The sequence below is a fragment of the Bartonella tamiae Th239 genome (assembly GCF_000278275.1).
Taxonomy (GTDB): domain Bacteria; phylum Pseudomonadota; class Alphaproteobacteria; order Rhizobiales; family Rhizobiaceae; genus Bartonella; species Bartonella tamiae.
The window spans coordinates 423,731-481,401 of sequence record NZ_JH725147.1; the positions used below are offsets into that span (position 1 = coordinate 423,731).

The following is a 57,671-nucleotide window of genomic DNA, read 5'->3' on the forward strand; positions in this document are numbered from 1 at the left end:
AAAGCTGTTAGCCGTTTTCTTGAAGATGGTGACAAGGTCAAAATCACTTTAAGGTTTCGCGGTCGTGAAATGGCGCACCAAGAATTGGGTATGAAGCTGCTTAACCGTGTCAAAGACGACACCGTTGATATTGCAAAAGTGGAAGCTGAACCCAAACTTGAAGGTCGCCAAATGATGATGGTAGTTGCACCAAAATAAAATGAATAGAAATACTACACGATTTTGTATCGCTTGGTTTCTTTAAAAGTAACTAAATAAAGTAAAAAAGTCGATGAAACCCGCTATGAATCAATAGCGGGTTTTAAATGCTAACTTTTACAATTACTGTGCGGATCAATAAATAACATTTATAATGCACCAAATGATGTGCCCGTTTTTATAATTATCGAAAGAAAATTGATTGTTATTGGTGATAAAAGTTTGGTTTTTATTCAGCTCTGTAACATGAGTAGATAAATTTAAAAAACAAAAATGTTTTTGTCGATCCATAAAGACATTGCAGAGGGAAACTCCATCCTATTGGGTGGCATTAGGATATTTTTAAAATTTCTCAATATCAAAGGAGGAAAATATTGTGTCTAATTGGCTTAGGCGTAAGCCTATTTTGCACGGTGTGGTAAATAATGAAAAAAAACTCACACCAATTTTGCGTTGGCCTCATCTTATTGCCTTAGGTGTTGGTGGTATTGTTGGTACAGGAATTTATACGTTGATTGGCGTGGGTGCTGATCGTGCAGGACCTGCTATTTTATTGTCTTTTGTTATTGCTGGTGTCGTTTGTGCTTGCACAGCTTTTGCCTATGCAGAACTGGCAACAATGATTCCTGTTGCAGGCGGTGCTTATAGCTATTCTTATGCAGCTTTAGGTGAAATGATTGCTTGGATTGTTGGATGGAGTCTTATTTTAGAATATTCCCTTGTGGTCAGTACTGTTGCCGTTGGCTGGTCTGCCTATGCCACAGGTTTTCTTGAAGGGATAGGTTTACATTTGCCCTTTTGGCTGACGTCTGGCATAGATGCTATCGATCCAACAACGGGTGAAGCAGGTCTTGTAAATTTGCCAGCAGTACTGATTGTTTTTGTTGTGGCAGGTCTTTTAATCATCGGCACAAAAACAAGTGTGACTGTTAATACAATTTTGGTTTTTGTGAAAATTGCAGCTCTTTTGCTTTTTGTTGTTCTGGCTTTACCAAGCTTCAATGCTGCAAATTTACAGCCGTTTATGCCGAATGGTTTTTCAAAAGTAATGTCACCTGATGGGGTGGAACGGGGTGTAATGGCCGCAGCTGCTATTGTTTTGTTTGCTTTTTTTGGGTTTGATACAATTTCAACTGCAGCTGAGGAAACAAAAAATCCACGACGTGATCTTTCCATAGGCATTGTTGGTTCACTGATCATTTGCATTATTGTTTATGTTTTGGTCGGCTTAGGCGCGGTTGGAGCATTATATTATACACAATTTGCTCATAGTGAAGAACCGCTTGCTCATATTCTACGGAGTCTAAACCATAATCATGCAGCTGTATTGATTGGCGTTGCCGCTGTCATAGCTTTGCCAACAGTGCTGCTAGCTTTTTTATATGGGCAAACACGTATATTTTACGTGATGGGACGTGATGGTACATTGCCAGTATTTTTATCAAATGTAAACAAAAAAACAGGTACACCAATTGCAACAACACTTATAACAGCAACAATTATTGCCACAATTGCAGGCATTTTTCGTCTGGATGAAATTGCGGCTCTTGCCAATGCGGGTACATTAATGGCTTTTACATCTGTTGGTATTTGTTTACTTGTTCTGCGTAAAACTGCTAGTGATGTAATGCGTAAATTTCGGGCACCTTTTGCTTGGGTTATTGCTCCTTTAACGGTTGTTGGTTGCCTCTATCTTTTTTCTAGTCTTCCAGCAAAGACCCACTATTATTTTGTTATTTGGAATATTATTGGGATTGCCTTTTATTTCTTATATGGATTCCGTAAAAGCGTTGTTGCACATGAAAATAACACCCATTCATAAACACTTTGAAGAGTTTTCAATGGTGCATGAAATGAATGAAAATAAATGCTCTGCTATTCGTATTTAGGGCATTTATTATTAAATTTTATGTGTCAACCATATTGGATTTCACGGTGATAAAAACGTATTTTATATCGTGCAAAAAAATATATTATTTTGCTTTTAATTTTATACATTTCTCAAAAAAGAAACATTCGGAAAAAGACTTTTTAATGAAAGCATTTGTTTTACAATAATTGTCATAAGAGCTGGCGATGTATCATCAAGCTTCAATTCTTTTCTTGCAGATACATCACACATCAACATAGCCTCTTCAATGTGATGAAGAATGCATTTTAAAAATACACATCTTTAAATTTAAAACAGGCTTTCCTAAATTATTTTCGCCATGATGATCATTTATGGATTATCACTTTAGATTTATAAATGGAGCTTTTAAGGTGCATAAAGTCACGAAATTATTGGTTTTTATTTTGGCCTTTGTAAGCTTGCACTGTGCCTACGCACAAGCGGCGATTTTTCAAAAAGTTCCCGGAACATCTGTTTATGCAACAGTTCCTGATGGTTTTGAACTGACAAAAAAATTTAGTGGTTTTATCAATAAAGCCAATAATGCTTCTATTATGATCGTCACTTTGCCACCTGCCAATATACAAATGCAAGATATATTTAAGGATGAAAAAACATTTAGCGCTGAAATGGCTTTGCAAAACTATACAATTGAAAAACAAACGCAAATAAAAAGCCGTGATGGCTATCCTTTGACTATTTATCAAGGAAAGCAAAGCTTAGGCGAGGTGAGTTTTGATAAATGGGCCACGATGATTTTTGCGCAAAATGCAACATATGTGGCAACCATACAAGCTCCAGAAGAGGCGCGTTTTCAAGAAAAAGAGGCGATGGGAGTTTTTCAATCTTTTTCTCTTGCTAATGACACGACGGCTGAAGACCAATTGGCTGCTTTACCTTTTACATTTGATGCTGTTTTTCCTTTTCAATTTGTCGGAACACTTATGAATCAAAGCGCTATGTTGGTCATACCACAATTGAGTGCCGAAGATAAAAAGCGCCCTGATATTATTCTTTCACAAGCAACAGAAGTGTTAAAAGCTGCACCTTTGGATCAAGTTATTGATTTTTATCTTAATTCGTTAAAAGGTACGCTTGATGATATTACAAATAAAAAATTTACATCTGTTAAATTTGCTAAGCGTCCTGCAATGCGTCTTGATGCGCACGCTGTAATGAAGGGCGATAATGTTGATATCATTATCTATGCCACTTTGGATGATAATGGTCATCCCTTATTCTTACATGCCACTGGTATAAAAGATAGTCTTGTTCCTTATGAGAATAATATTGAAGCAATTGCTAAAAGTGTTGCTTTACGCGATGGGGGACTTTAATCTAACCAAATTATTTCCATATTATAGCCTATTTGTTGCAGTCCTGTTTTTTAAAGAAAATCTGTAAGGTTGTCAGTATCAGATATAATTAGGATAAATTTGCGCGGCTTTATAAAAGCAAAACGTCTCTCATTATTTTTAGTGTTTTTAAATATTAGAAAGAATCGCAAATAAATTGATGAAGATTTAATGTGTTCTTATCCATATTATTTAATCTTGCGATCCAAAATTGCTTCATTCATAAAAATTTGTATACCTATCGTAATAAGAACATTTTACTATCTTAAAAGGTGAAAGATTTCATAGTAGGATTAACTATTGTCAACAATAACATCATATGGAACAAGGCCTTGAAACTACAGGAGCAAAAGCTTAAACGACTTGCATCTTTCAACCAATGAGGCTAGGGAAAAACTTCAAAATTCATGATGATGAAAAGAGGCTGATTCAATTTATGATTAAGCTTAGTTTGAAAGTGGGAAATGCCGCAACATCAAAAGACGGGCTTATTGTCGATTAAAATTTATGGGCAAAATTTATAAGGTTTAGCACTGAATGTCTCAAAAAAAACAATTATCAGGGATGGATAGAAAATTATTATTGCGTTTATTACGAGAAAATTTTCGTAAACACGCCCGTTGGTATATTTGTGCAATTATTGCCATGCTTGGTATTTCATGGACAACTGCGGCAAGTGCTTGGATTATGCGTGATGTTGTCAATCATATCATTGATGCGAATGATTTTCGAATGATTATCATGGTTTCTTTGGCTGTGGCTTCTATTTTTATCATTAAAGGTTTTTCAACTTTTTTTCAAACTTTTTTCTTGAGCCGTGCGGGCAATAGTATTGTTGCCGAACAACAGCGCAAAATTTATACACGCCTTATGCAACAAGGCGTTTCTTTTTATCAAAATAATGCCTCATCCGATCTTTTGGTGCGTGTGACTCATAATGCTAATTCAGCCAGGAGTGTGATTGATACAATTATAACTGTTTTTGTTCGTGATCTCTTTTCCGTTTTGGGGCTTCTTATTGTAATGCTGGTGCAGAATTTTACTTTAAGCGTCATTGCTTTAACGGTTGGTCCTTTGGCGTTTCTTGCTGTGCGTCAGATTTTAAAACGTGTCCGTAAGCTCATGGAAAAAGAATTGTCGTCGATTACTGAAATTATCAAGGTCATGCAAGAAACAACAATTGGTATCCGTGTGGTGAAGGCATTTTCGCTTGAAGATTTAATGAAACGACGCATGGATAAGGCAATTACTGATGTGGAAAGCCGAGCCAATAGTATTGCAACACTACAGGCGGCGACCAATCCAGTAATGGAGACATTGGCGGGTGTGGCGATTGCTGTTGTTATTTGTTTTTCAGGCTATATGGCAACCCAACGTGTTGGCGTTCAAGGGGAGTTGATGTCTTTTATTGTGGCTCTTTTATTAGCATATGAACCGGCAAAACGTATTGCCAATGTGCGTGTAAAAATTGAAACGGGTATGCTTGGTGTGCGGATGATGTTTCAAATTCTTGATTATCCCATCACCTTAATGGAACATGAGAATGCGAAAAACTTTGACCCTTCAAAAGGCAATGTTCGGTTTAATCATGTGTCTTTTGCTTATGTTGAGGATCATAATGTTTTAAACGATATTAATCTTGATATTCCAGCAGGACAAATGACTGCTTTGGTTGGTCCTTCAGGATCAGGTAAATCGACAATGATTAATCTTATTATGCGCCTTTATGATCCAACAAAAGGCACGATTACAATTGATGGGCAAGATATAAAAGAAGCCAGTTTTAAATCATTGAGACAATTAATGTCCTATGTTGGACAAGATACGTTTTTATTTCAAGGAACTGTTCGTTATAACATTGCTCTTGGGCGTGAAGAGGCGAGTGAAGAAGAAATCATTGAAGCTGCTAAAGCAGCCAATGCCCATGATTTTATTTTAAAATTGCCCAATGGTTATGATACTGATGTCGGCGATAATGGTGGAAATTTATCGGGTGGACAAAAACAGCGTATTGCCATTGCCCGTGCTATGTTGCGAGATAGTGAAATTTTGATTTTAGATGAGGCCACAAGCGCACTGGATTCTGAGTCAGAATCCCTCATTCGTATGGCTTTAAATCGTTTAACTAAGGGGCGTACAACAATAATGATCGCTCATCGTCTTTCGACCATTTCGTGCGCTGATAAAATTGTTGTTATGAAAGATGGAGAAATTGTTGAGCAAGGCACACAAAAAGAGCTGTTAAAGAATGAAGAAGGACTTTATCGTCGCTTACATGATTTGCAAACCAATGATCCAAATTTTGATGATTTAGATACATAATTTAGATACATAATTGTCTACTTTGTATAAAACTATATCGCCTTTTTTTGATATAGAAAACATTGTAATATTTTATTTTGCACCTTATCTGATCTTGATAATAAAATAGTTGAATTTTTTTCTTCTATTTTAGAATTTTTAATGACTAATTATAAAGAAAGCGCGCTATGAAAGCTGTAGGATATTATAAAAATTTAGCCATATCGGATGCCAAGTCCTTGGAGGATTTGGAGGTCGAAGTGCCTGAAATTAGTGCGTATGATCTGCTTGTAGAAGTCAAGGCTATAGGGGTCAATCCAGTTGACTACAAAGTGCGCGAACATAGTGCGCCTTTACATAATGGACCCAAAATACTCGGTTTTGATGCTTCTGGAGTTGTGGTTCAAGTAGGCGATAAAGTTAAAAATTTTAAAGAAGGTGATGAAGTTTATTATGCTGGTGAAATTCATCGTCAAGGATCAAATAGTCAATTTCATTCAGTTGATTCACGCATTGTAGCTCACAAACCGCAAACTTTAGATTTTAAAGCCGCAGCAGCTTTGCCATTAACGACATTAACTGCTTATGAGGTTTTATTTGATCGTTTAGATATTACTAAGCCACTTCATGAAGGTAAGAATGCGCTTTTCATCACTGGTGGTGCGGGTGGTGTCGGTTCTATTGCTATTCAATTGGCACGACAATTGACTGACTTAGAAGTGATTGCAACAGCTTCACGTCCGCAATCGCGTGAATGGGCATTGAAAATGGGTGCGCATCATGTGATAGATCATAGCAAAGAGTTTGCGCCACAGCTGGAATCAATTGGTTACGCACATCCAGGCTTTATTTTTTCGACGGCAAATTCAGATGGATATATTCCGCAATTTGTTGATGTGATTTATCCACAAGGGCGATTAGCATTTATTGATGATCCTAAAATATTTGATGTTAATCCTTTTAAATTGAAAAGTATTTCCATTCATATGGAATCAATGTTTACACGTTCTATGTATCAAACGATTGATATTGGTCGACAAGGTGATATTTTGAAACATGTTGCAGAATTGATAGACGATAAGAAAGTTACGCCTACGCTTAATCATGTTCTTTCACCAATTAATGCACAAAATTTGCGTGAAGCCCATCGTCTGCTTGAAACGGGCCGGGCTATAGGTAAAATTGTTGTTGAAGGCTTTCATGAATAGCGCATTATAAGTCTATGGACTTTCTTGAAATGTTTGGATATTGAAATATGCGCCATTAATGGAAAAACGTTTGCGGAATTTCAGAAAGCCCCATTGCGGTTCGGTTCGTATTGATGAGACCTATATCAAGGTTAAAGGGCAATGGAAATATCTCTATCGTGCAATTGATAAACACGGCGTTTCCATTGATTTTTTACTTACCTCATCAAGGGATAAAGGTGCTGCCATACGCTTTTTTCGTAAGGCATTCAAAGATGATAGGCTCTTTGCACCTTCAAAGATTGGAACAGATAAAGCAAGGGCTTTTCCTGGTGCGTTGCAGTCATTAACTGAAGATAATTTGCTTTCTAAAAAGCACGCCCATTATGCTACCAAAATACTACAACAAGGCATTGAAAGCGATCATTCTCGGCTTAAAAGGCCAATGTCGCGCAGTGGTGGCTTTCAATCATTCAGGACAGCTAAGCGAACGATAAGTGGCTACGAAGCGATGCTTTGGCTTAAAAAAGGATTTGGATCAAAAGGGGCATGGACAATCAAAGAGCAAAACCAATTGCTACGTGATATAATTGGAATTAAGATGGTTAACAATACCTAAAAACTAGGTGTTCAGGGACTAAATACGTCTAATTTAAAATTTGCGACAAGGCCATAATTTCAGTTATCTAGGACAGCCGCAAAATTAATCTTACAATGCCGTCTAAAATGTTATATTTCACGTTGTAACTCTTCGTCACTAGGTTATACATGGCTCTAAATTAATTATTTTCAACCCATGATCTGGTCACATTACTTAATTTATGCGTTGCTTGTAAATCATAATTAAGATTATAATGCTTAATAATATTTTCAATTAAATTAATTGAAATATCAAGTAAATTATCATTGATAACTTTTAATGACAATACGGTCATTTTTTGATCTATTAAAATTTTTTTTATTTTATTTATAATTGGGTCTTCATGTAGTCCATCCCTATATATACGCTTATAACATGTTGCAGTATCATATTCTTTTTTTATTTCATATATGCGTAATGCAAGACATATGGCTATAAAACTTGTTATAACATATACTGCAGCAAATAATTCACCACGTGATAAATGTCTATTTATAGACATATAAGTATAATTAACATCAAAATTAGCTTTTTGTATTATATTTATTTCTGATAAATTATCTTTAACATATTCTTTTACTTCAGACAAATAACTTTCACCAAATACTGCTGTCCATCTAATAACTCTATTTGTTATAGGTAAAGTGGAAAATGTATTTACAAAAAATTCAATTTTAAATCCGTCACTATAAATATAAGTAGTACGACATCCAAAGCCCTCTTTCCAAACTGAACTCCTTGCGATTATGCTATTTTTACTTAAAAATTGATCTAATATTTTGGTAATTTCATTACTTATTTTTATTAAATCTCCATCATTAGCCAGAAAAACAAGATCTAAATCAGATTGGGTGTCTTGATTATCTCCTGCGACAGAGCCTCCTATGGCCATAGCTTTAATTGTTGGCATTTCATGCTGAATTATTTTTGAGGTATATTTAATTATCTCTTTAATATTTCTCATGTTTTTTTCTCTTTTTATTAAATATTAATTGCCATAACAAGACCATAGTTGCGCCAATAAGAGTCATAGTCAATGATATAAAATAAACATGACTCCCTATAGAAGGTAATAACATGCTACTTAAAAAAGCAGCACTTGCCATACCCACGCCATGTGCTACAGCTATATATAAAGATTGCCCCGTAGCAGCGTACCTATCTGACCAAAGATTGCGAATCCAATTTACAAGAAAAACATGGACCCACGAAAATGAAGCCACATGCAATGCAAAAGCTAATATAATTAGATAGTAATTATTTTCATTTGTTAATATCCACCATCTAAAAAGAGTAATGATAATTATGCAATAGAAAAAAATACTATCTGATATTTTCAGTCTTATATAATCAAATATTATAAAGCCAATTGCCTCAATAAAAAAGGTAAAAATCCACAATAGAGATATTTCATAACTTATAAAGTTTTCTTTTTCTAATATTAATGTAGCTGTACTGTAAAATACACCATTGGAACCTATTAAAAAGCAGGATGCCATATATAGAATAATTTTATTGATTAAATCATCATTTAAGTTTTTATCAAATTCAAATATTTTTTTTTTACTTATATTATTATTTTTTTTTGCAACTGCATAAGTTAATATAATTCCAGAAATTAAAACTAGTGTAGGAAGATAATATAATTGGTACATTTGTCCTGATGACCATAAGCCTCCGAACATAATAACTCCAATACAAATAGCTATAGAACCTATACCACGCATAAGGCCATATCTATTATCTTTATTAGAAAAATTAGTAGCGCTAGCAAATGCTTCTAATAAAGATTGATAGTAGTTTCTACAAATTGACATCATTATAATACCAATCCACAGCAACCAAAATTGCGAACTAACTCCTAATATTACAGAGGATATTATAGTTAATACACCTAAAAAAGTGAGAGTAATTTGTTGTTTTTCTTGAAAATCTGTCCAATAAGATAATAATGGCCCAGTAAATAGTTTTATTGCAAATACAGAACTAAATGCTATTGCAATTTCAGATGGAGAAAGACCTTTTTGGTTTAAAAAAGAAGGAAGATAACTTAATAATATTCCAGCAGGTAAATAAAAACCAAAAAAACCAACTGGTAGATGCCAATCTGCTTGTAATAAATTTAATAATGATTTTTTTTTTAATTTATCCATAATTTTATCTCATAATAACACCAATGAATAATTTTATTTTTCTTATCATTATTTACATGATTAGACCAAATATGCCGACTAGGCCCTTTTAATCTATATAAAGTTTGGAAAGCGAGATGAAGACGAAATGCAGCATATTGATTTGTCAAATCACTAGATTTTCTAGCATCACAATATAAATACCAATTTTTTTTAATCATTGTTTCAATATCTGAATTCAATCTAATTCCTTGAATTACATATTCACTTATAATGTATGATATATCATATATTCCCTCTCCTAATTGGCCTTGTTCAAAATCAATGATAGATATTTCATTTTTTTCAATTAGGATATTTCTTGAATTTATATCTCCGTGTATTAGATCGCAGTTTGTATTTATATAATTTAATATAAATTTTTCTAACTTAGAAATAAATTCGATAGGTATATAATTAAACATATCATTATATTGTAATTTTATTTTAAATTTTTTAAATTCATTACTTGATGAATATAACATATTTTTATTATTGATGGTCATGTTATGTAATTTAGCTAGAAAAAAGATAATTTTTTCTAAAATTTCATTATCAATACAATGATCATTTAATAAATATTCATAAAGCGGTTTACCTTTAACCTCATCCATAACTATGATAAATAAATCATCATAGAGAGATATTATTTTAGGAACATTAACACCATTACACATTTTACTAGCTTCAATAGACATATTATGCCATTTACAGGCAACTGTAAAACGTTGGGCAGCTGAAGTTGGTAAAGGTGGATAACAACCTGCTTCAGCCTTATTCGTAAATTTTTTAATAAAAACATTGCTATTACTTAAATGAGCTTTAACAATTTTATTAAACAACCCCCCTTCAATTTTATGAAGAGTAAAAGGTTTTACAAATATTTTATTAGCAAGATTTTCTATCTCTGTATCTACTTTTTCAATCATTAATTTTTCTATTTTCTTTATAAACGCCTCTAACAAATAATGCTTGATCTACGGGAAATATGGTTAAATCCTGTATATTAACATGTTGGGGCTGATTGTGTATCCAAAATATTGTCTTTGCAAGATCTATTGCCTCTAATGGACTAAATCCATTAAATCTCTCATTGTCAGAAAGTCCAGCTTGCTTATTAAGTAAAGGTGTTTTAGTCGTTCCAGGATTTATACAACAAAATCTTACCTTGCTACCATGTAAGTCAGCCCGGACAGATTGTATAAGCTGTGATATATATGATTTACTTGCTGAATAAACGGCCATAAATGGGGCGCAATCAATAGATGCTACAGATCCTAAAACTATAAATGTACCATAACCACGATTTTTAAATAATTCTGAAAACTCTTTAATAATAAAAGTTGTAGCTATTATATTAACATTTATAACATCTAGTATATCAACATCAGGCATATCAATTATAGAAACACCTTGTCGTGCTATACCAGCACTATGAACAACAAGGTCTATATTTTTAATTTCAATATTATAATCTATTAACTTTTTTACTATTGAACCAGATGTTATATCATGATTTATGCCAATAAATTTATCATCCCATACTAAAGAAAGATTTTCTAATATCTCAATATTTCTTCCAATTCCGATTACCTTTTTCCCCAAATTTAAATACTCTGTAGCAATAGCATAACCTATACCGGATGTAGCACCAGTAACAACTATTACACTTTCTTTTTTGTTTATCTTCTTCAAATACAACCTATTTAATATTAATTATATCACTGATAAATAAACGAAATTTAGGTTTAAAAGTAGATGGGTTTGCATCTATAATATAAATCTTAACTTTATTTATTTTTATAAAATCTATTAATTTATCTATATCATAATTTGAATTTTTTAATATTTGTTCATGCCAACAAGGTATGTCTTCATCAATATCATTAAATATAACTTTTTTTAGGTTGTTTTTTAATTCAAAACTGTCATTATTAATTAATTTAAAAGAAAAACTAAATTCGTATTCTAAATTAAAATTTGAAAAGATAATTGCTTTTAATTTTGATGATATAGAATATTTAAAATTATAAATATTAGTTAAATAATCTTGTGGTATTATTCTTTTTTTATTTTGCACATAACTATGATCATAGTCAACTCCCCATTTTTTTAATCCATTTTCATTATTACAATTCTCGTAGGTATTAAAAGCCATTTTAACTTTAGGATAATCAGTAATAGTACCCTCACAATAAGAAAGATAACTAGGCCATGAATAAATATGATTTTTACTTGAAAAGAATACACGATCGTTTGCGAAAGGTAGAACTCCTGCAACATCTAATGCCTCAAGAAATTGGGTTGATTTTCCAGAACCCTTATTTCCAGCAAATAAAATAGCACCGTTTGGAGAATTCACGGCACTTGCATGAACAGCAATTCCGAATGGTTCACTTCTTAAATACAATGCAATATTTCGCGCTGCATGAAATAACAACTCAGCCCCTCTTATTGTAGATTTTTCATTTGCATAAAGAGTTAAAGTTTCATTTTTAAAATGAAACTTTAACCCATATTTTGGAATTATAAAAAAAGAATTATACCTATAACCTTTTATATTCCAGTGATCATAGTTACTTGATTTATGAAAATATGACCAATCTAGATCTAGATCTAGATCTAGATTTAGATTGGTCATTTCATTTATTATAATTTTAATTATTCTATTGTGTCTAATACATACTTTACTTTCATAACTATCTGAAAAACGAGAAAAATATGATAACCATCTTTCTGATCCAGATATATGAAACCTTGTATCTAATATCTGAAATACATTTTCTTTCATTTTTATAACAGACATATAATTTCCAGTTTATAAATGATATGTATATTAAACACAGGTTACGCTCTAACCATTTACTAAATTTTTACTATTTTTCTGGAAGAATTTTGCATGTTGTCTCAAATCAGCAACATTAACTGTTTTTTGTAACCATCTATTACGAAGATCATCTTTATCTTCAAAATGAATAACCTCTTTAGCATGAACACTTTCATTGTTAGCCTCACCTAAGAAAAAACCCGATTTAATTCTAAAACGTTTTTTATGCTTATGTAATAATTTAATTATAGCATAAACTGCTTGTTGAGCTTCTGGCGTCAACCCAATTGTTCTATTTTCAAATATTCTAATATCATATTCAGAAGCCCCTCCAATAATAGGATGTAAATCTGCATCTCCTAATTCTACATTTCCACCAGCTATACTCAAATCATCAAATGGCGTATAAAACAAATTTTTTGCAAGTATTTTACGTTGAGATGACGATAATTCCTCTAAGACATCAATATTACGTGTAAACGAAGTAAACACATAATTAGTTTCAGCTTGACGCAAGCCTAAAATATTAACCCAATCAGGACGAACAAAGTGATTGGCTAAATCCTTGTGAAAACCAATATCCTCAAGAGCTTTTTGCGATTGAGTATTTGCTAACTTTTCCCACGGGTGAATATCTTGAAAAATATCCCCATCATTTACATTAAGATAGCCAATAGGCTCTTGTTCCATGAGCTTTGCATAAATTAACAAAAAAGATTCAGAAACATAAGTTTTTTTCTTATACCTTTTATCAACTACTGGATTAGTATAATCAAGCAGTGGTAAGTCTTTATCGATTGGGCACCCTTTGAGAGTAATACAAGGTTTTTCGTGTTTTTTTAATAATTTTGCCTCACCACAAAAATCAATAAATCTTTTTGGTATAATATCTGCATTCAATATTTCATTTATATTATTTTCAAAACTTTGATAATTATCATAAGGGCTAATTTTTATATCACTGAATATATCAATTAGTGTATCTGCTTCAGATACAGAAAATATATAATCTATATTAGTATATTCTTTAATATTAATCATATCTCCTCCATTAAAATTCTATTAATATATACACAATACACAATAAACTATAAAATTACAATAAGAGCCTGACCGAAAATTAAGTTTTGTATTATCATTTACTTATGATTCTCTATTTTTACAAAAACGAGGTGAGGATCAAGATGGTTTGGACTGATAATACCCGTTTGCACTATAACTGGGTTATTCAAGCGATTGTATCGATGCCGAATGGCAGATTGTTTTGCCATTTTTAGAGCGCCAGCATAAGGTTGGTCGCCCACGCAAGCACAGCTATCGCGCTATCTGGAACGCGATTTTGTATCTTACCTCTACTGGTTGTCAGTGGGATCAGCTCCCCAAGGACTTTCCACCCTTTAGAACCGTCCAGTATTACTTTTACCGTTTGCGTGACAGCGGATTGCTTGATGTCATTCATGAATCGTTGATTGCGTTTATACGCCAAATTGAAGGACGTGCGGCGCAACCGACAGCAAGATTACCACAACTGGATGTACTCTTCACTTCATTGCCTACCGGTTCATCGGCAGAAACGCTGGCGCGTGTTCCCAAAAATGTGAACCTTTTTGATAAGGGTTAATTTATAAGGTCTTTTATCGGATGGTATGATGGTTTATGTTCTTGAAAACCATTCTTGAAATAGTATTATTCTTTCCTTAAGTCAAAATTGAGTTTTAATAACTGTAATCTGACTTTGAAGGGTTAAAGAGAGCATGCTAATTGGTTATGCACGGGTATCAACATAAGATCAAAATTTGCAATTACAACTGGAAGCTTTATTAAAGGCTGGTTGTGAGCGTATTTATGAAGATACGATGAGTGGTAGCAAAGCGGATCGATCTGGTTTAGCAAAGGCTATGGAGATGCTGCGTGAAGGTGATACGCTTGTTGTATGGAAGCTTGATCGTTTAGGCCGCTCCGTTAAGCAGTTAGTTGATCTTGTTGGCGCGTTGCAAAAGCAAGGTATCAATTTTAAAAGTTTAACGGATTCCATAGATACCGGTAATCCTTCGGGTCGCTTTTTCTTTCATGTGATGGCAAGTTTAGCCCAAATGGAACGTGAATTAATTATTGCTTTATAGGAGTTTTTGATTGGCCGCTTGAGCGGCCTTTCTTGTATAAGATTTTAAGGCACGTTTTATGATGGTATAATTGATTCATATTTCTTATTTGAAGATTGAAGCGATGCTTTAATGTTCTGGCATCTGATATATAGTAACTGTATAAATCAACGATCATGATTACCAATTGTTACATGAATACCATCATTGAGATCAGTTACAAATAATGTTTTGGTTAAATTTGGCATGAAGCATGATGGAGGATAAGTTTATGCAGTAATATCATTTTAAAAATACAATATTAAATCGAATAAATATTCTTATTTCTATAGAAAATAAATAGGTCTGAGCCTAAAATACTATAAGTAAGGTTTAGACTTAATCCAGTTGCTGAAGTCATACGCGTTTATATGCTATTGGGAGGCCATAAAGACCAGCGATCCTATTTTTTGCGGCTTCTAATGTTTCAATAGAAACATCCATTGAGGCGCCATTGGCATGGATAATTTTTTTGTCATCGAGCATAATGGCGACATGGCCTTGCCAAAATACAAGATCACCACGTTGCAAATCTTGTTCCTTATCAAGATAATGTCCTATCGTTTCTTTTTGCATATCTGTATCGCGTAATACGGATTTTCCAGCCATCATCATGGATAATTGAAGAAGACCAGAACAATCAATTCCAAAGCCACTCACACCTCCCCATAAATAAGGTGTATGTAAGAGTTTTAAAGCGACATCGACATAGTCACTCGTTTTTTCGTTTATAGATTTGCAATGATGGGCGATAATATAATGTCCATTTTCTAACTTGTAATAGTGCGTTCCACGTGTTTCTATTTTTTCCATAACGCAAAATTTTGCCCCTAAAGAAAGAGGTGCCACCATTTGGCTACGCAAATCGGGTTCTTGATATTGAAAACTGCGTGATACAGTCAACCAATGAGTGGGTTTTTCAATATGATAAACAAAAGCATGTCGCTTGATATAACCTACATAATGATCTTTATGTGATTGAACCCAGCAATAATCGCCGGTATCATCAAAAACACAGAGTTCTTCACCCAAAAGACATTCACTGGCGCGTTCGCCCGTTTCATCGGCTTTTTGATAAAGCGCGGTGACAGGCACAATCACTTGGGCGCGTCGTCCCTGTACAAATATTTTTGTTTCAACTTTGCCTTTTAAAGCAAGATCGGCAAGATCAGAACGATAAGCATGAAGTCGAGGATCTAGAGCGGGCATTTTAAATCTTTCAAAACGTGGTAAAGTGTCCGTATAGCCTGTGCTTCTCCACCAATAGGAAAACCGGGTTTTGCTTTTGGTGTCCAGCCATAAATATCAAAATGCGCCCAATGGTCAGATTTTTCAACAAAGCGACTTAAAAATAATGCAGCCGTAATAGATCCAGCAAAGCCATCTTTTGTCATATTGTTCATATCGGCAACAGAAGAAGAAAGATTGTCATGATAGGGTTGCCATAATGGCATTTGCCATAATGGATCATATTGGCTGATAGATGCTTGATAAATTTTATCGGCAAGTTTTTGATCACTGCAATAAAAGGGCGGTAAATCTGGTCCGAGAGCCACACGTGCTGCTCCTGTTAAGGTTGCCATATCCCACAAAATATGAGGACTTTCTTCATCACCATAGCTGAGCGCATCGGCAAGAATTAAGCGTCCCTCAGCATCTGTATTGCCTACTTCAATATTTAAACCCTTACGGCTTTTGATAATATCGCCAGGACGAAATGCATTGCCTGCAATAGCATTTTCAACAGCTGGAACGATCAGACGTAAGCGGAAAGGCAATTTTGCTGACATAATAAGTTTTGCAAGGCCGATGACATTTGCTGCACCACCCATATCTTTTTTCATTAAAAGCATGCTATTAGCTGGTTTAATATCAAGCCCACCTGTATCAAAAGCAACACCTTTTCCTACCAGTGTTACCAATGGATGATGGGTTTGTCCCCAAGTCAATTCAACCAGACGTGGCGCAATATGACTTGCCCGCCCCACGGTATGAATCATGGGAAAATTATGTGTCAGCAAATCTTCTCCGACAATGCTTGTGACTGTTGCTTGATAGGTCTGACCCAAATAACGTATAGCTTCTTCTATTTTATCTGGTCCCATGTCATTTGTTGGTGTATTAATCAGATTGCGAACCAAAAAAGTGCTGTGTGTTAAACGCTGCAATTCATCAATGTCATAAGCTTCTGGCACATAAAAGCGTAATTTTTTATGCGAAGTTTTCTTCTTATAGGCGTTAAAGTGATAGCTACCAAAGGCAAGTGCAAGAAAATGGAAAAAGGTTTTTGTTTCATTTTCATGGTCATCATTAAGCGTTTTAAAATGCCAATGTCCTTGTTCTAAAGCATTGTAAAGTGTGGCAGCGCCAAAAGGATCATGGCCATCGCCTAGGCCTAAGAGAACCGATTGCACATTCCCATCAGGTGTTGGAATTTTTAAAATCTCACCGTTTTTTGCCTGAAAGTGATTGTTATGTGCCCATACATTTAAAAAATGATCATCGAATGAAGGAGGGGTGCCTTTGTTTTTAACTAAAATAATGGCGCGGCTTTCTGGATGGCGTTTTTGTGTCCAGATTATAGGGCATTGCGTTTCAACGTCATTGTAAAATGAGATGTTTTTTAGCCTATTATTTTGCTGATCAAGATTTTCCTCTGTCATTTATTAGCCTTTATTTGCTCAATGATTTAGCTATTGTGTTAGCTGTTTATCTGCGCCGCAATGTTTAATCAATACTCACTTATTTTACATTTTTTTATGCTTTGTGTGCTTCACAGTTTTTTTCACATTTGAAGCAGAGTTTAAAAACTACCGTTAATTATTTATAATTTACGCAATGCCACACATTCAACCAAGTGGTTGCCACCTTTTCGTAAGATCAAATCCGCACGCGGACGAGTCGGTAAGATATTTTCTTGCAAATTTTTCAGATTAATTGTGTGCCATAAATGATTGGCAATGGCTAAGGCTTCTTTTTCTTCAAGTTCACTATAGCGATGGAAAAAGGATTGAGGATTTTGGAAGGCTGTTTCGCGTAAACGTTTAAAGCGTTGCATATACCAATGGTGAATATTATCAATTTCCGCATCAATATAAATAGAAAAATCGAAAAAATCGGACACAAAGGGCACGGCTTTTCCATCATCTGGCAAGTCACGGACTTGAAGGACGTTAATGCCTTCCACAATAAGAATATCAGGGGAATGAATAATAATTTCCTCATCCTGTAAAACATCATAAGTCAAATGAGAATAAAGAGGAGCAGGCACATTGCCAATACCTGCTTTAATGGCAGATAAAAAGCATAATAATTTACGTACATTATAAGAATCGGGAAAACCTTTCCGATCCATTCGGTTTTCACTACGTAAAACATCATTGGGATAAAGAAAACCATCTGTTGTCACAAGATCAACTTTAGGACTTGAAGGCCATCGTTTTAACAATTCTTGCAATATTCGCGCCGTTGTGGATTTTCCAACAGCAACAGGGCCTGCAATACCGATGATAAAAGGTGTTTTAAGCGTATTTTGATGATGCAAAAAGCGTTGCCGTTTTTGAAAAAGACCTTGTATTGCCTCGACATGGGTTGAAAGCAGGCGTGAAAGAGAAAGATAAATGCGTTCAACCTCGTTAAGATCAATTGGATCACCCATTGAACGTAAATGTTTCACTTCATCAAAACTAAGCGTTAAAGGCGTATCGGCGCGGAACTCTGCCCATTGCGCTGCGGTAAAAACACTGTAGGGTGAATATTTTCCTGAAGTAAAATCAACTAGATCCCTATTATGATCCAACGGCACTTGAATATTAATCATTTGTGCGTGAAGCCTTTTCTTGCAATCCAGATTGTTGGGTGCGTTTTTCCAATACATCCATGACCTCAGAATAGGTCACGCCAGCACTTTTCCACACCACCAATAAATGATAGATAAGATCAGCACTTTCAGAAATAAGATGGGCTTTATCTTCACTTAAAGCAGCAATAATTGTTTCGATAGCCTCTTCACCCAATTTTTGTGTCGCAACACCCATGCCTTTGTTTATAAGACTGGCTGTATAGGAGGTTCCATCTGTACTTAAAGCCCGCTTTGCAATGATTTTTTCAAGTGTTTGTAAGGTAAATTCAGTCATAAACTTTCTCCATAGCCATCAAGCCGCATTGCGATACCCTGTTGAGCCATATGGTGTTTTGCTTCTTTTATAGAATATGTTCCAAAATGAAAAATAGACGCAGCAAGCACAGCAGAGGCATGTCCATCGCGAATGCCCGCAACAAGATGATCAAGTGTCCCTACACCTCCAGAGGCGATCACTGGAATAGATACAGCATCCGCTATGGCACGTGTGAGCGCAAGATCATAGCCTTTTTTTGTGCCATCACGATCCATAGATGTAAGAAGAATTTCTCCAGCGCCTTTTTCAACCGCCAATTGCGCAAAAGCAACAGCATCAATACCCGTTTGTTCGCGTCCGCCATGGGTAAAAATCTCATAGCGAGGTGTTTCACCTTCTTTTGAGACTCGTTTTGCGTCAATGGCGACGACTATACATTGATTGCCAAATTTGTCAGCTGCTTGTGCGATAAAATCAGGATTTTTGACAGCACTTGTATTGATGCAAATCTTATCAGCACCTGCCAAAAGCAACTGCCTTATATCTTTTATTGTACGTATACCACCGCCAACGGTTACAGGCATAAAACACTGTTCAGTTGTCCGCGCCACTACATCTAAAAGTGTGCTGCGTTGGTCAATACTGGCAGTGATATCCAAAAAACATAATTCGTCAGCACCGGCACGGTCATAAGCTTTTGATGCTTCTACTGGATCACCAGCATCAATGAGATCTACAAAATTGACACCTTTGACCACGCGGCCATCTTTCACATCAAGACAGGGAATGATACGGGCTTTTAATGTCATTCATTTCTCACTTATTGGCTGATTGCGCATACGTTTTGTTTATTTTTTAATATATTGATAGTTTCATATTGTTTAATCACTGAAGAGCAGCTTGAATATTTATACGTCCATCATAAAGCGCTCTTCCAATAATGGCGCCATTTAAAATAGTAGCATCAGGCGCATTTAAGCGTGCAATATCGTCCATTGAAGAAAATCCACCAGAAGCAATTACTGGAATGGAAATGGCATGAGCAAGTGCGAGTGTTGACGTCCAATTGATGCCACTTAGTAGACCATCGCGGTCAATATCGGTATAAATGAGTGCAGCCACTCCGACACCTTCAAAATGGTGTGCAAGTTCCAATGCACTTAATTCTGAATGCTTCGCCCATCCCTCAATTGCCACTTTGCCATGACGCGCATCAATACCCACCGCTATTTTTCCAGGAAAAAATTTGCATGCCTCTTTGACAATTTCTGGTTCACGCACGGCAATAGTGCCTAATATAACGCGCGATAGACCCTTTTCCAGCCAATATTCTATATGGTCAAGAGTGCGAATGCCGCCACCCAATTGTACGGGATTTGTGGTTGTTTTTAAAATATTTTCAACAGCATCACCATTAACAGAGGATCCTTTAAATGCGCCGTCAAGATCAACCACATGAAGCCATTGAAAGCCTTGTTTTTCAAATGTTTTTGCTTGGGCTGCTGGATTTTCATTATAAAGCGTTGCTTGCGCCATATCGCCTTGTTTTAAGCGTACACAGTGGCCTTGTTTTAAGTCAATTGCGGGATAAAGTATCATGGTGTCCAGTCTAAAAAATTGGCGATAAGTGTGAGACCAAATTTTTGGCTTTTTTCAGGGTGAAATTGCGTTCCAAACATTGTGTCGTGTAAAATGGCGGCACAAAGCGTGCCACCATAATCGGTAGTTGCAAGAACATTATCAGGATTTTTGCATTCCATGTGATAGGAATGAACAAAATAAGCATGCGAACCACTTGGCCCTGTGTGAATATTTTGAAATAAGGGGTGTGGACGTGTCAGCGCAACCGTATTCCATCCCATATGTGGAATTTTCAAATTGGAATGTGTAGGATTTATCAAAGTAACATCACCGTCAATCCAGCCTAATCCTAACGTTTGTTTTTTTTCCATACCCCGATTGGCCATAAGCTGCATGCCGACACATATTCCCATAAAAGGTCGTGCTCTAACTTGAACGGCCTCATTTAAAGCTTCCACCATATTTTCAAGGGTTTTTAAACCCATCATACAATCACCATACGCTCCAACACCAGGCAAAACTATGCGATCAGCTTTCAAAACATCATCAGCTTTATTACTTAAAATAATATCATCCTGTCGATGGTGTTTCTGACTTGCGCGTTCAAAGGCTTTTTGTACCGAATTTAAATTACCTGAGCCATAATCAATAATCACCACACGCATGTGAGCTAGCCTTTCAATGACCCTTTGGTTGACGGGATAGTATCTTTCTGTCTTGGATCACGCGTTATTGCAGTGCGTAAAACACGTGCCGCTGCCTTAAAGCAAGTTTCAGCAATATGATGACTATTCACGCCATAATGATTGATGATATGCAAGGTGATACCAGCTTGATGGGACAAAGCTTGAAAAAATTCTCTGATCAGTTCGCTATCAAATGTACCAATTTTTTGTGATGGAAACGGGACTTGCCAAATTAAAAATGGTCGCCCTGAAACATCAATTGCCGCACGGGTGCATGCTTCATCCATTGCAAGATCAAGCGAAGCGTATCGTGTAATGCCTTTGCGGATATCTAGGGCTTTGGCGATTGCTTGACCCAAAGCTATGCCACAATCTTCTACTGTATGATGGTCATCAATAAAGATGTCGCCTTTGGCTTTGATTGTCATATCAATAAGGGAATGGCGCGAAAGCTGTTCTAACATATGATTAAAAAACCCAATGCCTGTATCAATATCAAAAACGCCATTGCCATCAAGATCGATCGAAACGGTTATTTGAGTTTCTTTTGTTTTGCGTTTTATGGTTGCTTTACGTGTCATTTCTTCCATCCCAAATTACTTATATAACCGTCATCATGTCATGAAAAAAGGCTTATCGATCCTATATAAAGACGATCCATTATTTATTATGGAATTTTAAAAAGCCCTTAGGATTTTTACTCATAATAAATTTTGCTTATCGTGTTTTATTGATAAGGTTTTAATGGAAAGTGTATGAATAGCCAAATCTTTTTCATAAAGGTTCATAATTCTTTTTAAAATGGGTTGTGATGTATTTTCAAATCTAACGTATTTTTTAAATTGCTGTAAAATTTCGCTTGTTTTTGACATTTTCAAACATCAGCGTGTTCAAAATGTTTCCAATATGGCCATTGTGATCGAATTTCATCTCTTTTCATCCCCGTCGCCAAAAAAGCCCAAAGCACTAATCGTGCCTTGCGTGGAGAAAGCCAGCCTGCCATTAAAATACCAGCCTTAATTAAATCAATTTCTCCGCCTTTATAGCCATAAGTATTCTCTGTTGTGGGGCCCGTTCCTGCACGACTTGCCATAACAATAGGTATAGTTTTGGCAAATTTGTGTAATATTTCAGCTTCTTCAAAACTAACATGGCCACTTCCAACGCCTGAAAGAACAATGCCTTGAAACACACCACTTTCTAAAATGACTTTAAGTTGATCACTTCCCGATGACAGACACGTTTCAATTATTGCTATTTTGGGCATATTATTTTGTAAAATTTGAGGACGTGGCATGACGGAATGACGTATGGTTTTTTTTAAAAAAAAGTTGGGTTGACCTTCAATAATCATACCAATTGGTCCGATATTGCTCGAATGGAAAGCATCGATATGCACACTATGGGTTTTTTGTAAAAAATAAGGTGCATGTATCGTTTCGTTTAAAACAGCTAAAACGCCACGGTTTTTACTGTTGTCATCAAGAATAAGTTGTACTGAGGCCAAAATATTAGCAGGACCATCCACTCCTGCAGCTTGTGCAGAACGCATGGCACCTGTCACAATAAGAGGCTCAGATCTTTGCCAATAAAGGCTCAAGAAAAAAGCACTTTCTTCAAGTGTATCAGTTCCTTGGGTTAAAATGACACCTTTTGCACCTTGATCAATTTTTTCATTTGCCCATGAAAGTGCATCAAAAAGAACAGAAAATGTGATGGATGCGCTAGGCAATTGTGCCAGTGTTTGCGCTTCAATGCTTGCAATATCACTTAAACCGAAAACACTTTTCACAAGATTTTCAGCTGTTAATTTTGGTGTGATACCATCACTGCTTTCACCCGACATAGCAATGGTCCCTCCCATGGCACCAATGGCAATTTTGGGTAGATGCGGCTTTTGACAATTTTGTTCAGTTTCAACGAACGTATTGCTTTTTATTGGGTGGGTCATAGTTTATCCTTTTAGATGTCGTTATCATATCAAGAGATAAACATCACGACAATGTATCAAAGTGATGCAATATTCACGATATTTCATCCATTAGTTTGTAAAATACAGACACTTATGAAAGGCATATAAAGTCATGAGCTAGAAAAGCTCTGTCTGTAATGTTTTTATTGCGTTTAAAGACAAAGCTTATTTTCTATCATCAATGATAATACGAGAAAAAAATAAAAAAATAAAGGAAATGAACGTTTCAAATTAATCGTGCTTGCATAATGGTTGTGTTTTTGTTTCTCTCTACCTAAATAGAAAAGACGTTGCGGCTTTTAATTGCTCTATTTAAGGATTGAAGGCGCGTGGATTAAAGGAGTTTTCTTGTGATAGAACATAAGCCCGATACAATTTATGGGACAACCATTATTACTGTACGAAAAGGCGATAAAGTCGTGATTGCTGGTGATGGACAGGTTTCTCTTGGCCAAACAATTATGAAGGGTAATGCTCGCAAAGTACGCCGTATTGGTAAAGAAGGACACGTTATTGCTGGTTTTGCTGGTGCAACCGCTGATGCATTTACGCTGCTTGAACGTCTTGAAACAAAGCTTGAACAATATCCCCACCAATTATTGCGCGCATGTGTTGAACTTGCAAAAGATTGGCGGACAGATCGTTATTTGCGTCGTTTGGAAGCCATGATGTTGGTTGCTGATAAAGATGTAACATTGGCTTTGACAGGTATTGGAGACGTGTTGGAGCCTGAAGACGGCGTTATGGCAATTGGGTCGGGCGGTAATTTCGCGCTTTCTGCTGCTCGCGCGCTTGTTGATACTGATATGGACGCTGAAACCATTGCACGCAAAGCGATGAAAATTGCCTCAGAGATTTGCGTTTATACCAATGATAATTTTACAGTGGAAACATTGGAGGCCAAATAAAAGCTGTGACCTGATAAAGGGACATTATCCTTAACGCCAAATATGGCATCATTCTGGACGCCAAATATGGCTTTGTTTTCAACACGAGAGAGCGTGTGTAACAAATGTTCAATAGGATAAGTTGTCCCAACGTCTTTAAGAGCAAATATATGATGTCCAAGAGGACATGTGCAATAGTATGAGTAGATTGATAAAAAAAGCCTAATTGAGAAAGTGCAATTTGATGAGTTCTGTTTTTTCCCCACGTGAAATTGTTTCCGAGTTGGATCGTTTTATAATTGGTCAAAATGATGCAAAACGTGCTGTTGCCATAGCACTGCGTAATCGCTGGCGCCGTCAACAACTTGAAGGGCAGATGCGTGAAGAGGTCAGCCCTAAAAATATCTTGATGATTGGACCAACAGGCGTTGGTAAAACTGAAATTTCACGTCGTTTGGCCAAATTGGCAGGTGCGCCTTTTGTAAAAGTTGAAGCAACAAAATTCACTGAAGTTGGTTATGTCGGGCGTGATGTGGAACAAATTATTCGTGATTTGGTTGAAATTGCGATAGGTCTTGTGCGTGAAAAAAAACGTGAAGATGTTAAAGCCAAGGCACATATTAATGCTGAAGAGAGGGTTTTAGAAGCACTTGTTGGAAAAAGTGCAAGCCCTGCCACACGTGATAGTTTTCGTAAAAAATTGCGTGAAGGTGAACTTGATGATCGTGAAATAGAAATCGAAGTGGCTGATAATAGTAATAGTGGCGCACCGACATTTGATATTCCCGGCATGCCAGGCGCGCAAATGGGAATTATGAATATTTCTGATATTTTTGGGAAAATGGGTGGCGCGCGCACAAAAACGCGCAAAACAACAGTAAAAGATGCTTTTCAACCTTTAATTGATGATGAATCTGATAAACTTCTTGATCAAGATCAAATTGTACAAGAAGCATTGCGGGTTAGTGAAAATGATGGCATTGTTTTTATTGATGAGATTGATAAAATCGCTACGCGTGAAGGGGGGCTTGGCGCGGGTGTTTCGCGTGAAGGTGTGCAGCGTGATCTTCTTCCCCTTGTTGAAGGTACAACTGTGGCCACCAAATATGGGCAGATTAAAACCGATCATATTCTTTTTATTGCCTCAGGTGCATTTCATGTTTCTAAACCATCTGATTTATTGCCTGAATTACAAGGTCGTTTGCCAATCAGAGTAGAATTAAACGCATTAACACGAGAGGATTTTCGCTCTATTTTGACGGAAACAGAAGCAAGCTTAATCAAGCAATATATTGCTTTAATGGCAACAGAAAATGTAACTCTTGAAATTACTGATGATGCGATTGATGCTTTGGCCGATATTGCGGTGGATTTAAATTCGACTGTTGAAAATATTGGTGCCCGTCGTTTGCAAACGGTGATGGAACGTGTGCTTGATGATATTTCATTTAATGCACCTGATAAATCAGGAACAACATTTATTGTTGATGCTGACTATGTCAAACAAGCCGTTGGAGCTTTGGCATCCAATACGGACCTATCGCGGTTTATTCTATAAAAATATTGAGTTTTTAACGTTTTTTAAATTTGTTCGATCGTGAAAGAGTACATATGGAATAAAAACAGTCTTTATGACTGTTTTTATTTTTTAAATTTTTTCACATATTTTATAAGAAAAAATATTTTATCGTCATGAAAAGCCGCTCAGCGTATATTGAAAGCTTGGCGGCTTTTTTATAGCAAAATGTTTTTATGCTTGGTTTTCAGCAATTTTTTTCAATGTCACATAGTCTATTTTTCCTGTACCTAAAAGCGGTAATGACGCATGAATAAATTTTGAAGGAATATTAATTTCGGCTACTCCATTTTCACGGGCATATTTTAATAATGGCGCGCGGCTTAAGCTCTCATCTTCGCTGATAAGGATCAGTCTTTCGCCTTTGCGTTCATCATGAATGGATACAACGGCCAAAACAGCTTCAGGCCATAATTGGTTGGCTAAGATTTCTACAGCAGAAAGCGATACCATTTCACCACCAATTTTTGCAAATCTCTTTGCTCGACCTAATATGGTAACAAAGCCCTGATCATCAATATCAACAATGTCGCCTGTATCATGCCAACCTTTATGCGGTGGAAGAAGTGTACCAGGCTTTTCTATAGTGAGATACCCTGCCATAATATTGGGACCTTTAACATAAAGTCGTCCACCTTCTTCAACCCCTTCCACAGGCTCCAAGCGCGCTGTTATACCTGGCAATAATTTACCAACACTGCCTGCTTTATTATACATAGGTGTATTGATGGCCAAAACAGGCGATGTTTCCGTCACGCCATATCCTTCTAAAATACGAATGCCAAATTTATTCATCATCATTTCACGTGTTGAAGCTTTGACAGGTTCAGCACCCGCAAAACAATAGCGAATTGAGCGTAAGTCATAAGGGTGAGCATTTCGACCATAGCCGTTTAAAAAAGTATCCGTTCCAAAAATAATTGTCGCATTAGAAGAATAGATTGCCTCTGGCACCACTCTATAATGCAAAGGCGAGGGATAAAAATAAATAGGTACACCATATATCAATGGTAAAATCGTTCCTGCAGTGAGGCCAAATGAATGAAACATAGGTAACACATTGAATAATTTGTCCGAGCGATTAAAATCAATGCGCGCTGCACATTGAGCTGCATTGGCTAATATATTGGCATGAGTGAGGACGACGCCTTTTGGTGTTCCCTCTGAGCCTGAGGTAAACAAAATCACAGCACCATCTTGTGCTTTAATACTTTTATCAACGGCTTGATTGCGCCAAATGAAAGCTGCCACTTTATTCTTTAAAGTAAAAGTGGTTTTAAGTTCATCCAGATAAATAAAGCGAATACCAGTCTGTGAGAGTTTTTCAGCGGTTTCTTCCAAACGTGCTTGGCGTAAAAAAGCTTTTGCAGTCACAATCGTTTGGATTTGCGCGGCTTTTGTTGCGGCTTGCATCGTCGCAAGACCTACAGAAAAGTTAAGCATTGAAGGAATTTTCCCCGCTGATTGGAGAGCAAAAACCATTATCGCCGTCACATTTGAATTGGGAAGTAATACGCCAACGGTTTTTTCATGTTGCGTTAATTGGTGTAATTTTACACCAAGAGCACGAATACTTGTCAACATTTTACCATAATTCATTGAGCCATTAAGTGGATCTTCAATGATTGTAGTGTGACGGCCGTAATTATGTGCGGATTTTACTAATTCTTCAAAAAGCGTTCCATTTTTGCCAGATGTTGTAAAAACAAGATCTGACATAATGCGATAGAGTTCATTACCTGCAGCCTGACGGCGTTTGCGGCCTTTTAACTCTGGATCAAGATTAAATTTAACAGGTTTGGTAATGGTCACACGCACTTTAGGAAAAAGAGAACGGCGTGTTTGAATGCCTGAAAGGCGTGAAAAAAAAGTCCGTTCTAAACCATCAATTTTTATGGGTACGACTTTGGATTGCGTTTTATCTGCAACCATCGCCGCTCCATCATAAACTTTCATTAAAGCGCCAGTGACAGAAATACGCCCTTCTGGAAAAATGACCAAGGGAGAACCTTCATTGACTTTGTGTATTAAACGACGCGCGGCTAAGGGCCGTGTCGGATTCATAGGATAGGCGTTTATAAATAGTAAAAAAGGACGCACCCACCAACGTCTTGCAATCTCGCTATTAATAGCAAAAGCTGGATTTTTATAGCCTGTTGTTTCACATACAGCTAAAGCTAATAAACCATCAAGAAGAGAAACGTGATTAAGCGCTAGAATGGGTGTATCACCTGCTTGTGCAAAATTATCCATCCCTTTAACTTCAAGACGGAAAAATGCTCTAAAGAGAATGGAAACAAAATCGCGAAAACCATTTGTTGGCATAAATTTTAACATAATGGCTGAGGCGATAAGAGAGGCAATGCCAAGACCAATAACAATAACATCAAGTGCTACACCTAAATATTGAATATAAGCGACAAGTGCTGCTCCAATAGCCATGATAGCAGAATTTAAAATATTGTTTGCTGCAATCACACGGGCGCGTTCATCACGCTTTGCCCAAGCTTGCAAAGCTGCAAAACCTGGCACAACCAAAAAGGCACCAGAAATTGCGGCGAGTGCTAGATCGAATGTAATACGAAAAAGACCAGGATGGGCAAGAAATTCTTGAAATGTGGTTACTTGAAATGTTGTATCAAGCCCACGAATAGCAAACCCTAAATCAATAGTTGCAAGCCCACAAATGAATGTTCCAACGACAGACTGCAATAAGACAATTCGTCCAGCAGATAGCCATGCAGCTATGGCAGAGCCTAATGCAATACAAATGGCAAAAACTGTTAAAAATAATGTGAAACCATGATGATAACCACCCAAAAGATTGGTCATTGCAGGCATGACAGAAAGCAGCATAGCACCAACGAACCAAAACCAAGATACCATCAAGGCAACAATAAACAACCGTTTGTCAGATCCAAGAATTTTTAAAAGTGAAAATGTGGCGCGTGCAATATTGGGATCAACCTTTAAATCCGCTTTAGCAGGTTGATTTAGTGGGATGAGGCGACTAGTCCACCAAGATAGAATGGCCAAAATAAGCATTAAAAGTGCTGGCAGATATTGCGGTCCGTTATGGAGTCCGAATGTTAGCCCTGCAAAAAGCGTTCCTGCCAATATAGCGATAAAGGTTGCCGATTCAACCCAAGCATTGGCTTTAGGAAGTTGCTCTTTATTCATTTGTTCTGGCAATATAGCATATTTGACGGGACCAAAGAGAGCTGAGCCCACACCAAATAAAAACAAAGTGCACATCATTAAAGTAACAGAGGAAAGAAGAAGCGCAATTGCTGCTAAGACTGTTACAAAAATTTCTGCAAATTTAATATAACGAGCAATGACAGCTTTATCAAAACGATCTGCCATTTGACCGCCAGTTGCCGATAAAAGCAGAAAGGGAAGTGAAAACACGCCACCAGCAAGCGTAATAAGAGCAGGCTGATTTTCTAGCACAACGACGGAAAGAATCAAAAAAACCAAAGTGTTTTTTACAAAATTATCGTTGAAAGCTGAAAAAAATTGTGTCCAAAATAATGGTGCAAAACGGCGCGAACGCATGAGTTTTGAGGTATCATGCGCTGGTATGAATTGATCATCATTGGTCATATTTTGCATGGTCCGTTGTTTCCTCTTTTAAATTGAACGTTGTTCATTTTTAAAGCAGTTTTATAAAAAATGCAATAATAAATGAACAATGTTCAATTTAGTAATAATTTTTACACTCTTCTTACAGAGTGCCATATGTCTATTGAATTATGTTTAAAGTGATAAATAAGGTTTTACAAAATGAAACGATACTATTTTGTCGAAAAGATTGCATTTTTAAATTTTTACGTTTTTTTTAATCTTTTATACACGGTTATAGGATGCATAAATGTGAAATGGGAATTTTAAAAATTATTTTGGATGTATGAAATTATAAAACTTAAATGGATACAAAAACGACACATAACCTTTCATTAAAATAACTTAATTTTTGTTTTTTGATGCTTGGTTTGATGTCACTGTGATCATTTTTATAATGTGTACATCTTTAGTATGAGAAAATATGCAAAAAAGAAAAGTTTTATGATGCGATAGTTTTGATAAGTACACTTAAAAATTATGGCAAACGGCCTCACGGATGAAAACCCATAAGGCCGCAGTTTTTTTATAATGACTGGATAAGGTTTTTTTTCTTTTAGATCCCGAACCAAGATTGTAATGATTCATTTATCAAAATCAGTTTAATCTCAGTACAGTGACCATTTACTCGCTGTAAAAATTATTTAATACCAAATGCATCTTTCATAATAAAAAACAAATCCGTTTGGTCAATTAATCCAACAACATTAGCCGCATTTGGACCATAGGCGGCAATACGAATTTGTGTTCCTGTATGATTTTGACTATCTGTTTCGCTATTCCCATAGCTTATACCCATGATTGCACCGTCTTTTGTTAATAAAGCTTGCGCTAAACCCGGCACTGGAGCTTTTGCAGGAATAATTTGGCTCGAGTGAGCGTGATCAGCTGTCACAATCACTAAAGTGTCATCATTGGTTTTTGCAAATTCTAATGCAACTTGCACGGCTTCATCTAAATCGACCGTTTCGCCAATTTGTCCACATGCATTGGCAGCATGATCTTCTTTGTCAATAGATGCACCTTCAACTTGTAAAAAGAAGCCATTTTGGTTTTTATTCAAAAGTTCAATGCCCTTTTGAGTCATTGCTGCTAATGTTGGAATATCCGCAGTACGCTTATCATTGATTTGACACTTAACCGGTTCTTTATTGATATTGCCATGATACTCTGCCTTTGGTCCTTTCCATCGAACAGGCATATTGCCTTGTGCGAATAAACCTAAAAGTGGTTGGTCTTGATTGGCATTTTCTATTTTTTCAAGTTCCTTTAAATTCTTTACTATAACATAACCGCGTTCAGTGGCTTGCTGTTCAAGTGTTTTTCCTTTCCATTCGCCAAAATTAGGCACTTCTTGAAACGTTTTGAGACCACCACCTAAAGTGACATCTGCTCTCGTTGTAATTAATTGTTCTGTGATAGAGCCTAAGCCGCCATTTTCTAATGCGTTTGATGCGCATGTTTTTAAAGTTTCTTCAGGACCGTAACATTTTCTTCCTGTGATATGAGAAAACAAAGCGGCAGGTGTTGCATCTTGAATTTCTGCTGTAGAAATATTACCCGTTGCTTTTCCTGCCTTTTTTGCGATTTCTAAAATGGTTTGATGAGGTTTTTCGTATACATCAACACCAAGAGCACCATTGTAGCTTTTAACGCCTGTTGACCATGCCGTTGCAGAAGCGGCAGAATCTGTTACATAATCTGGTAAATGCGTCTTTTTATCCAATGAATAATGTGTATATGAACCCGTAAAAGGTAAAGCATCAATGCCCTTAAAAAAACCGCCAGCACCTAAAGCATAATTACGTGCAACAGTAATTTCAGAATCTCCCATACCATCACCAATAAGCAAAATAATATTTTTAACTTTTTTGCTCTCAATGGCGTTTTTTAATGCAGTACTTTGATCGCCAGTTAAGCGTGTCGCACCACGAAAGACCTTTATATCACCAGTGGCACCCCTTTCTGATAAAACATCTGCTGATGCCAAAGATCCGTAGCAAAGAGTACTTAAGAGTGTTGCTAATAGAATCGGTTTTTTTAAGAAAATTGCCATTCTCATATTCCTTTATTAATATTGGGATTTTCTTTTTAAAAAACTTATATGTCAGTTTTATTTAGGTTGAAATTTAATGACTATACAATGCTTATAAAACGATCCGTTATTAAAAATTTTGTTTAAGTCATGTAAAAATAAATTGTATTTATTAAATTCGATTTCAAAATTTGGATGATGGTGAAATCAGTATCCAAATATCAAGACTTTTTTATTTTTAATCTATTTTAATCCATGTTTTGAAATGTATCTGAAACGTAAGTATGCGTTGAAAATGGTGTTATCAGGCAAAATTGAATAAGTCCCCTATGGACTTGTTGATAAAAAGATTGATCTTACGGTTTAATATGGGTATGCAAGCCGTGCGATTGGGTCTGCGTAGCTCAGTAGGATAGAGCACAGGATTCCTAAAACGATAATTGGGCGCTTATAGGGAAAACTTATAAGTGGATCTGCTCAAAGTCGGGGAAAGCTTCATGGCCAATGCCATATGCCAATCCCGAGCCAAGCCTTATAAAACTCGAATGTTTTAAATGTCATTTATAACGTTCTTTTTATAAGGAAGGTGTAGAGACTGGACGGGCAGCACCTAAAGGGAAACCACCCCTCCCTATGGTGAAGGGACAGTCCAGACCACAAACGGCTATGCTTTTAAGCTGGTTTGGCGGTGAAAACCGTAGTGGTATGAATCCTGGGGTCGTGGGTTCGAATCCCGCCGCGGACACCATCGCATATTTTTGTATTCATAAGTTATTGTTTTATATGATTTTTATTTTAGGTAACGGAAAAATGATAAAAGGTGAGGGCAAAAACGTTTATTTTTTGTTTTTAAAATCAAGCATTATCAATGCCTTCTACAGCCAGTCTTCTTTGATCTGCTGTTTTTGTACAAAGTGATGGCATATCATCGGAAATCCAACCAAATAATCCTTTAAGCTGCGAGATTGTGGTTCCTAAATTTGCAGTCTGCGTTGCGCTGCGCTGATTTTTTAATTCTAGCCGCATTGCAGGAATCACGAAAAGCATTTCCAAACGATTCTTTTGTAAATGGCTGTCCATTGCTGGCGCTAATAAACGCAAGATCACCAGTAGGGCCTTTACCTAAATTTTTTGAAGAACAGGTAGTATTGGTAATGTAACTTCTGTTCTATAACCGCTCTTTTCGGTTTTAATTGTCGCAGTTTTATCTCGGACATGTTGACGGCCAAGTTCAACAGCATCCCCACGTCTTAGACCTGTATACAAAAGTACATAGAGCCAGACGTGTTCCTTCGTACCGTCTCCCCATTTTTTTATACCTCAATATCATTTTCATCACATGCCTTTATTCCATGGCTGTTCTGATTTTTAAAATTTTACTTCCTCACATGGATTGTCTGTGATATAATAAGAAACAAACGCATACTTAAACAAACCATTCATAGTTTTCAGAAAGTTTCCAGCCTGAGCTAAGGTTTTTGATCGTTCATCACGGCTATCAGTTATACTCTTTTTGTAATAGCTTTTTTGATCACTTGCAAAAATATATTTTCGCGATAACGCTGCGTAGTGGGAGCAAGAGAAAGCCAGTCGGAGTTTTTTCGATACTAATTGATCAACTATTGCAACGAATGGTTTGATGGACTGACGTTTTTTACTTCCTGACCATTAATAGCTGCCCTATAGGATTCCATGAATTATTAGTTTCCATATTCGCCACTAATACGTATGCGAGGATTAGGACGAATCCGAACATACCAAACAACATTGCCGTGACGGTCAACTAGCATCTGCAATTATGGTGGTCGTGGTCGAGTCATGTCGTCTTTGTTTTTGATCTTTCTTGGCGTATGCTGACCGATGTGACGGTTACAGGTATAAAGATTGAATATTGGCAAACAACCGATCCAATCAATAAGCTCACGCATATTCTTTTAGGTACACAAACAGCTGTTCGGCTTGCAGGTTTTGCACCACTTACAAAATATAGTTTTCGTGCTACGGTTATCCCAGACCCTGCTAGACCAACCTTATGGTCACAAGAAGTGATTGTAGAATCTGCCGATGAAGAATTTGAAATTGATACCGAAGAAATTGCAAATATTGTTTCTGTTGGCAATGAATGGGGATTTGCCAATTTAAATGTAACCCAAGATCGGCTTGATTATCTTGCTTCAATTGTTGCTGATGGCGCGGCTTTAATCGATGGATTTATACAAATTATTAAAAATTACACTAACCATAATACATGACTCTGATTTCTCTTCTTATAGATTGGTCACTTATTATTAAAATAAATTGGCATAAGATTAAACTGTATCGCTTTACTAACGGCTTGCGTTATTGATACACAACTTAAACTATGGCGAGCAGATTCAATGTAAGCACGAACAGTATTAGTAGACAATCCCATAATTACAGCCGTTTCGTAAGCTGTTTTTCCTTGAGAAGCCCAATATAAACAATGTCTTTCACGTAGTGTTAATTTAAATTCTTGCTTAAATGTTTTTGCTTCTTTATCATTTGCCGTTCTTAAAGCTGCTGCATGAATTAACTGTGCGACTACGATCAAGTCTTTTAAATTATCAGACGTAAAAGAATTCCATTCAGATTTGCTTCCATCATAAGTAAAAGAAATCACTGCACGTTCTACTGATGGGCCTCGAACTGGTATACTGATTCCGAAGTCTCCTACACCAAAATCGTGGGCTATAGAAATCAGGCTTTTAGTCTTTGATTTGATAATATTGAAATGACGCCAGTCGGTTGGTAACACATTATTAAAAGTTTGATAAAGAACTGGATCATGAAGATATAAATTATTATCGCGATAATAACATTGCCAGTGTTCAGTATATGTCGTTAAAAATATTGGTTCTTTAAATTTAGATTTTGTATCATTTACAGAAAAATAACTCACATGTTTCAAATCATAAAAATCGACTATTTTATAAAGTTCGTTTTTTAATGATTCGAAACTTATTATTTTAAGAATATCTAATTCTATATTTCTATTTGTCGACTTATTCATAAATTTATATATATAATTCATTGATATTCATCCTAATCTGTTTAATGATTTGAACAAAATTTGTCTCTTATTTTAATAAGAAACTGTTTAATACCGTAATATTACAGGGTGGATTTTAAAATATATTAATGATTATTATTTTTTCGTTGAAATAAAGTTTAGGAAAAATAATGTTAAAGATTATACAATACCACCAATACAACGAAAATTATGAATTAATGAACAAAATGTTTAGTGTTCGCGCTAAAATATTTAAGGAACGTCTTGATTGGGACGTTATTGTAAAAGATGGTTATGAAAAAGATGTATTTGACGAATTAAATCCTCTTTATTTAGTATCAGTAGATAAAGATAATAAATTGCAAGGTTCTCTGCGTCTTTTACCTACAACCGGCCCAAATATGTTGCGTAATGTGTTCGGTGTACTCATACCTGATGGAAAAATAGAAAGTCCTTTAATTTGGGAAAGCTCAAGATTCTGTATTAATCCTGAAATTACACATAAAAACTCTGATGATGAAAAATTATTTGTCAATCGTGTAACTTTAGAATTATTGAGCGGTCTAGCCGAGGTCGGTCTAATCGCTGGATTAAAGTTTATTGTTACTGTGTATGACGCGAGAATGGCAAGATTGCTAAAACGTATCAATTGTCCTGCTCAGATTATTGGAGGTCCTATAAAAATTGGTAAAGTTATGACTTATGCATCATTGTTTGAAGTCAGTGAAAATATGTGGGTAAGGTTGGGACAATCAATTGGTATACAAAAGACATTACAGTTATAATAGAAAGGGCTAATATGATTAAAGAAATTAAAGAATTAGATAGAATACTTGAATTAAGTTATATTGAAGCTTGTTATTTAAATGATAACATTCTTAAAGAAACACTTTATATAGCACTTTATCGTACGAAGTTTCTTCTAAATTATTAACAGATTATTTATCTTCTTTAGTCTTATTTTTGAGATTATTTAATCTTGTAAGTTGTTAAAATAACTGATATTGTTATTATAGTACATTTAATAAAAAGAAAACAAACTTACCTTTTTTTTAAACAAAGAAGTAAAATATTTTGATATAATTACTTTATTTTAAAAGCGGGTAAACAAATATGAATTATGAAATATGAAAATAATCCACTTTTAGGTGGGGGCAATGTTTAAAAAAACCTTAAAAAAATGCCTTGTATTGCCTTCACTTTTTCATAAGTTATTTTTTAAATATATTGTTTTATTTCCGCCGCGGACACCATCGCTTTTTCTTTGCTTAAAAAAGTGATCTTTTTTTAGGAAAGCATATGAATAATGAGAAGAATAAAATTTTTGTTTTATTGCTTTAAATCTTTATGTTCAGCTTTTCTTTAAGACTTTATTTTCATGCTTGAAATCCATTTGATGATCGATCCTTATCTTTATTCTTAGCTAAAAAGACATATGCCATATATCTTTTATTGTTTAAACGACGAAGGCTTACTTTCGTCATAATGATTTTTATCGTCTAGAGATTGTTGATTTTTGTTTTTTAACACACGCTCAATTTATAAGATTGCATTTAGAGACGCGGTGTTCAAAGGCAGAAAGATAAAATACGTCAGAATCTGCTTTGACTAATATTAAAAACTTATCTTGCATAAATTTATTTATTCCATAAAGTTTAGTTTGGGTGCGCATTTAAAATTCTCTCATATTGATGTTTTGCATATTAAAATACAAAGGAATCAATGAGACAAACAAAAGTGCAAAACGCATATTCTCCATTTATGGACGTATATAGAATCTGATAAAATCTCATTTGAGAAGTTTAAATAATGAAAAAGTAATTAAAGTTTAAGGAAAGTATCATGAGCATAGGCGATAATGAAAAGCTGGAAATTATTCTTAATCAGGTAGAACAGCGCAATCAAAATGAGGGTGAATTTCATCAAGCCGTTCATGAAGTTTTAGGATCGCTTGGACGCGTGATTGCTAAACATCCTCGCTATGCCGAAAACGGTTTAATTGAGCGTATTTGTGAGCCTGAACGACAAATTATTTTCCGCGTTCCATGGGTGGATGACAAAGGGGATGTACAGATTAACCGCGGCTTTCGCGTGCAATTTAATTCCGCTCTTGGTCCTTATAAGGGCGGATTGCGTTTTCACCCATCAGTCAATGTTGGCATTATTAAATTCTTAGGGTTTGAACAAACCTTTAAAAATGCACTTACTGGTCTACCTATCGGTGGCGGCAAAGGCGGATCAGACTTTAATCCACGTGGCCGCAGCGATAGTGAAATTATGCGCTTTTGTCAGTCTTTTATGACGGAACTTTATCGCCATATTGGCGAATATATTGATGTTCCTGCGGGTGACATAGGTGTCGGGGGGCGTGAAATTGGCTATATGTTTGGACAGTTTAAGCGTCTTACCAATCGCTATGAAGCTGGAGTAATCACTGGCAAAGGATTGCTTTATGGGGGCTCTCGTGCGCGCATGGAAGCCACAGGCTTTGGAGCTGTTTATTTTGTTGAGCGTATGTTATCAACCAAAAACAACACTTTAGAAGGTAAAAAGGTTGTCGTATCTGGTTCTGGCAATGTGGCCATTTACACAATTCAAAAAATGCAGTCACTTGGTGCAAAAGTTATTGCTTGTTCAGATTCAAATGGTTTTGTTGTTGATGAAGATGGTCTTGATCTTGATCTTATTAAAGAGATCAAAGAGCAGCGTCGTGAGCGAATTTCAACTTATGTAACTTTGAAAGGTGGTAAAAGTTATTATAAAGAAGACAGTACAATCTGGTCTGTTCCTTGTGATATTGCGATGCCATCTGCTACCCAAAATGAATTAACAGGAAAAGACGCCGATATGTTGATCAAAAATGGAGTGATTGCGGTTGGTGAGGGTGCTAATATGCCTTCTACACCTGAAGCGGTCGAAAAATTTCAAAAAGCCGGTATTCTTTTTGCACCAGCTAAAGCTGCTAATGCTGGTGGCGTGGCCACTTCAGCGTTGGAGATGCAGCAAAATGCTTCACGCGATAGTTGGACATTTGAAGAAACAGAAACACGTCTTGCTGAAATTATGCATAATATTCACGATCTTTGCGCACAAACAGCAGAAGAATATGGTGTAACAGGTGATTATGTAACTGGTGCGAATATTGCTGGATTTGTGCGTGTTGCTTCTGCCATGGATGCTTTGGGCGTGATTTAATCACGCTCTTTTATACGTGTCTTTGTGTAAAGATGATATAACGAAAAGCTGATAAAATTCTTTTATTTTAAAACAAATTACGATTATATATTTGGGTTTTAAAATGAAATTTTTAGAATTTTTATGTTTGGTAAATTAGAAATGAAATAAACATTGATGCTCAATGTTTAAAAAATTCTATTTTTATATCTTGCGTCTTTTTAATCTGAATAGAAGATCAAATTTAAAAATTTTCAGTTTGAAATGTCTTTGTATTTAAAAAAAGAAGACTGACACTATTGACGGATGTTTCTAGACCATTATAGCGTATTTAATAAACGTTTTTTAACCTTTGTTAAAAGTAAACTTCACGATTTATAATGTAAACGGAGTCTCGTTCTATGACCAATCTTTCTCAGTTGGAAACTATTATTGATAAAGCTTTTGAAGAGCGCGACACTATTACGACATCTACAAAGGGTGAAGTGCGAGATGCGATTGAACACACATTAAACCTACTTGATCATGGTATTGTCCGTGTTGGCGAGCGTCAAGATAATGGGAAATGGCATGTGCATCAATGGCTTAAAAAAGCCGTTTTATTGTCTTTTCGTATCAATGCGATGGGATTGATAAATGGTGGTCCTGATGGTGCATCATGGTGGGATAAAGTTGCATCAAAATTTCATCATTGGCAAGCATCCGATTTTGAAAATGCTGGTCTTCGCGCTGTTCCTAATACAATTGTACGACATTCAGCCTATATTGGTAAAAATGTTGTTCTCATGCCCTCTTTTGTTAATCTTGGAGCTTATATTGGTGAAGGCACTATGGTTGATACTTGGGCAACAGTTGGCTCATGTGCGCAAATTGGGAAACATGTGCATCTTTCTGGAGGGGTTGGCATAGGCGGTGTTTTAGAGCCACTTCAAGCAGGGCCAACCATTATTGAAGATAATTGCTTTATTGGTGCACGTTCTGAAGTCGTCGAAGGCTGCATTATTCGTGAAGGCGCCGTACTTGGTATGGGGGTTTTTATCGGTCAATCTACTAAAATTATTGATCGTGAAACAGGTGATATTTTCTATGGGGAAGTTCCAGCCTATAGCGTTGTTGTCGCTGGAACTTTGCCGGGAAAAGCATTGCCAAATGGACAAGCAGGTCCTAGTCTTTATTGTGCCGTTATTGTTAAACGCGTCGATGAAAAAACGCGCTCGAAAACGTCAATTAACGATCTTTTGCGTGCTTAAACTTTGAAAAAAAGACGTGTATAGAAATCATTCTTGAACGTTATGACATCGTTATAAGGACATCACTTTATTATGTATAAGCACTGAAATAGTTTGCTAGGTTTTTCAAGTAGTTATATCATAAGCCAAATGAACAATAAGATTTAATTGTTGTTATGAATATTTTGTAACAAACAAAGAGCTATGAATTTATGAGTATCAAAAATGCATAAAATGGCCATAAATGACGATATTTCATAAAATTGCTGATGAAGAGTGGTACTTGAAATAGTGCTTAAGAAACTATGCAAAATAATGCATTGAATGATAAATTTTAATATAAGCTTTTTATGTTATGAGCGTTTGCTTGTAATCTATTTTAGTGTCGCATCGGATATCGAACTGATAAGCAGATTGATTACAATAAGTTTTGTATCATCACTCAAGTTATATGTATGTATGAAGAAAGACTTTAGTATATTCTAGCATAAGAGATGTGGTTAAGCAGCAGTGACCAAACGTTCATTTGCCATACGATAGGAAATGGCTTCGCCCAAATGATGTCGGTCAATATTATGGGAGGCATCAAGGTCAGCAATTGTTCGTGCTACTTTTAAAATACGATGATAAGCGCGCGCTGAAAGCCGCATTTTTTCGCTGACCTCTCGTAATAATTGTGTTGCACTTTTATCAATTAAAGCAATATTTTCAATTAAATTAGCCGGACAGTCTCCATTGGTACGAATATGATCAACATTAAGTTCTTGAAAACGCTTGGCTTGGATAAAACGTGCTTTTGCCACACGCGCTGCCACGACACAGCTTGGCTCGGATTTTGCGGGTTGCATAAGATCAAGCGCTGATAAAGCAGGAACATCAATGCGCAAATCAATACGATCAAGTAAAGGACCAGAAATGCGCGCTTGATAATCACTTTGACATCGTGGTCCTCTTGCACAAACATGCCCTGGCTCTCCTGCCATGCCACAGCGGCAGGGATTCATTGCGGCGATGAGTTGAATGCGCGCAGGATAACTTACATGGTGATTAGCACGTGCAACAACACATTCACCACTTTCTAAAGGTTGACGCAAGGAATCAAGCACTTGTGGTGAAAATTCTGGAAATTCATCTAAAAATAAGACACCATTATGCGCTAAGGAAACTTCACCAGGACGCGCCTTTAAACCTCCACCAACCATAGCTGCCATTGAAGCAGAGTGATGAGGGGCGCGAAAAGGACGGTGTACCGAAACAGATCCTTGTGTTGTTTCTCCAGCGATTGAAGCAATAAGAGAAACATCAAGCAATTCACGTGCGTCAAGCGGTGGAAGAATGGAAGGTAAACGCTGTGCAAGCATTGATTTTCCTGCACCCGGCGGTCCAACAAATAAAAGATTATGACGCCCAGCCGCAGCCACTTCCAGTGCGCGCTTGGCAACATCTTGTCCTTTAATGTCAGCAAGGTCAGGAAGATTGTCTTGTAAATGATAGCGTTTGGGTTCTGGCGTTGAAAGAATTTGTGCGCCCTTCATATGATTGACCAATGACACTATATTATGTGGAGCAAGAATTTGAAGATCTGAACCAGCCCAAGCTGCTTCAGAGCCACATTTTTGTGGACAGATTAATCCTTTCCCCAGTGCGTTTGCTGTCATTGCAGCTGGCAAGACACCGCTCACAGGTGCAATAGAGCCATCTAGAGACAACTCTCCCATAATGATATAGTGGTCTTCAATTTCGCGCGGTAAAATTCCCATAGCAACCATAAGACCAACGGCAATAGGCAAATCGTAATGTGAGCCTTCTTTCGGTAAATCAGCAGGTGCTAAATTGATCGTCACACGTTTTACAGGCATGGATAAACCACATGCATGTAAAGCTGACTGCACCCGCTCACGACTTTCTGCAACAGCTTTATCAGCAAGCCCTACAATTGATATTCCCATTTTGCCAGGGGCAATCATGACTTGAACATCAACAGGCAAAGCCTCAACGCCACGAAATGCTACTGTTGTGATGCGCGCTACCATTGTGGCGTATCTCCTCAAAAAATTTTAAACAAAATCTTCACTGATAAATGTTTCAAAATGATACAATCATGTTTTTTATAAGATTTCAAGAACATTTCAAGAACGTTAGCTGAGTTTTAGCAAAAAATAATATAAAAAAAGGCTTTGCTTAACACTTCTTTGACAAAGATAACGCAAAGTGATGTGCATAATGGTATAAATAATGTTCGCTTTGTGATATAGGCAACTTTATAAAACGCCTTGTCCTGATTGGTGTTAATAAGACTATAATGTTATGATCTTATTGACCAATAATGGATATTGATTAAAGAGTAAGACGTGTAAGAGTAACAGTTTTGATAGTAAATCGAGCGAAATCTTGGTTGAGAACAGGAAGCACAATGGCCGTTATTGTGGGTGCTGCGGTGACGTGTGTCGTTCCGCAAGACGCTAATGCTTTCTCACTTTTTGGTATTCATTTATGGGGGGAGAAAAAAAAAGAAGACCCTGCTGATGATGTGATTGGCATACCAAAATATTATGAGGTTGAGGTTATAGCTGCACCGGGTGCACCAGAAGAGGGAATAAAAACGGCTGAAGCTGCTTCGTCCCTTGTGGGGGATGAAAAGAAACCAGCCTCAGGTTCAGCGGGTCTTTTGGCAAAAGCGCGTGGGGATTATCAAAAAATTTTGGCCGCACTTTATGCTGAAGGCCGTTATGGTGGAACAATCAGCATTACTGTAAATGGTCAAGAAGCAGCTACTTTGCGTGCAGATACGGATTTGCCTGAAAATTCGAAAATTATTATTACAATTGATACAGGTCCAGAATATCATTTTGGTCAAGCAATTGTGCATCAATTAGCCCCACCGACTGATAATAAAAAAGATCAAGTTGCTTTGCCACAAGATTCAGGCTTTGCCTCTGGTGATGTTGCAAAATCAGGATCTGTCTTTAAAGCGGAACAGTTGGCCATTGAAGGATGGCGTCAGCAAGGTTATGCCAAAGCCAGTGCAAAGGGTTATGAAGTTGTCGCCAATCATGCGAACCAAACAATTGATGCCGATATTGAGGTAGATCCAGGACAAAAAGCTCATTATGGGCCTTTAACAGTGCGCAATGTTTCAAAAAACCCTCGTATGGATTCAGCCTATGTTGCTTGGATGACAGGTATTAAAGAGGGTGAGGAATATGATCCTGATGATTTAAGCAAAGCCAATAAAAGAATAGCCAAGCTTGATGTTTTTCGAGCAGCAAGTGTGCGGGAAGCGGATGAAATTAATCCTGATGGTACTTTACCGCTTAATTTAGTTGTGCAAGAGCGCCTACCGCGCCGTTTTGGTGTAGGCGGTAGCTATTCTACTCTTGATGGTGCGGGTTTTGAAGCTTATTGGATGCACCGCAATCTTTTTGGTCATGCCGAGCGTTTGCGTTTTGACGCACGCATTAGCGGTATTGGAGGCAATCAGTCTGATTCGTATAATCCAAAAAACTTTAGTTATATGTTGGGTACATCCTTTACACGGCCCGGTGTGATTACACCAGATACGGATCTGGTAGCCGGTTTAAAGGCTCAGCGTGAAGTATTAGACAATTACACAACAACGAGTATTGCTGGCCAGTTTGGTTTAACACATGTGTTTTCTGATGAGTTATCTGGACGCGTATATTTTAATGCAGCGCAAACAAAAACCGAAGATGACTATTTTGGCAACCGTGATTTTACAACATTCGGTTTATTGGGCGGTCTTCTTTACGATAGCCGTGATAATGCGGCTAATGCAAAAAGTGGACTCTATGGTGAACTTGTTCTTGAGCCTGTTTATGAAATGCAATATGGCAATTTTATTGGAAAAGCAACCGCAGAGGGACGGGCCTATTTCTCGCTGGATTCTAAAGACCGCTTTGTTTTTGCCACAAGGATGAAAATAGGAACAATCACAGGCGCAGAAATTAAAGAATTGCCATCCGACATGTTGTTTTTTGCTGGTGGCGGCGGCTCTGTGCGTGGTTATGGTTACCGTAACATCGGTATTAAGACGGATACAGGCGATACAATTGGTGGACGTTCACTTGTTGAAGGTTCGGCCGAAATTCGAACAATGATTACAGACACAATCGGTCTTGTTGGATTTGTTGATGTTGGTGTCGTGGGAGAAAATTCATATCCTGATTTTTCAGAAAACACAAAAATAGGGGCAGGTATTGGTGGGCGTTATTTGACGGGTCTCGGACCTTTGCGTGTTGATTTGGCTTTACCTCTTGATCGCGAACAAGGCGATCCCGACCTTGGATTTTATATTGGCATAGGGCAGGCGTTCTAATGATCAAGATTTCTTCACTTTATGCGTTACTGATTGGTTTCTTTTTATTTGTATTGAGCCATTTTGTTATTGCTCAAACTCTCACATCACAAAATGACGAGCAAAACACAAAAATTGTGGATCAACAGACGATAGATGAAGATAAATCATGGTTGGTATCCTTCATTGAAAATATGATTTCAACGCCTGATCTCCAGATAAAAATTTCAAACCTTGATGGTGCTTTGTCTTCCAATCCTCATATTGATTCGATCACAATAGCTGATCGTGCCGGCATATGGTTAAAATTAACCAATGTGGATATGGATTGGAGCCGTTTGGCGCTCATTCGGGCACGTTTATCTGTTGAAACTCTTTCAGCAGAACGGATTGATGTTTTGCGTAAACCTTTACCAACGGCGACAAAAGAAGAAACGCAATCGAATGGTTTGAGTATTCCTAATTTACCTCTCGCGATCAATGTTCAATCTGTTCATGTCAAAACCATAGCGCTAAGTGACGATTTACTTGGTCTTGCCGCGCAACTTTCTGTTCAAGGAAGCTTGATGCTTGATGATGGCGATCTCAAGACAAAATTAAAAATACAGCGCCTTGATGCACAAGGATTGTTTGACGTTTTTGCGGATATTGCAATGACAAAAGGTCATGCAAAAATTAATGTACAAGCTGATGAACCGGATAATGGTCTCATTGCCAATATTTTAAAAGTAGAAAATCGTCCTGCGATAAAATTACGGATTGATGGTGACGGTCAACTTGATAATCTATTGGTAAATCTTGCAATGCAAACAGGAGCAGAGCCTGTTCTTAATGGGCAATTGCATCTTTCTGGATTAGAGATTGGTCATCGTGTTTCATTTGATCTGAATGGTCCAATATCTCCTTTGATGCCGAGTGATTATCGTTCCTTTTTTGGTAACGAAACGTCTTTGCATATGAGCGCTTTGCTCAATAAAACAGGGAATATGGATTTAGAAGTTCTCAATTTTCATTCTGGTGCTGTCAATTTTAATGCACAAGGTGCACTTTTAAAAGATGGTTTTTTACGTCGTTTAAAGATTGATGCAAAGATTGCTAATCCTCAAGGTGGTTCGCTTATTTTGCCAGTTTCTGGTGGGACAACGCGCGTTGATAATATTGCTTTAAATATTGATTATGGTGGTGAAAATTCACCTGTCTGGAAGGGGCGTCTTATTGCAAGTAATTTTGCCAATGCAAATTTTAATGCACAAGACATCACTTTTGATATGGGTGGAGTAAGCAAAAATCTTGATGATCCAGCTTTACGTCATGTTGGGGTTCAAATAAATGGTGGAATTCATGATATTACAACCACCAATAGTTCTTTTTCGTCCGCACGCGATAGTGCCATAAAGCTTATTGTTGATACAGATATTATTGCCAATCAACCGATTGATATCCGTGCTATTGAGTTGAGTGCAAACGGTTTAAAAGCTTCAATTAAAGGGTTTATTGAAGACTTTGTATTTAAGGGCGATTTTGGCGTTCAAGCAGACAGTTTGGATGCCTTTGCATTGGTTAGTGGTCAACCGCTTGAAGGTGCGCTTCATGTGCAAGGCAACGGCACATTTGCTTTAACGAATGGTGCATTTAATTTTGATCTAAATGGCACAACGCAAAATATAAAGACAGGTGTTCAAGTCGCAGATGGTCTGCTGCAAAGCAATCTTCGCCTTTCTGGCGGTATTATGCGTAATGCTAGGGGCATAACAACTCGCAATTTTATGCTTGGGAACGATAAAATTCATATAAGTGCAAATGGCTTTTTCTCAAGTGTTAGAACTCATATGGATTTTGGTATAGATCTTGCTGATCTTGGTCTTATTGATCCACGTATGCAAGGACCAATTTCTTTAAAAGGCGCAGCACGTGGTCATAACCGTTTAATGACTTTAAGCATTGGTGCATCTGTGAAAGATGCAATGCTTGCAAGCAAAAAGATGCAAAATACCATTTTATTTGCCAATCTTCTTTTTGATAATACATCGCCCTATGCGTCTTATTTAACAGGCTCGCTTGATGGTAGGGGAGAATTTGCCAGTCAAAAGCTTTTATTAGCGGGTCAATTTGATCAAAATCCTCGTGGACTTAATTTACAAGGTATTGATATAACGCTTGGTGATACGCGCATCACTGCCGACGTTATACGTGGTATAGAAGGTTTGATGAATGGGCATATAAAAATTGATGCGCCCGATATTTCAACCCTTGCTGCATTGGCTTTAAGTGAAGGACAAGGAAGTATTCAGAGCGATATTGTTTTAAAAAACGACAATAATAAACAAAACATTGCTCTTACAGCACAAGTTGATAATTTGAATGTCGCAGGCAATAAAATTAAAAATATTGACGTTCAAGCAGCTTTAAGCGATCTTTTTGGTCAGGTTAAGCTTGATGGCCATTTTGATGCCAAAGCGATTCATTTGCCTAATTTTGCCATTGAAAGTGTCAATGCGCGATCACAGACGCTTAATGGACAAACAAATTTTAGTGCCGCAACAACGCTTGAAAAAAATATGCAAGCCAATCTTCAAGGAGCGTTGGTTTATCCTGATCCTCAAAATCGCAAACAAATGTTTGTCAATCTTAATAGTTTCGCCTTTATACAAAACAGTCAGCGTATAATGTTAAAACAGCCCGCGCGTATTTCCTTTTTGGAAGATGGTTATAAGATTGATAATTTTTTACTCGATAGCAATGGCGGCACTTTATCGCTCGATGGAATCATAGGCCAATCCTTAAATTTGCGTATTTTAATGAATGCGCTGCCTGTCTCTCTTGCTAATCTTGTCATGGAAAAATTAGGCGCTTCAGGGACACTATCAGGTAAGGCTGACATAAAAGGAACATTATCAAAACCAGATGTTGCCTTTAATCTTAAAGGTCAAGGTTTGACAATTGCTGCATTAAGAGAAAAAAATGTGACAGCAGTTAAGCTTAATGCCAAAGGACAAATGGAAGGCAATGCACTCGCTCTAAATGCCAATCTTTCAGGGGGTGGGCTGGATATTAATGCAGAAGGAAAACTGCCTTTAGGTGCAGGCAATATCGATATTGATGTGTCTTTAAATGATTTGCCTCTAGCACTTGTTAATGGATTTGTTGATGAGCAAAATCTCGGCGGTAGAATTAATGGACGCGCCCATATTGGCGGTTTGCTTTCTAATCCTTCAGCACGGTTTAACTTTGCAGGGGAAGGCTTGACTGCAAATATTATCGCAAGTCATGGATTGGCGCCGATACAATTGGCGATCAATGGATCTTATAATAATTCTGTTCTTAATCTAGAAAAATTTGAAGCCAATGGGCCACAAAATCTTAATCTTTCAGCCAATGGCCGTATTCCTGTTTCAGGAAATGGTCTTGATCTTTACGTTAGAGGTGGTGCACCTTTGGCAATCGCTAATCAAATTTTAGCAGAACGTGGCGCACAGATTTCAGGTTCTGCAACCGTTGATGCGACGGTAAAAGGCTCATTTTCTCAACCACAATTGGGCGGTAACCTTCGGGTAACACAAGGCACTTTTATAGATGCAGCAACCAATTTAAGATTAAACGACTTAAATGTTCAAGCAAATCTTAATGGGGATCAAATTGTTATAGAAAATGTCAGCGCATCATCCTCCGCTGGTGGTAATATTAGAGCAAAAGGAACAGTTTCAACAAATATCGCTGCCCAAATGCCTGCTAATATTGCCGTTCAATTAAATCATTTGCGCTATAGTGATGGCGCGATGATTGTTGCAACAGTTGATGGTACGCTCTCGGTGACAGGATCACTTTTGCGCGATCCTCTCATTGGTGGTGATTTAACAATAGAACATGCAGAAATAAGTGTTCCAGATCGTTTGGGTGGAGCTGCACTTATTAATGTTAAACATAAAAATCTTACACAACCTATTGAAACAACTTTGGAACGTGCGCAAATTGAAACGCGTCCTGAAGGAACACCTGTTCCAGTAGATCGTCCATCAATGCCACAAATTAAAATGCGCATTAGAGCGCCAAACCAAATTTTCGTAAGAGGTATGGGGCTTGATGTTGAGCTTGGTGGCGGGATTGGTTTAATCGGACCAGCTAATGATATTCATCCTATTGGTGGATTCCAAATGTTGCGCGGTCGTTTTGATATTTTATCGCAAAGACTGGACTTCAGTGAAGGCAATGTAACCTTGACGGGTAATTTCAATCCTGAAGTTCATTTTGTTGCGACGAGTCAAGGCAGTGATATTACGGTAACAATAACCGTGAGTGGGTTGGTTGATGCGCTTGATATTAGTTTTTCATCCACTCCGGAACTTCCAAAAGATGAAGTTTTAGCGCGCTTGATTTTTAATCGTTCGATTGGTGAATTATCTCCTTTCCAAATTGCTCAACTTGCTTCAGCTGCGGCAGAACTTGCAGGTGTTACTAATACATCTTTGCTTGGTGCTTTACGTTCAAGTACGGGATTAGATGATCTTGATTTGGTAACTGATGCGCAAGGGAATACTGGTGTTCGGGCTGGACGCTATATTAGAGATAATATCTATCTTGGCGTTGAAGCAGGTTCTGGCGGCAATACAAAAGGAACGGTTAATCTTGATATATCAAAAAATATGAAAGCACGCGGAGCCTTAGGATCTGAAGGAGATTCAAGTGTTGGTGTGTTTTACGAAAAAGATTATTAATATTGGTGTTCATATATATGTATTATTATCGTATTATTTTTTATCGACTAACGGTGTGATTATTTAAAATTTAGATAATAGGATTCGTATGCCACGACTTTTTACGGCATTGGAAATATCGCAGGACGCAACATTATCCCTTAATTTGTTACGTGGCGGATTACCAGGAGCGCGTTGGATAGAACCTGAAAATTACCATATTACTTTACGGTTTTTTGGTGATATCGATAATATTATAGCTGACGAATTGGTTTTTGCATTTGATCGGATTGAACGGAAAAGTTTTGAGATAAAGCTCTTAGGGATTGAAGTTTTTGGCTCTAAAAAACCTCACTCATTGTTTGCACGTGTGGCACCATGTGAAGAGCTTTTGTTATTGCAAGCGGAGATTGATCGTATCGCTAAACGATTAGGCTTAAAATTTGATAAGACAAAATATGTGCCGCATGTCACCATAGCGCGTTTGCGTAACGTTCAGCATGATGATTTACTGTCTTACCTTAGCTCACGTGGTAATTTTTCGACCATGCCGTTTCAAATTAACCGCTTTACATTAATGTCATCACGTCAGTCTGTTGGCGGTGGTCCTTATATCATCGAAGAAAGCTGGTATTTATCTCGTAGTTTGTCTTAAATAGAACTCTATCATCAAACTAAAATACCCATGCAATAAAAAAACGTTTTTTCAAGGAATGCTTTATCTGTAAAATAAAACTCTGGATGACCAAAAGTGATAACTTTGACGTAATTATTCATGCTTTAAATATTGCTTAAGCAACTGCTCATCTCGGTGCATTATAACACACATTCTTTCATAATTTCGATGAAAAATTATCGTATTGTTGCTTTTTCGCGCAAAGGGTGCCACCACCATTTATTATCTAAAAACCATTTGATAGTTTTTTCCAAACCTGTTTCAAATGTTTCTTGTGGCGTCCACTGAAGTTCTGTTTCAATTTTTTTCGGGTCAATGGCATAGCGTCGGTCATGTCCGGCACGATCTGCAACAAATGTAATAAGCTCACGATAGGATTTGCCATTTTTACGCGGTTTTAAGCGATCAAGTGTATCACAAATCGTTTCAACAACTTGTAAATTTGTGCGCTCGTTTTTGCCACCAACATTATAACTTTCGCCAACTTTACCATTAAGTACGATTGTTTCTAAAGCATTTGCATGATCTTCAACAAAAAGCCAGTCACGAATATTTTCTCCATTCCCATAAATTGGCAGTGGCTTTTCATCTAATGCAGAAAGAATAACCAATGGAATAAGCTTTTCAGGGAAATGATAAGGTCCATAATTATTGGAACAATTAGAAAGGACAACGGGCAATCCATAAGTATGATGCCATGCTCTTACCAGATGATCTGATGATGCTTTAGAGGCCGAATAGGGAGAAGAAGGTTTGTAGGGTGTTTCTTCTGTAAAAACACCACGATCAAATGGAAGATCTCCAAAGACTTCATCAGTAGAGATGTGATGAAACCGAAACGTTTTTTTTGTTTCAAGTGGAAGATTCTCCCAATAATGGCGCACAGTTTCTAAAAGACGAAACGTTCCTAAAATATTTGTTTCAATAAATGCTAAAGGACCTGAAATGGAACGATCGACGTGGCTTTCTGCGGCCAGATGCATAACGGCATCAATTTGTTGATCGTTAAGAATTTTCGAAATTTCATCACTATCGGCAATATCAAGATGATGAAATTGATAATTTGGGGCATTAGATATCGTCTTTAAAGACGCTTGGTTACCCGCATAGGTTAATTTATCAACATTAAAAACATGGTGGCCTTTAGCTACCAAATGGCGGCACAAAGCTGATCCAATAAACCCAGCGCCTCCTGTTACAAGTATTTTCAAGTGTTTGTCTCCAAATATTAAAAACAATCAGTATTTTTAAAAACTTTTTTTGACAGTTTTATGTTTATAAGATCAAAAGGTAATTTTATAAAAAATATAAAAATCATCAAATTGAAAAAATTGCTTATATTTCGATTGATAAATATTTTTACCTTTTAAAAAATTTATTATTTTTTTCCCAGTGCTAAAATTATTGTGTAAACACTACTCGTATATGAAACGATTTCAAATTATTTGTTAATAGCGGTACACCAATTTATAATAAATAATTTTGAAATTTTGCGAATAAAAAGCGTCATTGTCTCGCAAAAAATAATCTTTAAAACCATGTTTACAAAAATGGTTTTCATTGGATATCTTTCAAATAATCATTGTTACCAAAATTTATGAATGATGTGTAAAAAAATCATTAAGCTGCCATTAATTAATCTCTATCATTTGTAATTTCTGCTATACGGTGTTTCAAATAGTCCGCATAGTCAGTTTTACCTAAAGACTGAGCGCGCTTTAAGACATCATCAGCTGTGAGATAACCCAATTCAAAGCTTATTTCTTCTGGGCACATCACTTTAATGCCTTGACGTTTTTCAATCGCTCTCACATAGGAAGACGCATCGTGTAAGCTATCATGTGTGCCTGTGTCTAACCAGGCATAACCGCGTCCTAGACGGATAACGTTTAAACGATTGTTTGCAAGATACATGCGGTTAATATCAGTAATTTCCAGTTCACCACGATGCGAAGGTTTTAAATTTTTAGCATGATGAACGACATCGTTATCGTAAAAATAGAGACCCGTCACCGCCCAATTAGACAGAGGCGTTTCAGGTTTTTCAACGAGCGATTGTGCTAAGCCAGTGGTTTTATCAAAACTGACAACACCATATCTTTCTGGGTCTTCAACATGATAGGCAAAAACAGTTGCCCCTTGTGAACTAGATTGTGCATCGGTAAGACGTTTTTGTAGGCCATGACCAAAAAAAATATTGTCACCTAAAACAAGAGCAACAGAATCGTTGCCAATAAAATCATGACCAATAATAAAGGCTTCCGCAAGACCATTAGGATGCGCCTGTTCGGCATAAGATAATGAAATACCATAGGCACTACCATCTCCAAGAAGTTGTTGGAATAATGGTAAATCCCTTGGTGTTGAAATGACCAGAATATCTCGAATACCTGCGAGCATTAATACGCCAAGCGGATAATAGATCATAGGTTTATCATAGATAGGCATTAATTGTTTTGACACGCCAAGCGTCGCGGGATAAAGGCGTGTACCACTGCCTCCTGCTAAAATAATACCTTTCATAAAACACCTTTAAGTATATTTATCGCCATATTTCATCCATATGGTTATTTATTATAGACGACATCAGGACGATTTATTGACGATTTTTATCGAAAGTACTTTTTCCTAAACTGATGCGGCGTGTGATATATGCTTTGTCTCTAAAAGTCCAGTAAAAGCAAAATGAAAATAGGATAATCTATTTAAAGCATTTGACATAAAGTTATCTTTATATGTTTATTGCGTTGTTTTATGACTTCTGTTAAATGTAAAAAACTGAAGGATAAAGGAGCGTATAATGGCCGCCAATGATTATGTGATTAAAGATATCAATCTTGCTGAGTTTGGACGTAAAGAACTTGATATCGCTGAAACAGAAATGCCAGGATTGATGGCGTGTCGTGAAGAATTTGGTACATCGCAACCATTGCGTGGTGCCCGTATTTCGGGTTCGCTTCATATGACTATTCAAACGGCGGTATTGATTGAAACGCTTAAAGCAATTGGTGCAGAAGTGCGATGGGCATCTTGTAATATTTTCTCAACACAAGATCATGCGGCGGCTGCAATTGCAGCGACCGGAACACCAGTTTTTGCGATTAAAGGAGAAACTTTAGAGGAATATTGGAGCTATACAGATGCTATTTTTCAATGGCCTGATGGAGAGCCCTCTAATATGATTTTAGATGATGGCGGAGATGCGACAGCGTATATTCTTTTGGGGGCACGTGCTGAAAATGGTGAAGATGTTCTATCACACCCAGAATCGGAAGAAGAAGAAGTTTTATTTGCTCAAATTAAAAAACGTATGGCACAAACACCGGGATTTTTTACGCGTCAACGTGATGCAATTAAAGGTGTAACAGAAGAAACGACAACCGGCGTTAATCGCCTTTATCAATTACAGAAAAAAGGACTTTTGCCGTTTCCAGCCATAAATGTGAATGATAGTGTCACAAAATCGAAATTTGATAATAAATATGGCTGTAAGGAATCGCTTGTTGATGGCATACGCCGTGGCACTGATGTGATGATGGCTGGCAAAACAGCGGTTGTTTGTGGTTATGGTGATGTAGGCAAAGGTTCTGCTGCGTCACTTTCAGGTGCGGGTGCACGTGTTAAGGTGACAGAGATTGATCCTATTTGTGCGTTGCAAGCTGCAATGGATGGCTATGAAGTTGTGACTTTGGAAGATGCGGCACCTACGGCCGATATCATTATCACAACGACAGGCAATAAAGATATTGTACGCATTGAACATATGCGTGAAGTCAAAGATATGTGCATTATTGGCAATATTGGTCATTTTGATAATGAAATTCAGGTGGCAGCTCTTAAAAATCTGAAATGGACAAATATTAAACCACAAGTGGATATGATTACCTTTCCTGATGGGAAACGTATGATTTTACTTTCGGAAGGACGTCTGCTCAATCTTGGTAATGCAACGGGTCATCCATCTTTTGTTATGTCTGCTTCATTTACCAATCAAACTCTTGGTCAAATTGAACTTTACACAAAAGGTGAAAATTATAAAAATGAAGTTTATGTGCTGCCCAAGCATTTGGATGAAAAAGTAGCCCGTTTGCATTTGGATCGCCTTGGAGTGAAACTTAGTGAATTGTCAAAAGAACAAGCCGATTATATTGGTGTGACGCCACAAGGACCTTACAAACCAGAACATTATCGTTATTAATTGATCTTAAGATTTTTTAAAGGCTCATCAATATTTGATGAGCTTTTCATGTTTAAAATTATATCTTAGCAGTTATAATGCAAACGATGAGAGTTTTATGGTCTTGTTAACAAATGAAATGATAATAGACACATAGTGGATTGAATTAAAAACCTTGTGTGACATAAAATTTGATTATGGATATGGGTGTTTGATTTTATAAATTCATTTGTCTATGTTTGAGTTGGTGTGACGGTTTTGGAGACAGATCAAGAATGACAGGAATGGCAGGAAATTTTTGGCTTGCCTTAACTGTTTTTAGCGGTTTACTCATTTTTATTTTTTTACTTATTGCAGAAAAAATTCTAAGTAAAATATCAAATAAACTTTTTACAAAAAACCATTATCAACAAACGCAAAACACAGATTCTTCTTTTGATGATTATCAAAAACTTTTCACTTATACAGGACAAAGTAGCATTGTCTGGGATACGCCTCTTTCGCCTCCGCTTATTATTGGTCAATTTCTTTTTTGTAAGAATGATCAAATAAAAGAACCAATTGATGAAATATTTCGCTTTGAGCAATGGGTTGAAGATAATGATGCCCACCTTCTTGAAGATGCGCTATTGGCTTTGCGGGAAGATGGAAAGACTTTTACACTTTATGTAGAAAGCAAGCTTGGTACACGCATACATGTCCATGGCTTAATTGTTGGTTCTGCGGCCGTCGCGCATTTTACAAATGTGTCGCATTTTGAAGAAAACCACACACAACTCGAATGTGCAGATCGTGCAATGCGACAGATATATCATGCACAAATCGCTTTGTTTAATGCGCTTGATGAACCAGTTTGGATAAAAGATAAAAAAGGGTCTCTTTTATTTGCAAATAATGCCTATCGTGATGCTTATGATCATGATGAGGACATGATGAAAAATGTCGCATTTTTTAATGAAACAACACGTCAAAAAATTACAGAAGGTGGTCCGTTATATAAAGGATTAGGTACTGCAATTATTAAGGGAGAAAGACGTAGTTTTCAAGTTAGTGAAATTAGGGATGATGAGATCATTGCAACCTTTGCCCATGATATGAGTGTAACGGAAAATCTGAGCGATGAAATAAAATATATGAAACGCGGATATTCCGAAACATTAGATCAAATTTCAACAGCGGTCGCTATTTTTAGTGCGGATCAAAAATTAATTTTTTTTAATCACGCCTTTGCCATATTATGGCCTTTGGATACAGCTTTTTTGGAAAGTGAGCCAAGTCATACCTTATTGTTGGATCGTTTGCGCACAGATGGAATTATAGCCGAGCCGCGCGCTTGGCGCGAATGGAAAGATGATTTATTTTCAGCCTATCACTCAGTTGACTCTCACCAACATATTTGGAATTTACCCGATGGGCGTACAGTAAGAGTTCTTGCAAGTCCTCATCCGCAAGGTGGCGTGACGTGGCTTTTTGAAAATTTAACAGAAAAAATTGATCTTGAAAGACGTTATAATGATTTGATAAAAATGCAAGGGGAAACACTTGATCATTTGTCAGAAGGGGTTGGTGTTTTTGGATCAGATGGTCGGGTGCGTCTTTCTAATCCTGCTCTTGCAAAGCTTTGGTCTTTGTCACATGAATTTATAGTTGAAGGCACACATATTTCAAAAATCCAAGCGCAATGTGCCCCATTTGTTCATGGTGATATTTGGGACAAATTTACGACATTAATCACCGGATTTGCAGAAGTGCGCGAAACCTTATCAGGACGTATCGATTTGGTTTCTGGTGCTGTTTTTGATTATGCGCTTGTGCCTTTACCTAATGCACAAACCATGCTGACATTTGTTAATGTGACAGATAGCGTTAATATAACTCGAGCTTTGGAAGAAAAAAATGAAGCTTTAGAAAGCGCCGACAGATTACGCAACAAATTTGTTCAACATGTTTCTTATGAATTACGAACGCCTTTAACCAATATTATGGGTTTTTCCGATATTTTGAGTTCTCAGATCTTTGGTGCGCTGAATGATCGTCAACTCGACTATCTGAAGCATATTGGTTCAGAATCGAGCGCACTTTCCAATATTGTTGATGATATTTTGGATCTTGCAACTTTGGATGCAGGCATTATGCAGCTTGATCTTAAGGACGTTAATATTGATGAGGTAATGGCTTATGCCGTGGAACGAGCAAACGAAAGACTTGGTGGTCGCCCCGTTCAAATTGTTGTCACACAAAATACAAAAGTCACAAAAATGCTTGCTGATCCGGGCCGATTACGTCAAATTTTCATCAATATATTAAATAATGCTGTTAATTTTGCACCTGATGGAACACGTATTGATTTTCAATCGAAATACCAAGAAAATAAGCTTATTTTTGAAGTCCATGACGAAGGCTGTGGGATTCCAGAACATATTATAGAAACAGTGTTTCAGCGTTTTTCTTCGCATGCTCATAACGGTTCAAGAGCAGGTGCAGGTCTTGGTCTTTCAATTGTCAAAAGTTTCGTTGAATTGCACGGCGGTGAAGTTGTTATAAAAACAGGCCAAGAAAGAGGAACAACCGTAGTCTGTTCTTTTCCATTGGTTGAAAAAACTGAGTAAAAGAAAGAAATATCATGCAGTTTAGTTTTTTTCTTGAAAATGAGAAAGCAACCCATTTTTTTGCGCAAGATTTTTCTCTTGCTTTAAGAAAAGGCGATTTGATCACGCTGGAGGGTGATCTTGGTGCAGGAAAATCAACATTTGCCCGTGCCATTATTCGCACACTTGCTAATGATATGATGCTTGATGTGCCAAGTCCTACTTTCACCTTGGTACAAAATTATGCGCTTGAGCGCTTTCATATCACACATGCGGATCTGTATCGCATTTTTTATCCTGAAGAAATTGATGAGCTGGGATTTGAAGAGGCTCGTCAAGATGGCATTTTGTTGGTTGAGTGGCCACAAAAAGCAGAGGGTGCCTTGAAAGATATAGACTTTTCTGTCACGTTTTCACACGAAAAAAAAGGGCGTCAAATTGAAATTGAAGCACATGATAGCGCCGCAAAAAGACTGCAACATTCATTGGATATCCGTAATTTTTTAGAAAAGAATGGAAGACGATATTATTCGAGACGTTTTTTTACAGGTGATGCTTCAGCACGTTTTTATGAAATCCTCATTGCGGATCATAATGATGATACTGTTTGTGATGATCATAGCAGTACGCCTCATACCGAAGTGCTTATGGATGCGCCGCAGATGGAAATGCCAGAAATATCGCCAGTACAAACGGGAGAAAATTATGCCAAAAAAGCACATTTGTCTGAGACAATATATCAATTTATTGGTATTGATCGTCTTATTTTAAATCATGGATTTGTTGCGCCAACTATTCACGCATATGATGGTGAAAACGGTTTGCTTATTATGAATGATCTCGGGCGTGAAGGTATTCTTGATACAAATTGTCAACCCCTTCTTGATCGTTATATTGCAAGCGCCGAGCTTTTGGCACATTTTCATCAAAAAGATTGGCCAAACGCCGTCAGTTTTAGTGATTTTTCTTTTCAAATTCCTTCTTATGACCGCACTGTTTTACAAGTTGAAGTGTCGTTATTGCTCGACTGGTATGTGCCTTTTAAGATGCATCAGCGTTTTTATGATGAGCAAAGGGTAGAATTTTTTGCGCAATGGTCACCTTTTTTTGATTTCTTTGAAAAGGCGGAGCAGACCTTTGTCATGCGTGATTTTCATTCGCCTAATATTTTATGGCGTGAAGGTGAAAACAAATTGAATCGTCTTGGACTTCTTGATTTTCAAGATGGTCAAATAGGAGCAACTGCCTATGATGTCGTTTCATTAGCACAAGATGCGCGTGTGGCTCTTTCGCCAGAATTTGAAAAAAAAGTTGTTGCGGCTTATTGTACAGAACGTAAAAAATTGCCAAGATTTTTCGATGAAGATGCATTTCATAAAATTTATGCAATTGCAGGTGCGCAACGTTCTTCTAAAATATTAGGTTTGTTTATACGATTAAATGATCGTGACCATAAGCCGCAATATCTCAAATTGCTGCCGCATTGCCAAGATTATCTAAAACGAAATTTATCTCATCCAGAACTTTATAATTTGCGTGAATTTTATCGTGTTACAGGATTGATTGATGGATAAAAAACACCATATTCATTCTGCTATGGTATTGGCAGCGGGAATGGGAACGCGCATGCGCCCTTTGACATTAAAAATTCCCAAACCACTTATCAAAATTTATGGACGCACACTTCTTGATCGCGCACTTGATCAATTGGAAAGAGCTGGCATTGAAAATGCGGTTGTCAATATTCACCATTTAGGCCAGCAGATAGAAGATCATCTCAAAATGCGTCACAAACCGCATATTCTTATATCTGATGAATGTTCACAGCTTTTGGATTCTGGTGGTGGGGTGATTAAGGCCCTCCCTCTTTTAGGCAATGAGCCGTTTTTTATTCTTAACGCTGATACGTTTTGGATTGATCATGATGATTCTGTTTTAAGGAAAATGGAAGCATATTTTAATCCAGAAATTATGGATATGTTATTATTAACAGTTCGTCGAGATCAATCAGCCTCAATAGAGCGGGGCGATTTTTTAATGGCATCAGATCGACAATTGACGCGTGCGCCTTCAAATATCAGTGAGGCTGTTATTTATGGTGGTGTATTGCTTGTCCATCCGAAGTTTTTTCATAATAGGTCAATGATGCCTCATTCTTTAAATCTTTATTTTGATGAAGCGATTGCAAATAAGCGTCTTTTTGGTTTTCCACTTGATGGATATTGGTATACAGTCGGCCGTATGGATATGATTGCTCCTGTAGAATATTTGTTGCAAAAGCGAGAAAAATAACGTGAGGGATAAACCAAATATTTTCTCAATACCGGCCAGTGTGCCTTTTTTGCCAACATTTGTCGAGGCACTTTTATCAGGCAAATTGATTGAAGATTTTGCACAAAATGATAAGTCACAAACGCGCTTAATCGATAGCATCATTTATGTTCCCACGCGACGTGCTGCTCGTGCCTTGCGGTCTGCCTTTGTTGAAAACAACATGCAGCATTCCAGTTTTTTGCCAACAATTTTGTCTTTTGGTGATAGGGAAGATGACATTGATTTTTTTGAGTTAAGCGGTGAAGATCATTTCATGTTTAATCCAA

At 36.9% G+C, this 57,671-nt stretch carries 43 protein-coding genes and 1 pseudogene (2 of these 44 running past the window's edge); 22 read left to right on the forward strand and 22 right to left on the reverse strand.

Going from position 1 to position 57,671, the window contains the following annotated elements; translation table 11 throughout:
- The 6 genes and pseudogenes from infC to ME5_RS02050 all read left to right on the forward strand — a co-directional run.
- Positions 1 to 198: the 3' portion of a translation initiation factor IF-3 gene (gene infC, locus ME5_RS02025; protein ID WP_196793564.1), read on the forward strand. Its footprint begins 339 nt before the window's first position; only the last 198 of its 537 coding nucleotides appear in the window; its start codon lies beyond the left edge, outside the window; it ends in the stop codon at positions 196 to 198.
- 376 nt (positions 199 to 574) lie between these two features.
- A complete protein-coding gene (locus ME5_RS02030) occupies positions 575 to 2,020 on the forward strand; it encodes an amino acid permease (protein ID WP_008037966.1) in 1,446 nt (481 codons plus the stop codon).
- A 440-nt stretch (positions 2,021 to 2,460) separates the two neighbouring features.
- Positions 2,461 to 3,426 carry a hypothetical protein gene (locus ME5_RS02035; protein WP_008037969.1) on the forward strand — a complete coding sequence of 322 codons (966 nt, stop codon included), beginning with the start codon at positions 2,461 to 2,463 and terminating at the stop codon, positions 3,424 to 3,426.
- A gap of 555 nt (positions 3,427 to 3,981) precedes the next feature.
- A complete protein-coding gene (locus tag ME5_RS02040) occupies positions 3,982 to 5,766 on the forward strand; it encodes an ABC transporter ATP-binding protein (protein WP_008037970.1) in 1,785 nt (594 codons plus the stop codon).
- 167 nt (positions 5,767 to 5,933) lie between these two features.
- A complete protein-coding gene (locus ME5_RS02045; protein WP_008037971.1) occupies positions 5,934 to 6,953 on the forward strand; it encodes a zinc-binding alcohol dehydrogenase family protein in 1,020 nt (339 codons plus the stop codon).
- A 28-nt stretch (positions 6,954 to 6,981) separates the two neighbouring features.
- Positions 6,982 to 7,551, forward strand: a pseudogene (locus ME5_RS02050) (IS6 family transposase); the annotation flags it as partial.
- Positions 7,552 to 7,711: 160 nt separating this feature from the next.
- On the opposite strand, the gene ME5_RS02055 reads toward ME5_RS02050, so the two are convergent.
- From ME5_RS02055 to ME5_RS02080, 6 genes are read right to left on the reverse strand one after another with little or no spacing between them, the layout of a single operon-like run.
- A complete protein-coding gene (locus tag ME5_RS02055; protein WP_008037973.1) occupies positions 7,712 to 8,536 on the reverse strand; it encodes a hypothetical protein in 825 nt (274 codons plus the stop codon).
- Positions 8,523 to 9,725, reverse strand: coding sequence for an MFS transporter (locus tag ME5_RS02060; protein WP_008037974.1), 1,203 nt, complete (start codon positions 9,723 to 9,725; stop codon positions 8,523 to 8,525). Before ME5_RS02060 ends, ME5_RS02055 begins: the two co-directional genes overlap by 14 nt.
- Positions 9,713 to 10,672 (reverse strand): phosphotransferase, encoded by a 960-nt coding sequence (locus ME5_RS02065; protein ID WP_008037975.1) that lies wholly within the window; start codon positions 10,670 to 10,672, stop codon positions 9,713 to 9,715. The genes ME5_RS02060 and ME5_RS02065 overlap by 13 nt, the downstream gene beginning before the upstream one ends.
- Entirely contained in the window at positions 10,665 to 11,438 is a 774-nt protein-coding gene (locus ME5_RS02070; RefSeq protein ID WP_008037976.1) for an SDR family oxidoreductase, read from the reverse strand. Before ME5_RS02070 ends, ME5_RS02065 begins: the two co-directional genes overlap by 8 nt.
- 7 nt (positions 11,439 to 11,445) lie before the next feature.
- Complete coding sequence (locus tag ME5_RS02075) at positions 11,446 to 12,549, reverse strand: leucine-rich repeat domain-containing protein (RefSeq protein ID WP_008037977.1); 1,104 nt, start codon at positions 12,547 to 12,549, stop codon at positions 11,446 to 11,448.
- Positions 12,550 to 12,597: 48 nt separating this feature from the next.
- Positions 12,598 to 13,611 carry a Fe(II)-2OG oxygenase family protein gene (locus ME5_RS02080; protein ID WP_008037978.1) on the reverse strand — a complete coding sequence of 338 codons (1,014 nt, stop codon included), beginning with the start codon at positions 13,609 to 13,611 and terminating at the stop codon, positions 12,598 to 12,600.
- Positions 13,612 to 13,810: 199 nt separating this feature from the next.
- On the opposite strand from ME5_RS02080, the gene ME5_RS10285 reads away from it, so the two are divergent.
- Together ME5_RS10285 and ME5_RS02090 are read left to right on the forward strand one after the other, a co-directional pair.
- Complete coding sequence (locus tag ME5_RS10285; RefSeq protein ID WP_280641518.1) at positions 13,811 to 14,191, forward strand: transposase; 381 nt, start codon at positions 13,811 to 13,813, stop codon at positions 14,189 to 14,191.
- A 175-nt stretch (positions 14,192 to 14,366) separates the two neighbouring features.
- The gene (locus tag ME5_RS02090) at positions 14,367 to 14,693 is read left to right on the forward strand and encodes a recombinase family protein (RefSeq protein ID WP_008037979.1); all 327 of its coding nucleotides are present in this window, start codon (positions 14,367 to 14,369) and stop codon (positions 14,691 to 14,693) included.
- A 375-nt stretch (positions 14,694 to 15,068) separates the two neighbouring features.
- Here ME5_RS02090 and ME5_RS02095 read toward each other — a convergent pair whose 3' ends face one another.
- The 9 genes from ME5_RS02095 to ME5_RS02135 all read right to left on the reverse strand — a co-directional run bounded on the left by ME5_RS02095 (position 15,069) and on the right by ME5_RS02135 (position 23,047).
- On the reverse strand, positions 15,069 to 15,920 hold the full coding sequence (locus ME5_RS02095) for a C40 family peptidase (protein ID WP_008037980.1): 852 nt from the start codon (positions 15,918 to 15,920) through the stop codon (positions 15,069 to 15,071).
- Positions 15,908 to 17,374 (reverse strand): leucyl aminopeptidase family protein, encoded by a 1,467-nt coding sequence (locus ME5_RS02100; RefSeq protein WP_008037981.1) that lies wholly within the window; start codon positions 17,372 to 17,374, stop codon positions 15,908 to 15,910. The genes ME5_RS02095 and ME5_RS02100 overlap by 13 nt, the downstream gene beginning before the upstream one ends.
- A 161-nt stretch (positions 17,375 to 17,535) precedes the next feature.
- The gene (gene coaA, locus ME5_RS02105; protein ID WP_008037982.1) at positions 17,536 to 18,531 is read right to left on the reverse strand and encodes a type I pantothenate kinase; all 996 of its coding nucleotides are present in this window, start codon (positions 18,529 to 18,531) and stop codon (positions 17,536 to 17,538) included.
- A complete protein-coding gene (locus ME5_RS02110) occupies positions 18,524 to 18,847 on the reverse strand; it encodes a phosphoribosyl-ATP diphosphatase (protein WP_008037983.1) in 324 nt (107 codons plus the stop codon). The genes coaA and ME5_RS02110 overlap by 8 nt, the downstream gene beginning before the upstream one ends.
- Positions 18,844 to 19,638, reverse strand: a complete 795-nt coding sequence (gene hisF / locus ME5_RS02115) for an imidazole glycerol phosphate synthase subunit HisF (protein WP_008037984.1) — start codon at positions 19,636 to 19,638, stop codon at positions 18,844 to 18,846. Before hisF ends, ME5_RS02110 begins: the two co-directional genes overlap by 4 nt.
- Before the next feature lie 76 nt (positions 19,639 to 19,714).
- Positions 19,715 to 20,428: a 1-(5-phosphoribosyl)-5-[(5-phosphoribosylamino)methylideneamino]imidazole-4-carboxamide isomerase gene (gene hisA, locus ME5_RS02120; protein WP_008037986.1), complete on the reverse strand. Its 714-nt coding sequence runs from the start codon at positions 20,426 to 20,428 to the stop codon at positions 19,715 to 19,717.
- A complete protein-coding gene (hisH, locus tag ME5_RS02125) occupies positions 20,425 to 21,075 on the reverse strand; it encodes an imidazole glycerol phosphate synthase subunit HisH (protein ID WP_008037987.1) in 651 nt (216 codons plus the stop codon). Before hisH ends, hisA begins: the two co-directional genes overlap by 4 nt.
- Before the next feature lie 5 nt (positions 21,076 to 21,080).
- On the reverse strand, positions 21,081 to 21,686 hold the full coding sequence (gene hisB, locus ME5_RS02130) for an imidazoleglycerol-phosphate dehydratase HisB (protein WP_196793526.1): 606 nt from the start codon (positions 21,684 to 21,686) through the stop codon (positions 21,081 to 21,083).
- 284 nt (positions 21,687 to 21,970) lie between these two features.
- A complete protein-coding gene (locus ME5_RS02135) occupies positions 21,971 to 23,047 on the reverse strand; it encodes an asparaginase (RefSeq protein ID WP_008037991.1) in 1,077 nt (358 codons plus the stop codon).
- Positions 23,048 to 23,418: 371 nt separating this feature from the next.
- On the opposite strand from ME5_RS02135, the gene hslV reads away from it, so the two are divergent.
- A complete protein-coding gene (hslV, locus tag ME5_RS02140) occupies positions 23,419 to 23,976 on the forward strand; it encodes an ATP-dependent protease subunit HslV (protein WP_008037993.1) in 558 nt (185 codons plus the stop codon).
- A gap of 223 nt (positions 23,977 to 24,199) precedes the next feature.
- A complete protein-coding gene (hslU, locus tag ME5_RS02145; RefSeq protein WP_008037995.1) occupies positions 24,200 to 25,513 on the forward strand; it encodes an ATP-dependent protease ATPase subunit HslU in 1,314 nt (437 codons plus the stop codon).
- A gap of 192 nt (positions 25,514 to 25,705) precedes the next feature.
- Here hslU and ME5_RS02150 read toward each other — a convergent pair whose 3' ends face one another.
- The 3 genes from ME5_RS02150 to ME5_RS02160 form a co-directional block, all read right to left on the reverse strand.
- Positions 25,706 to 29,146 carry an acyl-[ACP]--phospholipid O-acyltransferase gene (locus ME5_RS02150; protein ID WP_008037996.1) on the reverse strand — a complete coding sequence of 1,147 codons (3,441 nt, stop codon included), beginning with the start codon at positions 29,144 to 29,146 and terminating at the stop codon, positions 25,706 to 25,708.
- 649 nt (positions 29,147 to 29,795) lie between these two features.
- Positions 29,796 to 31,211: an alkaline phosphatase gene (gene phoA / locus ME5_RS02155; RefSeq protein WP_008037997.1), complete on the reverse strand. Its 1,416-nt coding sequence runs from the start codon at positions 31,209 to 31,211 to the stop codon at positions 29,796 to 29,798.
- 834 nt (positions 31,212 to 32,045) lie between these two features.
- A complete protein-coding gene (locus ME5_RS02160) occupies positions 32,046 to 32,297 on the reverse strand; it encodes a hypothetical protein (protein ID WP_008038004.1) in 252 nt (83 codons plus the stop codon).
- 743 nt (positions 32,298 to 33,040) lie between these two features.
- On the opposite strand from ME5_RS02160, the gene ME5_RS02165 reads away from it, so the two are divergent.
- Complete coding sequence (locus ME5_RS02165; protein ID WP_008038005.1) at positions 33,041 to 33,442, forward strand: hypothetical protein; 402 nt, start codon at positions 33,041 to 33,043, stop codon at positions 33,440 to 33,442.
- A 26-nt stretch (positions 33,443 to 33,468) separates the two neighbouring features.
- Here the strand turns inward: ME5_RS02165 and ME5_RS02170 are convergent, their stop codons facing one another.
- On the reverse strand, positions 33,469 to 34,242 hold the full coding sequence (locus tag ME5_RS02170) for a helix-turn-helix transcriptional regulator (protein ID WP_008038006.1): 774 nt from the start codon (positions 34,240 to 34,242) through the stop codon (positions 33,469 to 33,471).
- 149 nt (positions 34,243 to 34,391) lie between these two features.
- Here ME5_RS02170 and ME5_RS02175 point away from each other — a divergent pair, with 149 nt between their 5' ends.
- The 3 genes from ME5_RS02175 to dapD all read left to right on the forward strand — a co-directional run bounded on the left by ME5_RS02175 (position 34,392) and on the right by dapD (position 38,645).
- Positions 34,392 to 35,006, forward strand: coding sequence for an acyl-homoserine-lactone synthase (locus ME5_RS02175; protein ID WP_008038007.1), 615 nt, complete (start codon positions 34,392 to 34,394; stop codon positions 35,004 to 35,006).
- A gap of 1,057 nt (positions 35,007 to 36,063) precedes the next feature.
- Complete coding sequence (gdhA, locus tag ME5_RS02180) at positions 36,064 to 37,416, forward strand: NADP-specific glutamate dehydrogenase (RefSeq protein WP_008038010.1); 1,353 nt, start codon at positions 36,064 to 36,066, stop codon at positions 37,414 to 37,416.
- 380 nt (positions 37,417 to 37,796) lie between these two features.
- Positions 37,797 to 38,645 (forward strand): 2,3,4,5-tetrahydropyridine-2,6-dicarboxylate N-succinyltransferase, encoded by an 849-nt coding sequence (gene dapD, locus ME5_RS02185; protein WP_008038011.1) that lies wholly within the window; start codon positions 37,797 to 37,799, stop codon positions 38,643 to 38,645.
- 479 nt (positions 38,646 to 39,124) lie between these two features.
- Here the strand turns inward: dapD and ME5_RS02190 are convergent, their stop codons facing one another.
- Positions 39,125 to 40,657 (reverse strand): YifB family Mg chelatase-like AAA ATPase, encoded by a 1,533-nt coding sequence (locus tag ME5_RS02190; protein ID WP_008038012.1) that lies wholly within the window; start codon positions 40,655 to 40,657, stop codon positions 39,125 to 39,127.
- Positions 40,658 to 41,037: 380 nt separating this feature from the next.
- On the opposite strand from ME5_RS02190, the gene ME5_RS02195 reads away from it, so the two are divergent.
- The 3 genes from ME5_RS02195 (at position 41,038) to thpR (ending at position 48,285) form a co-directional block, all read left to right on the forward strand.
- The gene (locus tag ME5_RS02195) at positions 41,038 to 42,960 is read left to right on the forward strand and encodes an autotransporter assembly complex protein TamA (RefSeq protein ID WP_008038013.1); all 1,923 of its coding nucleotides are present in this window, start codon (positions 41,038 to 41,040) and stop codon (positions 42,958 to 42,960) included.
- Positions 42,960 to 47,651, forward strand: a complete 4,692-nt coding sequence (locus ME5_RS02200) for a translocation/assembly module TamB domain-containing protein (protein ID WP_008038014.1) — start codon at positions 42,960 to 42,962, stop codon at positions 47,649 to 47,651. The genes ME5_RS02195 and ME5_RS02200 overlap by 1 nt, the downstream gene beginning before the upstream one ends.
- A gap of 88 nt (positions 47,652 to 47,739) precedes the next feature.
- Positions 47,740 to 48,285, forward strand: coding sequence for an RNA 2',3'-cyclic phosphodiesterase (gene thpR / locus ME5_RS02205; RefSeq protein WP_008038015.1), 546 nt, complete (start codon positions 47,740 to 47,742; stop codon positions 48,283 to 48,285).
- Positions 48,286 to 48,482: 197 nt separating this feature from the next.
- On the opposite strand, the gene rfbB is transcribed toward thpR, so the two are convergent.
- Complete coding sequence (gene rfbB, locus ME5_RS02210; RefSeq protein WP_008038016.1) at positions 48,483 to 49,517, reverse strand: dTDP-glucose 4,6-dehydratase; 1,035 nt, start codon at positions 49,515 to 49,517, stop codon at positions 48,483 to 48,485.
- Positions 49,518 to 49,941: 424 nt separating this feature from the next.
- Entirely contained in the window at positions 49,942 to 50,829 is an 888-nt protein-coding gene (gene rfbA / locus ME5_RS02215; RefSeq protein ID WP_008038018.1) for a glucose-1-phosphate thymidylyltransferase RfbA, read from the reverse strand.
- A 277-nt stretch (positions 50,830 to 51,106) separates the two neighbouring features.
- Between rfbA and ahcY the strand changes: the two genes are divergently transcribed.
- The 5 genes from ahcY to addB all read left to right on the forward strand — a co-directional run.
- A complete protein-coding gene (ahcY, locus tag ME5_RS02220) occupies positions 51,107 to 52,504 on the forward strand; it encodes an adenosylhomocysteinase (RefSeq protein ID WP_008038021.1) in 1,398 nt (465 codons plus the stop codon).
- 254 nt (positions 52,505 to 52,758) lie between these two features.
- On the forward strand, positions 52,759 to 55,092 hold the full coding sequence (locus ME5_RS02225) for a PAS domain-containing sensor histidine kinase (protein WP_008038022.1): 2,334 nt from the start codon (positions 52,759 to 52,761) through the stop codon (positions 55,090 to 55,092).
- Positions 55,093 to 55,106: 14 nt separating this feature from the next.
- Positions 55,107 to 56,645: a bifunctional tRNA (adenosine(37)-N6)-threonylcarbamoyltransferase complex ATPase subunit type 1 TsaE/phosphotransferase gene (locus tag ME5_RS02230; protein WP_008038023.1), complete on the forward strand. Its 1,539-nt coding sequence runs from the start codon at positions 55,107 to 55,109 to the stop codon at positions 56,643 to 56,645.
- The gene (locus ME5_RS02235) at positions 56,638 to 57,363 is read left to right on the forward strand and encodes a nucleotidyltransferase family protein (RefSeq protein WP_008038024.1); all 726 of its coding nucleotides are present in this window, start codon (positions 56,638 to 56,640) and stop codon (positions 57,361 to 57,363) included. The genes ME5_RS02230 and ME5_RS02235 overlap by 8 nt, the downstream gene beginning before the upstream one ends.
- Position 57,364: 1 nt before the next feature.
- On the forward strand, positions 57,365 to 57,671 hold the 5' end (the start) of the coding sequence (addB, locus tag ME5_RS02240; protein ID WP_008038025.1) for a double-strand break repair protein AddB. It continues 2,780 nt past the right edge of the window; the window shows 307 of its 3,087 coding nt (coding positions 1-307); the start codon lies at positions 57,365 to 57,367; its stop codon lies off the right edge, out of view.

Bases quoted from the DNA above. Each gene is read 5' to 3' on its own strand.
- ME5_RS02040 (WP_008037970.1), top strand. From the start codon at position 3,982: ATGTCTCAAAAAAAACAATTATCAGGGATGGATAGAAAATTATTATTG.
- ME5_RS02045 (WP_008037971.1), top strand. From the start codon at position 5,934: ATGAAAGCTGTAGGATATTATAAAAATTTAGCCATATCGGATGCCAAG.
- ME5_RS02055 (WP_008037973.1), bottom strand. From the start codon at position 8,536: ATGAGAAATATTAAAGAGATAATTAAATATACCTCAAAAATAATTCAG.
- ME5_RS02060 (WP_008037974.1), bottom strand. From the start codon at position 9,725: ATGGATAAATTAAAAAAAAAATCATTATTAAATTTATTACAAGCAGAT.
- ME5_RS02065 (WP_008037975.1), bottom strand. From the start codon at position 10,672: ATGATTGAAAAAGTAGATACAGAGATAGAAAATCTTGCTAATAAAATA.
- ME5_RS02075 (WP_008037977.1), bottom strand. From the start codon at position 12,549: ATGTCTGTTATAAAAATGAAAGAAAATGTATTTCAGATATTAGATACA.
- ME5_RS02080 (WP_008037978.1), bottom strand. From the start codon at position 13,611: ATGATTAATATTAAAGAATATACTAATATAGATTATATATTTTCTGTA.
- ME5_RS02095 (WP_008037980.1), bottom strand. From the start codon at position 15,920: ATGCCCGCTCTAGATCCTCGACTTCATGCTTATCGTTCTGATCTTGCC.
- ME5_RS02100 (WP_008037981.1), bottom strand. From the start codon at position 17,374: ATGACAGAGGAAAATCTTGATCAGCAAAATAATAGGCTAAAAAACATC.
- coaA (WP_008037982.1), bottom strand. From the start codon at position 18,531: ATGATTAATATTCAAGTGCCGTTGGATCATAATAGGGATCTAGTTGAT.
- ME5_RS02110 (WP_008037983.1), bottom strand. From the start codon at position 18,847: ATGACTGAATTTACCTTACAAACACTTGAAAAAATCATTGCAAAGCGG.
- hisF (WP_008037984.1), bottom strand. From the start codon at position 19,638: ATGACATTAAAAGCCCGTATCATTCCCTGTCTTGATGTGAAAGATGGC.
- hisA (WP_008037986.1), bottom strand. From the start codon at position 20,428: ATGATACTTTATCCCGCAATTGACTTAAAACAAGGCCACTGTGTACGC.
- hisH (WP_008037987.1), bottom strand. From the start codon at position 21,075: ATGCGTGTGGTGATTATTGATTATGGCTCAGGTAATTTAAATTCGGTA.
- hisB (WP_196793526.1), bottom strand. From the start codon at position 21,686: ATGGAAGAAATGACACGTAAAGCAACCATAAAACGCAAAACAAAAGAA.
- ME5_RS02135 (WP_008037991.1), bottom strand. From the start codon at position 23,047: ATGACCCACCCAATAAAAAGCAATACGTTCGTTGAAACTGAACAAAAT.
- hslU (WP_008037995.1), top strand. From the start codon at position 24,200: ATGAGTTCTGTTTTTTCCCCACGTGAAATTGTTTCCGAGTTGGATCGT.
- ME5_RS02150 (WP_008037996.1), bottom strand. From the start codon at position 29,146: ATGCAAAATATGACCAATGATGATCAATTCATACCAGCGCATGATACC.
- phoA (WP_008037997.1), bottom strand. From the start codon at position 31,211: ATGGCAATTTTCTTAAAAAAACCGATTCTATTAGCAACACTCTTAAGT.
- ME5_RS02165 (WP_008038005.1), top strand. From the start codon at position 33,041: ATGCTGACCGATGTGACGGTTACAGGTATAAAGATTGAATATTGGCAA.
- ME5_RS02170 (WP_008038006.1), bottom strand. From the start codon at position 34,242: ATGAATTATATATATAAATTTATGAATAAGTCGACAAATAGAAATATA.
- ME5_RS02175 (WP_008038007.1), top strand. From the start codon at position 34,392: ATGTTAAAGATTATACAATACCACCAATACAACGAAAATTATGAATTA.
- gdhA (WP_008038010.1), top strand. From the start codon at position 36,064: ATGAGCATAGGCGATAATGAAAAGCTGGAAATTATTCTTAATCAGGTA.
- dapD (WP_008038011.1), top strand. From the start codon at position 37,797: ATGACCAATCTTTCTCAGTTGGAAACTATTATTGATAAAGCTTTTGAA.
- ME5_RS02190 (WP_008038012.1), bottom strand. From the start codon at position 40,657: ATGGTAGCGCGCATCACAACAGTAGCATTTCGTGGCGTTGAGGCTTTG.
- ME5_RS02195 (WP_008038013.1), top strand. From the start codon at position 41,038: ATGGCCGTTATTGTGGGTGCTGCGGTGACGTGTGTCGTTCCGCAAGAC.
- ME5_RS02200 (WP_008038014.1), top strand. From the start codon at position 42,960: ATGATCAAGATTTCTTCACTTTATGCGTTACTGATTGGTTTCTTTTTA.
- thpR (WP_008038015.1), top strand. From the start codon at position 47,740: ATGCCACGACTTTTTACGGCATTGGAAATATCGCAGGACGCAACATTA.
- rfbA (WP_008038018.1), bottom strand. From the start codon at position 50,829: ATGAAAGGTATTATTTTAGCAGGAGGCAGTGGTACACGCCTTTATCCC.
- ahcY (WP_008038021.1), top strand. From the start codon at position 51,107: ATGGCCGCCAATGATTATGTGATTAAAGATATCAATCTTGCTGAGTTT.
- ME5_RS02225 (WP_008038022.1), top strand. From the start codon at position 52,759: ATGACAGGAATGGCAGGAAATTTTTGGCTTGCCTTAACTGTTTTTAGC.
- ME5_RS02230 (WP_008038023.1), top strand. From the start codon at position 55,107: ATGCAGTTTAGTTTTTTTCTTGAAAATGAGAAAGCAACCCATTTTTTT.
- ME5_RS02235 (WP_008038024.1), top strand. From the start codon at position 56,638: ATGGATAAAAAACACCATATTCATTCTGCTATGGTATTGGCAGCGGGA.